The sequence below is a fragment of the Sivoneniella epilithica UHCC 1019 genome (assembly GCF_040830845.1).
Taxonomy (GTDB): Bacteria; Cyanobacteriota; Cyanobacteriia; order Leptolyngbyales; family Leptolyngbyaceae; genus ULC077BIN1.
In genome coordinates, this window is the sequence record NZ_JBFPDP010000043.1 from 1 (window position 1) to 46,070 (window position 46,070).

At 48.8% G+C, this 46,070-nt stretch carries 30 protein-coding genes; 20 read left to right on the forward strand and 10 right to left on the reverse strand.

Annotation, left to right across the window (positions count from 1 at the left end):
- Window positions 1-254: 254 nt before the first annotated feature.
- Window positions 255-1,127, reverse strand: a complete 873-nt coding sequence (locus tag AB3R30_RS20775) for a CHRD domain-containing protein (RefSeq protein ID WP_458651117.1) — start codon at window positions 1,125-1,127, stop codon at window positions 255-257.
- Window positions 1,128-1,186: 59 nt separating this feature from the next.
- Window positions 1,187-2,167, reverse strand: a complete 981-nt coding sequence (locus AB3R30_RS20780) for a hypothetical protein (protein ID WP_458651118.1) — start codon at window positions 2,165-2,167, stop codon at window positions 1,187-1,189.
- A 631-nt stretch (window positions 2,168-2,798) separates the two neighbouring features.
- Between AB3R30_RS20780 and AB3R30_RS20785 the strand changes: the two genes are divergently transcribed.
- Genes AB3R30_RS20785 through AB3R30_RS20800 form a run of 4 tightly spaced genes read left to right on the forward strand, consistent with a single transcriptional unit; the run spans window position 2,799 to window position 8,367 of the window.
- Complete coding sequence (locus AB3R30_RS20785) at window positions 2,799-3,185, forward strand: hypothetical protein (RefSeq protein WP_458651119.1); 387 nt, start codon at window positions 2,799-2,801, stop codon at window positions 3,183-3,185.
- A gap of 41 nt (window positions 3,186-3,226) precedes the next feature.
- Window positions 3,227-5,020 carry a protein kinase domain-containing protein gene (locus AB3R30_RS20790; protein ID WP_458651120.1) on the forward strand — a complete coding sequence of 598 codons (1,794 nt, stop codon included), beginning with the start codon at window positions 3,227-3,229 and terminating at the stop codon, window positions 5,018-5,020.
- 2 nt (window positions 5,021-5,022) lie between these two features.
- Window positions 5,023-6,777, forward strand: coding sequence for a hypothetical protein (locus tag AB3R30_RS20795; RefSeq protein ID WP_458651121.1), 1,755 nt, complete (start codon window positions 5,023-5,025; stop codon window positions 6,775-6,777).
- Window positions 6,778-6,828: 51 nt separating this feature from the next.
- A complete protein-coding gene (locus AB3R30_RS20800) occupies window positions 6,829-8,367 on the forward strand; it encodes an FHA domain-containing protein (protein WP_458651122.1) in 1,539 nt (512 codons plus the stop codon).
- 58 nt (window positions 8,368-8,425) lie between these two features.
- Here AB3R30_RS20800 and AB3R30_RS20805 read toward each other — a convergent pair whose 3' ends face one another.
- The 8 genes from AB3R30_RS20805 to AB3R30_RS20840 all read right to left on the reverse strand — a co-directional run bounded on the left by AB3R30_RS20805 (window position 8,426) and on the right by AB3R30_RS20840 (window position 19,235).
- Window positions 8,426-9,091 (reverse strand): hypothetical protein, encoded by a 666-nt coding sequence (locus AB3R30_RS20805; RefSeq protein ID WP_458651123.1) that lies wholly within the window; start codon window positions 9,089-9,091, stop codon window positions 8,426-8,428.
- A 44-nt stretch (window positions 9,092-9,135) separates the two neighbouring features.
- Window positions 9,136-10,488, reverse strand: coding sequence for a hypothetical protein (locus AB3R30_RS20810; RefSeq protein WP_458651124.1), 1,353 nt, complete (start codon window positions 10,486-10,488; stop codon window positions 9,136-9,138).
- Between the two features lie 217 nt (window positions 10,489-10,705).
- The gene (locus tag AB3R30_RS20815) at window positions 10,706-12,175 is read right to left on the reverse strand and encodes an HlyD family efflux transporter periplasmic adaptor subunit (protein WP_458651125.1); all 1,470 of its coding nucleotides are present in this window, start codon (window positions 12,173-12,175) and stop codon (window positions 10,706-10,708) included.
- 23 nt (window positions 12,176-12,198) lie between these two features.
- Complete coding sequence (locus tag AB3R30_RS20820; RefSeq protein WP_458651126.1) at window positions 12,199-15,285, reverse strand: peptidase domain-containing ABC transporter; 3,087 nt, start codon at window positions 15,283-15,285, stop codon at window positions 12,199-12,201.
- Window positions 15,285-16,058 (reverse strand): peptidylprolyl isomerase, encoded by a 774-nt coding sequence (locus AB3R30_RS20825; RefSeq protein WP_458651127.1) that lies wholly within the window; start codon window positions 16,056-16,058, stop codon window positions 15,285-15,287. Before AB3R30_RS20825 ends, AB3R30_RS20820 begins: the two co-directional genes overlap by 1 nt.
- A 3-nt stretch (window positions 16,059-16,061) precedes the next feature.
- Complete coding sequence (locus AB3R30_RS20830; protein ID WP_458651128.1) at window positions 16,062-16,643, reverse strand: hypothetical protein; 582 nt, start codon at window positions 16,641-16,643, stop codon at window positions 16,062-16,064.
- Between the two features lie 697 nt (window positions 16,644-17,340).
- Window positions 17,341-18,405 carry a sensor histidine kinase gene (locus tag AB3R30_RS20835; protein WP_458651146.1) on the reverse strand — a complete coding sequence of 355 codons (1,065 nt, stop codon included), beginning with the start codon at window positions 18,403-18,405 and terminating at the stop codon, window positions 17,341-17,343.
- 119 nt (window positions 18,406-18,524) lie between these two features.
- Complete coding sequence (locus AB3R30_RS20840) at window positions 18,525-19,235, reverse strand: response regulator transcription factor (RefSeq protein ID WP_458651129.1); 711 nt, start codon at window positions 19,233-19,235, stop codon at window positions 18,525-18,527.
- A 381-nt stretch (window positions 19,236-19,616) separates the two neighbouring features.
- Here AB3R30_RS20840 and AB3R30_RS20845 point away from each other — a divergent pair, with 381 nt between their 5' ends.
- From AB3R30_RS20845 to AB3R30_RS20920, 16 genes are all read left to right on the forward strand, one after another.
- Window positions 19,617-20,345, forward strand: a complete 729-nt coding sequence (locus AB3R30_RS20845) for a hypothetical protein (RefSeq protein WP_458651130.1) — start codon at window positions 19,617-19,619, stop codon at window positions 20,343-20,345.
- A gap of 72 nt (window positions 20,346-20,417) precedes the next feature.
- On the forward strand, window positions 20,418-20,816 hold the full coding sequence (locus AB3R30_RS20850; RefSeq protein WP_458651131.1) for a hypothetical protein: 399 nt from the start codon (window positions 20,418-20,420) through the stop codon (window positions 20,814-20,816).
- 4 nt (window positions 20,817-20,820) lie between these two features.
- The gene (locus tag AB3R30_RS20855; RefSeq protein WP_458651132.1) at window positions 20,821-23,646 is read left to right on the forward strand and encodes a hypothetical protein; all 2,826 of its coding nucleotides are present in this window, start codon (window positions 20,821-20,823) and stop codon (window positions 23,644-23,646) included.
- A complete protein-coding gene (locus AB3R30_RS20860) occupies window positions 23,636-24,703 on the forward strand; it encodes a hypothetical protein (RefSeq protein ID WP_458651133.1) in 1,068 nt (355 codons plus the stop codon). Before AB3R30_RS20855 ends, AB3R30_RS20860 begins: the two co-directional genes overlap by 11 nt.
- A gap of 83 nt (window positions 24,704-24,786) precedes the next feature.
- Window positions 24,787-25,914, forward strand: coding sequence for a hypothetical protein (locus tag AB3R30_RS20865; RefSeq protein WP_458651134.1), 1,128 nt, complete (start codon window positions 24,787-24,789; stop codon window positions 25,912-25,914).
- A gap of 33 nt (window positions 25,915-25,947) precedes the next feature.
- Window positions 25,948-26,706, forward strand: a complete 759-nt coding sequence (locus tag AB3R30_RS20870) for a hypothetical protein (protein WP_458651135.1) — start codon at window positions 25,948-25,950, stop codon at window positions 26,704-26,706.
- 39 nt (window positions 26,707-26,745) lie between these two features.
- Entirely contained in the window at window positions 26,746-28,401 is a 1,656-nt protein-coding gene (locus tag AB3R30_RS20875; RefSeq protein WP_458651136.1) for a TrbI/VirB10 family protein, read from the forward strand.
- On the forward strand, window positions 28,398-29,210 hold the full coding sequence (locus AB3R30_RS20880) for a hypothetical protein (protein ID WP_458651137.1): 813 nt from the start codon (window positions 28,398-28,400) through the stop codon (window positions 29,208-29,210). The genes AB3R30_RS20875 and AB3R30_RS20880 overlap by 4 nt, the downstream gene beginning before the upstream one ends.
- Before the next feature lie 4 nt (window positions 29,211-29,214).
- The gene (locus tag AB3R30_RS20885) at window positions 29,215-30,519 is read left to right on the forward strand and encodes a hypothetical protein (RefSeq protein WP_458651138.1); all 1,305 of its coding nucleotides are present in this window, start codon (window positions 29,215-29,217) and stop codon (window positions 30,517-30,519) included.
- Window positions 30,520-30,544: 25 nt separating this feature from the next.
- Window positions 30,545-32,341, forward strand: coding sequence for a type IV secretory system conjugative DNA transfer family protein (locus AB3R30_RS20890; RefSeq protein WP_458651139.1), 1,797 nt, complete (start codon window positions 30,545-30,547; stop codon window positions 32,339-32,341).
- A gap of 14 nt (window positions 32,342-32,355) precedes the next feature.
- The gene (locus tag AB3R30_RS20895; protein ID WP_458651140.1) at window positions 32,356-33,813 is read left to right on the forward strand and encodes a hypothetical protein; all 1,458 of its coding nucleotides are present in this window, start codon (window positions 32,356-32,358) and stop codon (window positions 33,811-33,813) included.
- A gap of 34 nt (window positions 33,814-33,847) precedes the next feature.
- Complete coding sequence (locus tag AB3R30_RS20900) at window positions 33,848-36,082, forward strand: hypothetical protein (protein ID WP_458651141.1); 2,235 nt, start codon at window positions 33,848-33,850, stop codon at window positions 36,080-36,082.
- Window positions 36,082-36,600 carry a hypothetical protein gene (locus tag AB3R30_RS20905; protein WP_458651142.1) on the forward strand — a complete coding sequence of 173 codons (519 nt, stop codon included), beginning with the start codon at window positions 36,082-36,084 and terminating at the stop codon, window positions 36,598-36,600. Before AB3R30_RS20900 ends, AB3R30_RS20905 begins: the two co-directional genes overlap by 1 nt.
- Before the next feature lie 19 nt (window positions 36,601-36,619).
- Window positions 36,620-38,302: a hypothetical protein gene (locus tag AB3R30_RS20910; protein WP_458651143.1), complete on the forward strand. Its 1,683-nt coding sequence runs from the start codon at window positions 36,620-36,622 to the stop codon at window positions 38,300-38,302.
- Between the two features lie 13 nt (window positions 38,303-38,315).
- Window positions 38,316-38,543 (forward strand): hypothetical protein, encoded by a 228-nt coding sequence (locus AB3R30_RS20915; protein WP_458651144.1) that lies wholly within the window; start codon window positions 38,316-38,318, stop codon window positions 38,541-38,543.
- Window positions 38,544-38,574: 31 nt separating this feature from the next.
- The gene (locus AB3R30_RS20920; RefSeq protein ID WP_458651145.1) at window positions 38,575-45,885 is read left to right on the forward strand and encodes a strawberry notch C-terminal domain-containing protein; all 7,311 of its coding nucleotides are present in this window, start codon (window positions 38,575-38,577) and stop codon (window positions 45,883-45,885) included.
- Window positions 45,886-46,070: the final 185 nt, after the last annotated feature.

The following is a 46,070-nucleotide window of genomic DNA, read 5'->3' on the forward strand; positions in this document are numbered from 1 at the left end:
TTTCGCGACTTCGACTCGTTCACCTGCGCCCCTGTCGCAATAATCTCCCATCTCCACATAACCCGCAACTTGGGTTATTAGATAAAGACATTCCTACACAGCTTTTAATTGGCATTGGTCATAGTTCACATCTGCCCTTTGACAGAAGACGAGATAACAATGCCCTCCAATTCTGGCGATGCCAGAATTGGAGGGTTAGAAGGAGTCTGCAAGTCGATTTGTTGAAAGCGTGAATGCTCGGACTCAAGCAGGAACTACGCAAACTCCACTACCTTCTGGTTAAAGTTGAGTCGGTTCTCGCCCGTGGGGAAGCCTGCCTTGCCGTCACCATCCACGTCCACATTACTGTGAAGGTTGGCGTACAGGTTCCCTGCCAGTAATGCAGCCTGTTCATCCGGCTTCAACTCGAAATTGGCTGAGATGTTACCGGATTTACCATCAGCATTTATAGTGTTCTCCAAGAATCGAACCACTGTAGCATCGGCAAAATTACCGCGATCGTCTCCAGAAGGACTGAAGTGAAGATGAGTCCCGCTCAGTTGATTACCTTCCTTATCCTCCGGTACAGCTAGGAAGCCATCAACCAAGGCTTTGGGATCAGAGCCGTTGAGGATTTCAGCTTTGGGATCGATTTCCTTTTCTCCCTGGCTAAATAAAGGTGCTCCATCAAAGTCTTTGAATGAGCCTTCCACTTTGAAATTACCCTTGTCATCTAAGCTGAGGTTTGCCTCAGATGATCCTTTACTATCATTCGGAAAAGGAAATTCCTCTGCCCCAGACTTAGCCTCAGCCTGGTTGAAGCTGAAACTGTCGGTGCCGGGGAAGATGAAGTCGTCGCCAGCATCGCCAACTAATTTGTCAGCCCCTTTTGTCCCATTGTGTTGCTTGAAGTCCTCAGACATTTTGGGAATGGGGCTTTCAGCCGGACCTGCGTGGTTGTGGTCAGCACTACTACCCAGATCTGCTTGATTGTTCAACGATGATTCAAAATCAGATGTTTGAATCGATGACCCTTTCGAGGCAAGTGTCGCAGAGTCGGAATGCTTTGAGGCATCTGCCCCAATGTCACCTCCTGCCTGTTGAGTTAGGTCATTGTGCTCCTCATTAGATCCATGAATACCAGCCATAACAAAATTCTCCTACATTTACTTAAAATTCAATCGGGTTGGCACGATGAGTCGTGCATTTATGCCGCTTTTGCAGCTTGACCTGTTGCACCAGCCGCTAGCCTGTCAAGGTCTTGAGAACTGACCTGGACAAAGTTCTGATCAGAAATGTCGCCTACGTTCGTGAACGTCAGTGAAGCTAGAATGTGCTCTGAAGTTTTATCAACGACGACAGTGTTGTTCTTACTGTCTAAGGGCTGATCAAGTCCTCCAGTCTGAGGGTTAGTGCCCTGTCCAAATAGAATGCTGTCCAGGGTCAAGCTATCAGTCAATCCAAACTGGTCGTTCGCTGGATCAAAGTCGAATACCCGATTGGTCGCCTCTTGTCCCAGTGTGATCAGGTCTTTGCCTGTCCCAGTTGTCACCGTGTTGAAGCTGCCCTCTGTGTCCCCTCTGATGATGTCAGAGCCACCAGCTCCAATGACGGTGTTACTGCCACCGCCACCATCGAGGAAATCTCCGTTAGCACCTAACCGCGCTGCCAAATTCTCCTCATTCCTAACTTGGGTGGGATCAAGAGACTTTGTATCTGCCAATGCGTCAGGCGAAACGTGCAGCCCGTCTTCTGCTGACTTGCTACCGGATGAACTGCTGCCAGATTGAGATTTCGCACTCTTGTCTAAGTCGGCAACCTTTTCACCGGATTGAGATCCTTTACTCTTGTTGTCGTTGGGATTTTCACCGTCCTTATTTTTTGCCTCATTCAGCAAAGCGCCAGCTTGACTTTTCGCCTTATCAAATGCATCAAATGCATCAAATGCAGTGTCTTTGAATTCTCCCAAAGTGTCACCAACTTTACCCTTCAGATCCTTCGCTTTGCCCTTAGCATCGCCAAACGCATCAACCGCCTGATCTAAGGCTGCATTAAAGTCGGACTCTTGCACTGATGACCCTATTGACTTGTTCGCAGAAGCGTCACCCGCATTAGGATCTGGGTTGATGATATCGCCGTGAGATTGGTTGTGGTCCTCTAGTTTGAGATGATTATTTGCAGATTCCATAGGTATCCTCTTCACATCTGTGATTGCTGAAAAGATTGGCAAGTTGCCCACGGGAAGCCTTGTGATCGTGATTTGAGGTTTAGTAATTCGTCTTTCTGCTCTCCGACTCACCGCTGACCTACCCGATCAACGGCTCTAGAAGCCAATTGCTGGACAAAGAAAACTAGATTGAGTGCTTTCAAGTCTATTCAGCGAGAATTCCCCAGTTCCTACAGCCATTGTCTGAATGATCGTTGACCGCAAGCTGACTGCTACCCAATTTGTGCCGCGACTCAAAACTTACACAGCCCCCGCACCGCTCTGAAATTCTGTCTCTCAAGGATAGGAAGTTCAGAGTAGATGCTTTACATCTATTGAACGCATCCCCTATTCATATTAACTCTGTTCAAAGGTAGAGATAATACTTCTTCTGGAAAAGAAAACTAGAAGTATTTGAAGTTATGTTCAGTGGTGGTTTTCGCCCCCGAACTATTTGTTGGAAAATCTAAGATGAGCAAGTATTACCGCCGGACTTGCCTAAATCTATGTCTTTGGAGAGTGTTTCGAGGTGCCTAACATTTAATACAAAAATGTAAAGCGGCTTAAATTTTTGTTCGATTTTGAGTCTAATAAATTTTTGGGTTAGGGGAAAATGTCTCAGGGGCTTCTACTTTTAGATGGAGGTGGTTTCGTTGACCTACTTCTGGTCGTTTATCGGATTAGCCAGGAGCAGAGTCAACGGTTTGATGGACTTGCCAATCAACTCGCCTGCATTCGCCATGATCATCCGGATCGGATTGATTGCTGGCAAGCCTGGTGGGACGAACTCATATTACGGGTTCATTCTCAACCGGGTTGGTATGCAGCGGTTGCATTGCCAGGACACGAGTACAACTGTTTTTGGGGTCCTTATGCTGATCCTCAAACGGCGGTACAAGTTGCCCAAAAACATACAGGAGCTTGTCCATCTGTCAATACTGTAGAAGTCCCTTCTGTTCGATTTCCAAATAATTTGCCCTGGGTTGCTCAAGTCGGTTGAACACTTCCCCACCTCTGTTTTGGGGTGATTGAGTTGGTCTCATGATTGGGCAACTATTGACTGGACGGTATTTAATCCTACAAGCGCTAGGGAAAGGTGGCTTTAGTGAGACCTTCCTGGCACGAGATAAGTATCTCCCACATCATCCCCTGTGTGTTGTTAAATGTCTCAAGGCACTTCCTTTTGAAGTGGCTCGACGGATATTTGACACTGAGGCTCAAGCGTTGCAAGAACTTGGGCGACAATGTGAGCAGATTCCGCTGCTTCTGGCGCAGTTTGAAGTAGGAGATCGCGCTTACCTGGTGCAGGAGTACGTTGAAGGGGAGAATCTGGAACACTGGCTCGATCAGGGGCGGCGTTTTTCTCAGAAAGATGCTGTTTGTTTGCTGCTGGACGTTCTACCCATCCTGGAGTTCATCCACTCTCAGGATTTGATTCATAGGGACATTAAGCCCAGTAACTTAATTCGACGTACAGACGGCAGGATTGTCTTGATCGACTTTGGTGCTGCCAAATGGCTGAATAATGACTCTGCGGTGATTGAGGAAAAGCAGTCGCTCTCTGACCCAACGACTGAAGCAATTGTGACGATCGGCACTCCTGGATACATGCCGGAGGAGCAACAACAGGGACAAGCTGACTTCAGCAGCGATCTCTATTCCTTGGGTGTTTCGGTTATTCAACTTTTAACCGGAATTCATCCCCGGCAGCTCAAGAAAAACCTTTCGTCTGGTGAAATTGAGTGGGAGTCTTACTTAAAAACGCCACTCGATTCGCGTCTGGTCACAATTCTAAACAAGTTGGTGTGTGTCAATCGCAAAGACCGCTATCGTCAAGCCTCAGAGGTTCTAGCTGATCTACAACAATCAACCAAAGCCCCTAAACCCAGCAGCCAATGGGCTAAAATCCGCATTCCTGCCTTGTCTGTGTCTCCTCGATGGGCTACAGCGGTAGGAGTTTTGTCATTGATCACGACAGTCGGGTTCGTCGGTGTTTGGCAGTTCTCGGTGCGGGGTGGGCAGATGAGCGAAGCGATCGCGTCCATGTTGCCCATGTCCAATCAAACAAAACTAACGCTCAAGCACGATTTGGTCGTTGAGAATCCCGTTGATCTTCATACCGTGAGTGCGATCGCTGTGAGTCCTGATGGTGATTTATTAGCTGCCAGTAAAGACCAGTCGTTGTACTTATGGAACCTGCGATTTGGGCGATTGGTTCAGACTCTCAATGATCATCAGACTCAGGTAGCCGCCGTCGCCTTTAGCCCGGACGCTCAAATGATTGCGGGTGGTGGATCTGACCAGGTGTTGAAAATCTGGGATGTCCGCACCGGAAAGATCCTGCAAACCTTTGCAGACCTAGGCGCACCCATGACGGCTGTATTGTTTGCGCCTACTCAACAACTGGTGATTGGTGCCGTTGGTGAACGGCTCCAGGTTTGGGATCTGCGGACTGGAGAACTCCAAAAGGTATTCGCAGGGCACAAAGGGAAGATCAATCATTTGCTCGTCAGCGAGGATGGCAGAACCTTATACAGCCTGGGGGAAGATCGGGCGATCGCCTGGAGTTTAGATAGCGGCGAACTCCTACGGGTATTCCCTAAAGAATCTGGCATGGCAATGACCGGGCGAGTTGAAAAACAACACCTGGTCACGGTTCATTCAGATGGAATGCGAATCTGGGACAAAAAAACAGGTGTCTTATCTCGCGTCGAGCGAGACACTTCACCTCATCCATTGGATATGAAAACCGTTCGTTGTTCAGACCGATACCTTATCACCAGTGATTCGGATCAACGGTTCAAAGTTTGGGAAATATCAATGCTTAGGAAATAGTCATGTTAAGCAAAACATCAGAGAAAACAATGCATCGCGTCCGATGGGTGTTGACCCTTGGATGGTTGCTCCTCATTGCATCCCTGTACTTTGACCCGGTTACAAAATTCTTTTTAGACCCCAGCACAACCTGGAGTCCATTTCGGCTTGATCCATCGTCTTATCTTGACCCGGCAACGTGCCCCAAGATTCAAGGGCAGTGTGTTGTTCAAGACCCTCGCTATATGAGTGCCATGATTTGGTGGACGATTATCGTGCCAGCCGCTATTTTGATTCTGATATCTGTTGGTCATGAGTTTTGGAGGCGCATTTGTCCGCTTTCGTTCATTTCCCAAATCCCACGCGCATTGGGTATTCAGCGCAAGCGAAAAGTCATTGATGTTGCCGGAAATGTTCGATGGGAGGTCGTCATCATTGGAGACAATTCCTGGTTGGGTCGTAACCGTTTGTACGTGCAGTTTGGGTTATTTCTTGCAGGACTATCAGCGCGTTTGCTGTTCGTTAACGCTGATCGCACGGTGCTGGGATTGTTTCTACTAGGAACTATGCTCTGTGCAGTTTTAGTGGGCTACCTGTACGCTGGAAAGTCGTGGTGCAACTATTTCTGCCCAATGGCACCCGTGCAATTGGTCTATACAGGTCCGCGATCGCTCTTAGGCAGTGAAGCGCACCTTAAGCCCAAGCCTGCAATTACCCAGTCCATGTGCCGCACTGTAGACCCACAAACGGGGCAAGAACTCAGTGCCTGTGTTGCCTGCAAGTCTCACTGTATTGACATTGATGCAGAAGATTCCTATTGGGCAGGACTCAACGATCGCGGACGAGATGTGGTCGCTTACGGCTACTTAGGGGCAGTCATCGCCTTCTATTTTTACTACTGGCTGTATTCCGGGGATTGGAGCTACTACTTTTCTGGCGCTTGGACACGGGAACAAGGTCAGATGACTCACCTGTTTGATCCAGGGTTTTACTTCAATGGGTTAGCCATTCCCATTCCTAAGCTCTTTGCCGCTCCACTCACCTTTGTTGTTTTTGTAGCTGTTTTTGTGGGGATTGGACGACTGGCTGAGAAGGGATGGTGCAACTTCCAGTCGGTTCAGGGGCGACCTGTTTCATCAGAGCAAGCACGCCATTTTATGTTCACCGTCTTTACAGCCGTGTCCTTCTGGACCTTTTTCACCTTTGGGGCACGTCCCTGGGTGAATCGGCTGCATCCAGTCTTGTTCTATGGTTTCAATGCATTAATCGCCGCCTTGGGGTTTGCATGGTTACTGAGAACCCTGCATCGGAGTCATGCTCAATATGAACGTGAACGCATGGCAACCAGTCTCCGAAAGCAGCTCCGAAAGATTCTAGACCCCTCCATGCTAGAAGGGCGATCGCTTGAAGATTTAAGTCCGAACGAGGTCTATACGTTGGTCAAGGCGTTAGACAAACTGTTGCCTGAGATGTCCAAGCAGTCACGGCTTCAGGCGTATATCGGGGTAGTTCAGGATCTTCTGAGTCAACAGGTCGTAAGTGAATTGAACAGTTTGACGTTTTTTAGTAAGTTGCGGCAAGACCTCGATCTCAAGGATTCAGACCACTTTGAGGCGATGGAATCAATTGCTCTTACCCAACCCAGTCTTTTAGTGTCGCAGGAACTGCCAAGCTCCACTCCTCCTGACTCTGAAACGGTTGCCAAAACCTTGCGGAGAAGGCGCGATCGTAACCAGACTATCACCTTCGGTGAGGCACCCGGTCGGTCTCGACGGTAACACCATCCAGCAATCTGATTTGTTCAAGCAATTTAGTGCGGGTATTTTCTTATGATGAAATTCAAATCAGTCAACTTTCAGCAGCAGGTATTCAACGAATACGCACTCCCTCAGAAATACCCTGGACAAACCGAGTGGATCATCGGACGGTGCGACACCTGTGATCTGATCTTAGATAGTCCCGTTGTTAGCAGTGTGCATGGTCGTATCCATTTCACCGAGGGGGAGTACTATTTTGTTGATCTGGGCAGCCGCAATGGTTCGTTTGTCAATGGCAAAGACGTACAGCCCAATCAACGAGAATTGCTCCAGCTTGGCGACTTACTCCAGCTTGCAGAGACCTACCTGCATATTGAAGAACTCGAACCAGTTGACCTCTCAGTCCCATCAATCATGCCAAGCCATTTACAGGGATCTACCTGGACGGCTGAAGAAATCACCGTGCGCTGCTGTCGCATTATTCAAGAAACCTCAGATGTCCGAACGTTCTATTTTGTCGCAGAGCCTGCCGTTCGGTTTGATCACTACCTGCCAGGACAGTTTACTAACTTAGCGGTTGAAATTGATGGACAGCAGGTGATCCGTCCTTACTCCATCTCATCGTCTCCAACCTGTCCAGGCTCTCTCGCTTTGACGATTAAGCGAGTGCCCAGCAGTACTCCTGATGTGCCGCCAGGACTTGTTTCTAACTGGCTACATGACAGCCTGATTGTGGGCGATCGTCAGAAGCTTTTGGGTGGTCCATTAGGTAGTTTCACCTTTCTACCGGATGCTCCATCCAGGCTGCTCCTGATTTCAGCAGGCTCCGGCATCACTCCCATGATGTCAATGGCACGATGGGCTTACGATTCCTTTGCCGATATTGATATTGTGTTTCTCCATAGCGCCTGCACTCCAGAGGATATTCCCTTCTACGACGAGCTGCTGTTGATCGACAAACACATGCCGAACTTCCAACTGGAGATTACGGTGACCCGGCAACGTCCCGGAGTGTCATGGGCAGGGCACAAAGGGCGAATATCCCCAGCAATGCTCCAGCTTGCTGCGCCCGATCTGCATGAACGTTCTGTTTTCGTGTGTGGTACTGATGGCTTCATGCAAGAAATTTGTTCAACCTTGGAAAAACTTAACTTCCCAATGGACAATTATCACCAGGAGAGCTTTGGTGGATTCAGGGCATTTGAAGAAGCTCCAGACTCAGCGGAAGACGATGTATGGGCTGAGGAGAGCGCCCAGCAGGAGCATGTACCCATCCAGCAGGATCAAGGACAGACTCAGATCGTCACCAGTAATAGCAGTAGCTTAAATGAGAATCAGCCTGATTCCGCTTCCGTGGTTACGTTCACTAAGTCTCAGAAAGAGATTGCTGGCGATCGTGATCGCTCCATTTTGGAGTTGGCGGAAGAGGCAAGAGTTTCAATCCCTAAAGCTTGCCGGATGGGTGCTTGTGGCACCTGTAAGGTTAAAGTTGCTCAAGGGTCGGTTGAATATAAAGCAGCCCCTACAAACCTTACTTCAGCCGACAAAGAGGCAGGATATACACTTGCCTGTATCGCAGCTCCCGTTGGTCGAGTTGCTGTAGAAGCGTAACAGATGCAAAAAGTGGAGGTGTTACACTTCCACTTTTTGCATCTAGTCGTCATTGTGGCTACTGATTAGACTGATCCGATGAACTTGGTTTGGACTGCTGAACCGCCGAGACTTGACGCTCACTGGTTTGTGGCTCAGTTGTTAGCGATGGGGCTAAATCGCTAGGAGCATATTGTACGGCTAACCAATAACGACCAGCCTTCTGTGGTTGAGTCCCTGTAAAAACGACCGTGTACTCGCCCGTTTCCGGCAATTTCATGCGGATAAACGCATCAACGGTTCCAGGAGCCGCGTTTGTTCTGGCAATCAACCGGTTGCCAGAACCATATAGCAACACGTAAGGGGTCAGGCTTAAGTTGTTTACCTTGCGAGAGTCCTTGCTCCCTTTGACTTGAATTTGAACAGGAGTACCCGCTTGTCCAGAAAATTTGTAGGCTTCCAGGTAGTATCCGTTCAACTTGGCATCCCTACTGTCGAGAATTCCCGGCAACACCGTTCCTAGCTTAATCGGGGTTGTTCTAACCTGAGTACCTGCTTGACCGTCTGTAACCATTTGTTCGCCAATCGGTTGTGCTGGTGCTGGTTGCGTCTGTTGAGCATTGACCTGATTATTCAGTACAACAGGCACTAGCAGCAGTCCAAAAATAAAGCCAGGTAACATTCCTACACCTAAAAGGTGCAACAAACTTGAACTCAACCGATGAACAGATCTGACCACAACCATAAGATTTCCCTCAAATGTAAAAGGTGACGTTGATTTTGAATGTCCTAAATTGAATCGTCTTGACTGCCTGCCATGCCTCCAAGCAAATCAGAGCTATCGACTCTGACCGTTGACGCATCCGAAACTTTAGGTGCCCTGCTGTTAATCGTCATTGCTCTGGTGGTGTTGAAAGCAGGGCTAATTAGAAGCGGACGATTTCTCAGCAGTGAATCTGTAAATGTGCTCAGCGTCACGGCGTTTCCCAAATGCCGAGAAACGTTGTCTATGTCTTTGGGCTGTGGCAACGAATCAAACGGACTGAACGCTGTCATGACAGTCGTTGTTTGCATAGTGGTAGGTGTTGTTCCTTCTTGCGTCACGCTCGCTCTGAGTTGATCAAACGCTGCCATTCGTTCTTGAATTGATGAAGGTTTATCTTCAATAGGGATTGTGGTAAATTGCTCCCGTGCCATTGTTGAGAATGCTCGATGTGAAGTCATCCCATCAATAGACTTCACGGTTTGTACTTTTATCTTTTCCGTTGCGCCCAAAGTCTGTTCTTTCTCTGAAACAGGAACTATTGCAACGGTTTCAGAAGCAGGCGTGGGCACTGTAGCAACCGTTTTGATCGGGGCAGTCGCGGGAATGGGAACTGTTGAGACTAATATCTGTTTTGGTTGAGCCGATGAGATCGCAGCCGGTTTGACATCAACCGCTAATGCGTTGTCTGTTTCACTGCCGACGGTGGCTGGCTCTGTGGAGACTTGTGCGGTCACAACGCTATCAGTAGAAGCGGGCATCCTGGCAACGGCTGTCCTGGTTGTGATTTTGTCAGGTTGCCCTAAATGATCGGTTGCCAGTTGAAGGAGTTGCTGTACCTGAGCGCTTTGGAAGATGGGCATTCCCTTCAATCGATCGAGTGATTTGAGCGCACTATGCCAATCCTTTTTGGCGATCGCCGTGCGAACCATTTCAAACTGCTCTCCCTGTTCACCCCAATCCTTTTGCAGTTTTTTGGCTTGAGAAGAACTGGTGCTAGAAGGGGCAACTGCATCCAGCATGGCTAAAGCAGTTTGAATATCACCCTTCTGATATTTGTCGTTGGCGTGTTGTAGCAAACTCTGTGAAAACTCATCCTTGACCTGCTGTGCGTGAGCAAAGTGCTGACTGTTCTTTGGAATCCCTTCCAGGTTCAAAATAGCTTGTTTAAACTGGTTATTCTTTGCTTCCGTTTGCGCCTGCCCAATGAGCGACTCATACCTGTCTTCCAGGTCTTGAGGCACTGGTCCAGGAGAATCAGTTAAAGAAATATCATTGCTGGCAACATTTCCTTGTCCATCGTTTTGCGTCACACCATAGGTAATCGCTGCGAGAATAACCAGCAAACTCGCCAGGGTCCACCGATTTAGAAGAATCATGAGAAGCCTCCATGAACGTGATTAGGTAGAAAAGTACAAAAACCATTCAGCGTAAACTATGCGCCATAGAAGGCGCTCCATTGACTAGAACTGACGAAATAGCGAAACTAGCGGGATTTGAGAGAGTAACAGTAATAGAAATATTCCGTGATTCGAGCGTATCATCCTACAAGCAATACTTTCTCTATCTCTTGTTAGAAAAAGTAGGATTATTTGCTCATCGAGCCGATCGTAAACCGTCGAATGCTCGGACGATTTCCCCGAATACGAAACTAATCGGTGCTCTTGATTCAATCTTGATATTGGCGGTTGTCGCCATGCCAGGAGTTAAATTGAATCGTTCACTCCGCTTCTCTAAAAACTGCTGATCTAAACGAATTTCCACCGGAAAAGCGGTTGTTTGTCCCGTGCGGTCAATGGGCACAGCATCGCTGCCAACCCTGGAAACCACTCCTTTCACCGATCCAAATTCGGTAAATGGAAACGCATCAATTCTCACCTCTACGGGCATTCCTTCCCGGATTGACCCAATATCCTTGTTTGCCACCTGCACCCGTGCGATCAGCGACTCGTTTGGAACCACCTGAAGCAAGACCTGTCCCGGTTGTGCCAAAACACCTGGCACTCTCTGTCCTAAATCAAAGACAACACCAGTAACAGGGGAGCGTAAATCCTGTTGCTCCAGGTCAAGGTTGGTCTGATCCAGTTGAGCGCTGATTTGAATCAGTTGCCGCTGGTCATCTTTGATGACGGTATCAATCTGAGTATCGATCGCTGCCAATTCCCGCTGGAGTCCTTGAAAGAACTGCCCTATCGTTTGATCCCCATCGGCTTGTGCCTGCATTACGCTCGACATCAGCTCACTTTTCTGTACGCGATTTTGAACCACCTGATTTTCCAGGTTACTAACGTCTAACGCCCTTTGTAAGTAGCTGTTGCGGGAAATCGCTCCTGCTTTGACCAGCGGTTGCAACCGATTGACGATTTCTTGCTCGACCTTCAATCGCCCCGATGTGGTTGAGCGTTGAGCGTTTGCCCCAGACACTTGTGTTTGTAGGGCAGACACTCTGACTGAGTTGATAGAGACCTGCTTCTGTAACTGCTGGCGGAACAGTTGATACCGTTGATGCTGTGCCGGAGCTAAACCACTGCCATCTCCAGTAATTTGAGCAACGAGTAACAGCCGATCTTGGACCCGATTCCGCAACTCAGGCGAAAGCCCTTCACCCGATAGAACAAAGCGCCCTTCCCTGGCTGCCCGCAGCACTTCGACCTCTTTGACCAGTAAATCCCATTGCCGGGAGAGCGCATCCTTGCGGGTCAGCAGGGGCTTCTTGTCAATCTGCATCAACAACTGGTCTTTCTCAACCTGTTCACCTTCTCGGACTTGAATCGAGGTAATCATTCCGCCCGCGCGGGATTGAATTGCCTGCGATGCAGAAAGTGGCTCCAACTTGCCGCGTGAGGACACCACCACATCGACCCTGGCAAGAAATCCCCATCCGGTGGCTAACGTCAACCCAATCACAATGATTGTGGTGGTACGCCGAGAAATCTTGGATGGGAGTGGCAAATCCAACGCGGGATTATCCAACGCTTTCTCTGCTGTCTCTATGGTTGATTGGTATCGCTTTTGCAGTGTCCCAACCATGTTTCTAAACCAGCGGTTGTTCCAACGATTGTTCATAGAAATCCCCTTTGACTACACAACTACACAGCTTCGGTTTTTTGCTGTTCCGATAAGCAAAAATAGCGCCCCTGTAACGCCATCAACTCCGCATGAGTGCCCTGCTCTACCACACATCCCTGCTCCATCAGCACAATGAGATCGGCATGGCGAATCGTGTTCAAACGGTGCGTGATGAAGAAAACGGTGCGCCCCTTAAATTTCTTTGCCAAATTCAGACACACTTGTTGCTCTGTGTTGTAGTCCAGAGCAGACGTGGCTTCATCAAGAATCAGTAAGCGAGGATTTCGTAACACCATTCGAGCGATCGCAATCCGCTGCCGTTGCCCACCAGAGAGCTTTGCTCCCCGTTCCCCAACCTGAGTGCTGTAGCCATTGGAGAGCTGCATGATAAAGTCATGAGCATCTGCGACTCTCGCCGCTTCAATCACGTCTTCATCGGCAAATGTGTCAAATCGAGTGATGTTGTCCCGGATAGTTCCTTCAAACAGAATCGAATCTTGCGGGACAATGCCAATCTGTTCTCGCAGGGAGAATAGGTCTACCTTGCTGATGTCATACCCATCAACGTAAATGCTGCCTGCATTCGGCAGGTACAGCCGAGGCAGGAGTTTGACCAGCGTACTTTTACCAGAGCCACTTTGACCCACAACTCCAACAAATGAGCCAATGGAAATGTCCAGGCTGACGTTGGATAACTGCAATTGCCCCGGTTTGAAGCCGAAGCTAATTGCTTCATACTGCACCCACCCTTCAACGGGTGGTAGCGCGACATTACTTTCATCCTCTGGCAACACCTCGGTTGGAGCTTCTACAATATCTGTCAGTAGCTCCAACGAAAGGGCTGTTTCCTGGAACCGTTGCCATAGTCTTGACAATCGCACCATCGGACCCACAACATACCCGGCAATAATGCGGAAGGCAATTAATCCCCCTAACGTCAACTCTCCTTTGAGAACTAATTCAGCTCCAATCCACAGCACTAGTAGGCTGCTTAAGGTGTTGATCAGGTTGCTTAAGGAACCGAATGATGTGTTAATCATCCCGGTCTTAAAACTGGTGCCTAAATATTGCAGGTATTGGTCTCGCCAGGTCGCCTGTGCCAAACCTTCCATGTTCTGAGACTTGATCGTAAAAATCCCACCCAGAACTTCAATTAAATAGGATTGAACTCTTGAATTTTGATCTGCTTTAATCCGAATTTGCTTGTTCAGGATGGACGCAACCAATAAGGTCAGGACAATCACGATCGGAACAAATGCCAACACACAAATCGTGAGTTGAACACTGTAAAGCAGCATCACTCCAACGTAGAGGAGTGAAAACACAACATCCAGTACTGCTGTTAATGCTGTGCTGGTTAAAAACTGCCGAATATTCTCTAGTTCTGACAAACGTGCGGATAGTTCACCGACTGGACGCTTCTCAAAGAAATTCAACGGTAAGTTTAGTAAATGACGAACGACAACCGTTCCCAACACTAAATCCACTCGATTGGTCGTACTCGAAAGTAGATAGGAGCGGAGTATTGTTAAAATCGCTTCTAAGGACGAAAATGCAACCATCAAAATCCCAAACATGGGAAGTGCCGCACCACTACTATTGATGATCACTTTGTCAATAATCTGTTGAACTAATAGTGGGTTGGCTAACCCTAAAAGCTGCACAAACACAGAGGCAATCAGAACCTGCATCAACACGCCACGATGCTGATTGAGAATTGGTAAAAACCAACTCACTCCAAACTGCTTGAGTGGCGTTTGTGCGTGTTGCTCGACGATTAATGCTTGGCTGACCGGAGTACCAGATTCAATGCTATCGATCGCGATTTGGTCAGCAGCATCTTCTGGTGGAAGTATGACAATGCCTGTCCGAGGCGACCCTACGACGACTCCGTTGTTGCGAGTCAACTCATACAGAAGTGTCAGCACTCCATCCTGCATGATCAAAGCCGGAAACTGTAAGCGTTTTAAGCCAGCAGCGGTCGGTACAAACTTGATAATCTGTGTTTTTAATCCCACTGCCTCTGCTACCCAGGCGCAAAATAGCAGACTGTCTCCGGTTACATTTTCCCGACGCTGGAGCCATTGCCGCAAAAGATCTGGGCGAAACGGCACTTTTAGCCGATCTGCCAGCATCCAGAAGCAAGCAACCAAATCTTCAACTGGATCAAATTCTCTGGAATAGTGAACCGGGTAATTTTTCAGGAGCTGCTTAAGTTCTTTCGTTTCGCCTCGGTTAAGATTTTGCTCCAGGGCTTCTTGTGCCTCTACCAGAGCGATCGCCGACTGCGATTCCAACATCAATTCTGGTTCGACGGGGATCGTCACTCCATCCTCTTCTACTTCCATTAATGTTGGGAGTGAGCCTTTGAGGACGACAGCCGCTAAGAAGTTGCGGTCAATGCCAATCAGTCGGAGTGGAAACGGGGATCCGTTGGGTGGGTGTAAATCAACGCGAACCGTGATGGGAGTTCCGATTTCTACTCGTTTCGTTTTTCCACTCACAAGCCACACTCGTTCAGAAGGGAGTCGCAGCGTTTGAGTTTCTAAGTGTACCGATTGCGGAGACCAGTGAATGACCAATGCCATCTGCTCCTGTTCGGTGTATCGAGCGACCTCCTTGATGTTGATATCCAGCTTGGTGGGAAATAGCGATAGAAACCGGGACAACGTGTCATAGAGTTCTATCTGTGTCACCTGTTCAGTCAATGCCTCCTCTAAATAGGTGACGGCTAACCGCTCGAAATCATCGGCTGGTAATGCTAAGGTAAGCACTTCGTCTGTTCCGGCTGCCCGTACAGATCCATTCGCAACCCGCCGTAGGAGACTGTCCCACCCTACTACCGCGCCCTCCCCTTTTACCGATAGCGTGGGGCTTTTAGCTGCCGCAGAACCCAACAGCCGAATTTGCCCTTGAACCACGCAATGGACGGCGGGCGGCAATTCCCCTTCTCTGTGAATGACTTCTCCAAGACGGAACGTGCAAAGCGTTAGTCTAGAAGCGACTTGCCCTCTAACATCTGCTGGTAATCGGCAAAATGGATAAACGCTAAAGAAATTGGGGATGAATGAGTCAAGCTGCGACTGTCGTGAATCGATCCCTGTCATCAGACTGCTCCTTTAGTTGTCGCACTGGGAAGGATGCCTTGAACCTGCACGCCGTTCGGCTGTGATTTAACCGATTGAATTTGCGATTGCAGCCACTCCATAAAGAGGTGCTCAATTAATTCCGTTCGCACCGAGTCATTTAAACGAGCAAAAATAAACTGTTCAGGTCGGACAATCCAAAAGCTGCTTTGCACCTGAACAGGACTGTACACCTCTCCTGGTTGCCCACTCCGAAACAAACTGGCAATTTCATTAGGGAGAGTTGAAAATCGAACCGGACCGACTAATCCTCCGGTATGTCGCTCAAAATCTTGTGAATGCTGCTGTGCCAATACAGCAAAATCTGCGCCATCGTCACGGATTTGAAAATATAGCTCTTCTGCTAATGCTAAGTCTGTGACTTTGATGCGTCGGAACCCTACCTGGTCTAGATCCTGCTTCCGCCGCAAAAACTCAGCTTCAATCCGATCTGCAAACAGTAGCCTTTTTAGCTTTCTGACTTGCAAATCTCTCAGAACAACCGTCTTTACATACACTGGGGAAACGCCTTTGCTCTCACACCATTGAACTAAGAACTGATCGAAATCTTCTGGCATTTGAGCTGATCCAGTAAGCGCGCGAACAACTTCTTCCTGGGTCAGTCGAACATGGGGTAAGACATCATCTAGAACCACATGCCCAATCAGTGACTCCAGCAGCTTGTATCGCACCAGAGACGATACAAGCTGTTCTCCCGTTAGCAGGTGATTTCCAATCTTTAAGCAGGCTTCCATATTTCAACTTTCAGCTTGAGGATTCGCAGCTTGCATGGAGTTGATCGCTTGCTTCAAGTCTTGAACTCTTTGGCTCCCTAGCAATGCAGGATCTTGAATGAGCGAAATTGTTGACAGGGCTGTAGTACAGCGGCGTTCTTGATGGAATTGTTCAGCCAGTTCTAAGACCGTTGAATTCTTAAACCAGGTCTTTCTCACCTGGGCATATTGCTGCTGCGCTGGAGTATTAGCAGGAATCCTTTCAGCCAGGTCGATCGCACCATTCACATCCCCCTGCTCATATTTGTTCAAGGCTTGCTTGAAAACCTCATCTGCCCACCGCTGTTTAACTTGCAGAAGCGTCTTAGCTTCCTCTGGATTAGCAGGTTGGATTTTGTCAACAGTGGCGATCGCGGCTGAGAAATTGCCTTGTTTCGCTAATTGTTGTGCCTGGTTAACCAAATCAACAGCGCTACTGGATGTTGGAGCGGACGTTGGTTGAGCTTGAGCGACAGAAGGAGATGAAAATATACTAGCTGCCGCAGTTAGGGATGGATAAACCTTCCAAGCAGTGCCGATGATAAAGCTGACAACAGCAATAGCCAAGAAGGACACAATTCGCCTTTTCATACAAAACTCCGTGAAAAAATAGATCGAAAATTTGTGGAGATACTTAAAAAAAAAACATGCCCTGGAGGACATGAATATTGCCCTGGGTAGCTTTCAGGGTGGGGAATTGAATTCGAGTCAGATAGACGAATTCAAACGGCTTTTCTATAAATTAGTTAAACGCAACATTGAGTTTGGTTAAATCACTCGCTGGACAGAGATCTAATACTTTTAAAAACAAAATAAAACGATTGTATTAATTATATTGTCTCCCTTTAAAGATGAAAAAGCCAAACCTGGTGTGTGGTTGGCTAAACTTGCTTGGATTGATAGATCCGAGCTAATGGGGCGCAAGGAAAACGTTAAACGATAACTAGCACTGAGAGCGATTCTGACTTTGGAGAAGAAAGAACACACGGACTGAAATACCAGTAACAAGGGTGCAGAAAATCTTGAGTTTCAGGTGGAGTATCAGACCAGATGAAATCAATGTCAAACTGGAACCGTTCTCTGTTACGAACTAAGACTCTTCGGACTAGTTGCTGAAACTCGATGCTTAGCAACCAGTCTGCACCTTACACTTCAAGTGTTTATTGAACGAAATGTTGAGGCTAAAGAACTCTACCTTCAGATAGAGACACAAATACTTTTAAAATAAACAAAATAGTTTGTGTTGTTTATAGGGTGTAAATAATCAGGCAAGCTCTGTTGTCGCAAGGGGTAGCGAAAAACGAAAAACGGTTCCTTTGTTTAGTTCGCTTTCTACATTAATTTGCCCACCCTGGACTTCTACCAGGTGCTTTGTAATCGCCAATCCGATCCCTGTTCCACATGCATTTTGCCTTCGGGAAGACTCTGATCGCCAAAATCGATCAAACACACGGGGTAAGTCCTCTGGAGCAATTCCAACGCCTGTATCAGAGACTTCAACCCATATCCGCGTGTCATCATTCCAAGCCCGAACGATGACACGCCCTTGTTCCGTGTAGTTCAGGGCATTGCTAATCAAGTTGATGAGAACTTGCCGAACGCGATCGGGATCTGCAAATATATCAGGCAGAATTGTCGAACAATCTAGCTCTAAGCGAATCCCCTTGCGGTTTCTGACCGATAAGGCTCGAACAACGCTCTTCAACAGCAGATTTGGGTCAACCACCTGCAAATGTAATGGGAGATTGCCAGTCTCCACCTTGGAAAGAGTTTTCAAATCCTCTAATAGTCGTGCCATTCGTTCAGCTTCTTTATGGAGTTGCTGTCCGACCGATGGGGTAAGTGACATCTCTCCATGACTCATCAACTCCAAATACCCACGAATCACCGTTAGCGGGTTTCCTAATTCATGTGCCAGGTTCCCAATAACTTCCCGGCGACGCTCTTCTACACCCTGCAAACGGCTCGCCGCACTGTTCAGGGTCAACCCTAATCTATGCAGTTCGGGGATATCGCTGGGAGGAATTCGGGCATTCAGATTACCACGATTAAACTGGCGAATCGCTCGCTCAATTCCTCGCAGTGGACGGTCAATCGTTTCCGTTAGGGACCAGGTAATTAACCCAACGATCACAAAACTAACCAACACAGCCAAGTGAGTTCCCCGGTTATTCACTTGCTCAAATATTTCAAGCAGTCGGTCCGCGTCTTTCTTTTCTGACGCTTGCTTGGATGGGTTGGTTAGTACAGTATCAGAAACTTTCTCTTCAAACGTCTGGGCTTTGTAAATGTGAGCAATACTTGTTGCACTGACTAATGTGACAAGCATCACAAGAAAATTTGTTAGAAGTAGTCGCAGACGCAGGCTGAGAGAGATTCGTCCTTTATGTAGAAGGTCTCTCGCACTCATGGCTAATAATGCTACTTTTTGATAGATTTTTCTGAGAATTAATCAGGAGCATCATCAAAACTATATCCAACTCTTAAATGAGTCTTGATGTAACGCTCTCGATTCTCCAAAGGACAGATCTTATCTCGCAATCGTTTAATGTAACTGTCCATTGAACGTTCGTCCCCCACAAAGTTTTCTCCTCTCACTGCATTTAACAATTGATTTCGGGTAAACACGACTCGTGGTCGAGATGCCATCTTGAAGAGCAAATCAAATTCCACAGGGGACAAAGTGACTGTCGCCCGCTCCCCATCGGGTGCTTGTTGCACAAACACTTCTCGTCGCGCTGGATCGATGAGAAAATGGGGGGTTTCGAGGGGACGGTGATCTGGATGAGTTAACCGCCTTGGTCGCCTGAGCAGCGCCCGGACCCGTGCGATTAACTCCTGGGGGCTAAATGGTTTAGGAAGATAATCATCGGCTCCAGCGGTGTAACCCATGATGCGATCGCCCTCAGAAGTTTTAGCTGTCAGCATCATAATCAATGGATCTTTTTTAGGACTTTTGCGAATTTGTTCGCAGACATCTAACCCATTCAGCTTAGGTAAGTTTAAGTCCAAAATCACTACATCAGGCTCTCTCTGATCAAACAGTTTCAGCCCAGTCTCCCCGTCATGAGCGACAGAGCATGAATAGCCTTCGGCTTCCAAGCACCTGCGAATTAGCGACGCGATATTACGCTCGTCTTCCACTACTAAAATATCCATAACCTAAAACCTATGCGCGTTGATCAGGAAATCGCTATGTGTAGAAAAGCCGTTTTTCTTCGCGCTACTGATGCAATCCCCCCACCAATTTTGACACCAGGCACAGAATTTATCTCTACCTTGATAATGACATTTTTACAAAAAGTCCAGCCTGTTTACAAAAAGTCCAGCCTGCTGACTCTGGATGCTCTCTCTACTTGTTTTAGTACGCAGCAGTGGGCATTTTGGATGCATAGTGCTTGTTTCGGGCAAACAAATTGCCTGTGTCATAGAAATCCTGAGCAGTGCCATATTCATGCCATATCGCCTATCTAATCTCAAAACTAGAACCCTCATTCACCCAGTCCTATGACCTGGTTTCCTAATCATTGAGAGAACGATATGCCAACAACCACAAACTTTGCTCCTTCCCCTGATGTGACCGCTGCTGAGGCAACTCGTCAAAAGCTGGAACTATCACTGTCAATGCCTTTAGCTTCAGAAGACGCTCCTCTTGTCATCTCTCAATCAGAGCCGCACAAGAGCTTTGGCTTGCGATTGCTGTTTGCTCGATTCCTCACTCGTGAATTTCGCGCCCGCTTGAAAAAGTCTGCACCCTGGCTGGTTGCAGGTGGGGTTTTGGGCTTAAACCTGGTCTTGCACGCTCCCATGTTTGTGTTGGGTGCCACGCTTGCGGCTCTGACGGTTCGAGTTGTCAAAGGCATTATCAAGAGCAATGCCTTGTGCCAACGCATTTGGCGATCGCTGTTGGAAAAAGCTGGCATTCCTGCACACAAATTGCCCTGGCTTTCCGTCTGCTTCGGTTCTGGTGCCTGGTTGGGTGTAGCATTTCCGTCCCACGCCTTATTCTTTCAAGCTGCTGAGGAGTATGTTCAGACCATTTTTGCAGGTGCAAATACGGGTGGTGGAGCAGCGGGTGTTGATGGACTCATCCCTTTGCTATTTGGTACGCTGCGGGTTATTTTCGTCCTCTACATCGGAATTGCACTGGTTCGTGTGATCAACGCCTTTAGAAATGATGAAGACTGGCAAACAGCCGCCAGAATTCCGTTGATCACAGTTCTGTGTATTGTGATTGGAGATGCCCTCTCTACCTTGATCGTGACGTAAGGAGTGGTTGCTGCTTCTCAACGAAGGAAATTCTATTTTGTCCTAAGTTCCCAACAATTTTTGTCCTTCAATATGCCTACTGAACACGACTACAACTTTGACGAATTCATTCCTGTTAACCAGGTGCTCAACTCAAAGCCTCAGCTCGGTCCTATTCCAGGAGAACAGGTAATTCCGTGGGTTGTGATTGCTATCATTTCCTACGTTCTTTGCCAGGGCGTTTTCGGACTTGGTTGGCTACCCACGCTGCTTGTTGTTGTCTGGGGTTGTGCCAGTTGGTGGGTGTTAACTGGAAATGAGGGTTGGCGGTTCTTGAGCAAGTTTCATGGGGTGCCAACCTGGAAGCAAGGCGGACCCGTTCAATATGAAAGCTTGCTTGATCAGCCGTCTTCCTTACGCAAAGATAAACGCGCTGCAACTTGTTCCAGCAAGAAAGTAAGAAGAGGAAGACTCAGGTGCAACGGAGGATAGCGAGATGAAGCCTAAATTAGGTAAGCAGCGGGTGGCAGTAATTGAACGAAACAAGAAGCAAACAGTTACGCAAACCGCGTTTGAAGACTTCAATCATCTGGAAGGTTTTGCCCAGATCAATCTGAAGGGGCGGAGTGTAGGGGCTGCGCTGCTTCAAAAGGGCAAAAACCGATTTTGCTTTGTGTTTGGATTTAAGGCAACTGGAATCCACGACACGCTCAAGCCAGACCAAGTTCAACCTACTTTAAGGGGGTTTGAATCTGCTTTGAAGGAATTGCCCAATGGAGAACGGTTGACGGTTCACCTTAGCTCTTTTACCTCTGATAGCGATCGCCAAGCAGAACTAGATCGATTGCTGAGTAGAGCACCTTCATCCGAGCTGCGTCTGCTGTTGATGAGTGAAAAAGCGAGAGCACAGGAATTAAAAAATTCTGGCACTCGCAAACCCAAGTCCCTCTATCTCTATGCCACCTATACCATCGAACCCAACCAGAAAGTGACAAATGATGCTGACTGGATTGAAAAAGCTTTAGCAAAAGGGGTTGAGGTTTGGGAATTATTCAAAGGCAATGGCGATCGCGTTGTGCAAGAACGATTTGAAACAATGCTCCAGCGTGCTTTTAGTGAAGGCTACTTGCGCTGGGAGCATTTGCTCAATATCAAAATGGGGTTGGACATTAAGCCCATGAGTGTCCAGGACATTTGGACACAAGTGTGGCATCGATTTAACTGGAGTCCTGCCCCTCCGGTTCCACAGCATATTGTGATGTCTGAGCGGGGCATCCAAGAAATCGTTCAAAACGATGTTCACGCTGTCAGTACTCTCATACAAGGGGAGTATGGGTACTCCAATGTCCCGCAAGCAGATCGACGCTGGCTTAAGGTGAAAGGAAAGTATGTTGGCGCTTTGACCTTTAATGCTAAACCGGGTGGCTTCAACAATATGAGCGGGCAATTGCGCTACCTCTGGGATGTCCTCTGCCGTCCGCATGTCGTTGATACTGAAATTTTCTGTCAGATCACCAGTCGCAACTCTACACTGGTGAAAACCAATGTGCAGCGCATTCTTAAACAAAGTAATGTGGCAGCACAATTGGCAGAACAAAGCCGCAGTATTGACGTAGCGGCGCAGGTCAAAGTCCGGCGATCGGTACAGGCACAGGAAAAGCTCTATGAAGGGGCTGTTCCAGTCAATATTGCGACCGTCTTTCTAGTTCACCGAAACAATCTAGATCAATTGGATGAGGCATGTGCTGCTTTATCTGATTGCTTCCTGTTGCCTGCCAAAGTGATTCGTGAAACTGAAATTGCATGGCGCGTTTGGCTGCAAACACTGCCGATCTCCTGGGAAAGATTGTTAAGTGCGCCATTCAAACGGCAGCTCACATACCTGACCAGTGAAGCACCGGGTCTGATTCCTCTGACCTTGACTCATCCAGGTGACTCTAAAGGCTTTGAACTGGTTGCTGATGATGGGGGTACTCCCGTCCGAATTGACTTCATTGAGGAACATCGGAATATTGCCGTGTTTGGCACGACCCGCTCCGGGAAATCAGTTCTGGTATCGGGGGCAATGTCACAGTTTCTCGCTGAAGGCTACCCGATCGTCTGTCTGGACTATCCCAAACCAGATGGCACCTCAACCTTCACTGACTATGCTGAATTTCTTAAACCCAGAGCTGCGTATTTCGACATTGGACGTGAGTCCAACAATCTATTTGAGATGCCAGATCTACGGCATTTGAACTTAGACGAAGAGAAGCTACGTGAACGGTTTGAGGAATATCGCTCCTTCCTGGAGGGAGCACTGGTCACGATGGTCTTGCCAACCACTCAGCAAGATCCCCTGTTGGAGAAGACGGTACGGGCACTGATCGGTCGAGCATTGGGCAACTTCTTCAAAGACCCCGACATTCGCAAGCGATATGACGAGGCTCAAGAAAATGGATTTGGCTCAGTGGCTTGGAATGATACTCCAACCCTGGCTGATTTCATGCAGTTTTGCTCTCTAGAAAAATTAGGAGTAGAAGATGAAATTGGCGTTGTTCGGAGTGCTCATTCGCAGATTCAGCTTCAACTAGAATACTGGCTAGGTTCTCGTGTGGGACGCGCAATCAGCCGACCTTCGTCATTTCCAACCGATGCTCAACTGCTGGTTTTTGCACTGCGAAATATCTCCAATGAAAATGAAGCTGCTGTACTCTCGTTGAGTGCCTATTCAGCCGCACTTAGACGAGCGTTGGAAAGTCCAAAGTCAATCTTTTTTATTGACGAGTCTCCGATTCTGTTTGCGTTTTCAACGATCGCTCGCTTAATTGGACGATTGTGTGCCAACGGTGCTAAGGCTGGGATTCGCACATTTCTATCTGCACAAGATCCTGGCACAATCGTCAACTCTGTTGCTGGGTCGCAAATTATGGAAAACATGAATACGCGACTTGTGGGACGGATTCAACCGATCGCCGTCGAATCATTCGTTAAAAACCTCTCCTACGAACGCTCAATTATTGCTCGAAATGCAGGAGAGTTCTTCTTTCCAAAACGCTCAGAACTTTACTCCAACTGGTTATTAGACATTAATGGCACTTATACCTACTGTCGTTATTATCCCAGCCCAATACAAATTGCGGCAGTTGCTAACAATCCGGATGAGCAGATTGCTCGAACCCGTGTCTTAGCCCAATATCCCAGTGATCATCTGCTGGGAATGGCAAAGTTTGCCGAGCAGTATGTAAAAGCGATTCGTTCTGGTTCTAGCCTCAATGAGATTGGGGCATCTCCGACACCGACTCATTCTCATTCAAGGAATATCCTCTACCATGCTGCCTGAATCTTCTTTACAAACTACAAACTCAACTTTGAAGACGGTACAACCGCCTGTCCAACCAAAACGTGCTACGCAATCTCAGTTCAAACTATGGGCTTGGACATTAATGCTGATTATTACAGGAATAGGAATTGTTCCGATTGCCAAAGCCGCTCCCTTAGATGAACTGACAGGCACATTACAGCAAACAGTCACAGATGTCACTCAGAAGGCACTTAACCCGATCGGGCAGATCCAACAACAGATTGGCGATACCGTTGGCGGACTGACTCGCCCACTCGAAAATCTGGGGAATTTTGGAAACATATTTGGTGGAGGCAACCCAATCGGAAACCTCTTAAATCCATTCACTCAGCAGATCTCACAATACTTCCAGGTATTCAACGATTTCATTAACCGCAGCATGTCCAATATTTTTGGCGATGTGTTGGGTGGCATTTTTGGTAATGGTACAAATTCTGCTAACGGCACTGGAGACAACGGAGACAGCAGTCCTACAGGAGCATTGGGACTTCCTGACTTTGAAGCCGTGCATCAACAGATTGAGCAACAGACAGTCGATGGTGGCGCGAATGGGGCAGCGAACGCTCAAATGCAGAAAGTAGACCAGTTTAACCTCAACCCCTTAGTGCTGGCGCAATCCGTCAAGTCTGAAACGGATCGAACAATGAACCGAGGAATGGCATCTAGTGTGGTTGGCAAAGCAGGTCAAAACGCAATGGTGCAGGAATTACAGGGTGCGGGACAAACGCTCCAAACCATTCAGAGCAAAGCTCAAGAAGCCCAGGGAAAAGATGTTACGCAAGATGTGATGAAAGACCTGGTGACATTACAAGCGGGACAATCTGCTCTGCAAGGAGGGGCTTACACCAACCTGATGCTCTTGCGTCAACAAACGGCGGCAAACAGTCTTGTGATGTCTAACATCTCCGATGCGGTTGACGAAACAAATCGAATGCAGCATTCAGAAAAAATTGCCGGAGCCGTTAGCTTGATTCAGGCTTCTGGAAATGTTTACCTGCCTGGAGTTACAGGTAATCAAACAAATGATAATCCATAGTTAGACAAAAGCTGCTCAATGCCATACGGCAGTCAGATCGCCTGACTACCGTAAAAATATCGATTGATAAGAGACCTTGACTCATGCTGAATCTTCTCTCTTCTTCCTTGCTTGGCGCACTTGGTGCTGGAGACATTCTTCAACGCGGCATTGACACCACGCAAGGGATTGCCCAAGCCTGGAATAATCACTGGCTCAACATTTTTCAAAGTCAGCTATATGCCACGATCGTTGGAATGGCTGGGCTATTTGCGGCAGGTTCGCTAGTCTTTTTCATGCTGCAATTCATTCGCCGTATGGTTCATGAAGAAGACTATCACTCAGCCTTACAAAGCCTGCTTATCCCGCTTGTCATCGTTGTTCTGCTAGCTAACAATGGCAACCTGCTAGGAAAGATTACCTTTAGTTTGCGAGGAGTCATCCACAACGTTTCAGAGCAGGTCTTATCAACCACGCTCCTGGAGGTCAAACTCCAGGATGCGATTCAAGCCTCTGTGGATAAAGGGGCGGTGTCAAGCCAGATTGGGGCGTTGCTGAGTCAATGTCAGGGGATGGTTGGGGAGCGGCAGGTTGAGTGTATGAAAAACGCTAACCAGCAAGCCCAGCAAGTGATTCAGGATTATCAGTCGAAGCATCCTGTGGGAAACGCTTTCGCAGATTTGGGTAATTTGCTGTCTCAAACTCCAAACCTGCGTGCTGCTCAAGGTGCTGGTGAAGCGTTTGAAGGTGGTCTTGATCAAGGTCTCTTATTTGGTGGAGCGAGCTATGCGGCTGGTTTTCTAGGTGCTATCTCTCAATCTCTCGTTCAAGTTGTGCTATTAGCATTTCAATGGGCGTTCGCCAATATCCTCGAAATTGCCATGCTGCTCACTGGATTGATGGGACCGATCGCGGTAGCAGGCGCATTCTTATATGACGGCAAATCAATGTGGGCGTGGTTAACCGGGTTCTTTTCTCTGGGAATGGCGCAGGTTTGCTACAACATCATCGTGGGAGTCGCAGCGGTGGTAGTCGTCAATGCCGAAGTGACAGACACAATGGGCTTTCTGGTGATTATTGCTCTGCTTGCACCCGCTCTGGCTCTGGCATTAGCAGCTGGCGGTGGAATGACTGTTTTCCATGTGATTAACAGTGGCGCAGTTGGAATGCTGTCAACCGTTGCTGCCAATGTCCCTGGACTCAAGAATTTCCGTGGCATTCTCGCTCGGTAGTCCATCACTCACCCATTTGAGGCTTAGGTCATCATGCAGTTATTGAGTAAGAAACGACGGTTTGATTCGTCAGATATTCTCCCGATGTTCGCGCTTGGCACGTTGGGACTTCAAATTTTGATTTTGTTTCTAACTCTTGCTATCGCGACTGGAACCTGGGCAGTGGCTCGAAAACCGTCTCCTTCAATGGTGCAACTTGACAATGGGCGATCGATTGCGATGGAACCAGTCGATCACTTTTCTCGAACGCCAGTCACGGTTCACCAGTTTGTCAAAAATGGGTTAGGAATGCTGTTCACCTGGAATGCAAAGCTTACTTCTAAAAATGGGGCAGGAGCGACCGGTCAAGCAAGCCGAGGATCGTTAAGTGATCCAGGAGTTCAGGTGGGCAGAGGTCGAATTACAACTGGAACATGGCAAGCTTCGTTCATGGTGGCTGAGGATTTTCGCAATCCGTTTCTGCAAGAGGTTGCCAAAATGACCCCGAACGGCGTGTTCAGCAATGCGGCTCAAAGCGTCTTGAGCTTTGAATCGGTTTCAGATCCAAAGCCAGTCAAACCGGGAATATGGCAGGTCGATGTGGTTGCCAACCTACTGATTTTCGACGGTGCAAATCCGCAAGGGCGTGTCATTCCATTCAACAAATCTGTTTTTGTGCAAGCGGTTGAGCCGACCAGTGACCCTCTACCAGAAAACTCCACTCCAATTCAACAAGCCGTCTATCAAGCGCAGCAAAGCGGATTACGCATTACCGAAATGCGTGATCTGGAGATTCAGCAGCTTACCCGTTAGACCTCGCTACCAACCTCGCAACGATTAGACCTCGATATCATGCATCCCTCTTCCCAATCCTCCAATCCTCAACAATCCACATCCTCAGAGTGGGATGATCTTGCGGCGATGACGGGTTTTGTCTTGGAACCTCCTCCCGGCAAGCCTGCTCCACCTTCAACGGCAACTGCCGTTCTTGAACGAGAGTCTGCTTCTGACCAGCCAGAAATTCTAGAGGAAACCGTTGACCTAGAAGCATTCGATCCAGAGGCTTCAGAGGAAGAGTTCCTGCTTGACCCCGAAGATCTGGAAGGGGAAGAGGCGTATTCCACCGCTAAAACAAAAACTCCAATCTGGAGTGATCCATTTGCCAAAGCTGGACTGGTCTCAATCCTGATGGCAGGTGCGGTCGGCACGGTGGGTTTGTTCCTTTTGAGTGTGAATAGTTGGGATGACAAAGCTGCCACAAAACCGCCTCCGCCATCCCCTGAGCCGACACCGACCGCTGATCCATCAGCACAGGAGATCGGCAGACTCAAGACTGAAACAGCTCTAAGAACCCAAACGCAAACGATCGCGCAAACCAAACAGAATACTGCTCCACGTCTTCCCACCAAACCAAACACTCAGAAGAGTCCGCTTAAGACTGCTTCAACGAGGTCGTTATCTTCCACCCCGGTTCGTACTCCCGCCCCCGTTGCAGTCGCTCCACCTGTCCGCAGCTATACCCCGGTTATTAGCCCTTCCCCGATTGCACGTTCTGCACCTTTGACAGATAAGCCGCTTAACTCAGTTCCAGAAAACAAAGAGCCGAACCAGGCATGGCAAGATGCAGTAAGGGTTGGTAGCTTTGGTCAGGGGAACGATGGAGGAGAGGATCTCTCTACTGCTGAACCGGCGATGGACTCGTCTGTTTCACCCTCTTCCCTGGGCACTCCTTCCTCTACACCATCGGCAGTAACAGCACAATCTAAGTCTTTGAACAGCGGCGATACTCGCCACCAGGAATTTGGTAGTCCGCAGCGGTACGACGCTGATGTGAATGCCATCATGACGGGTGAGCCAAGTCAGGTATCCCAATTGATGCCTGGATCTACGGCAGCCGCCACGCTCAACACCCCGATTGTGTGGGCAGAAGATATCCAGCAAAAGCAGCCGCAGCAATTCACAGTTCAACTCAATGAACCCTTGCTTGGATCAGATGGCTCAGTCGCGCTTCCGGCTGGAACAGAGTTGGTTGCTCAAGTGGATGCGGTGTCTGATAGCGGCATGGTTCAACTTTCTGTTTCCTCCGTTGTTATCCCTTCTGCCGCAGGCTCTCAAATCGTTCAGGCACCACCAGGCTCGCTGACGATCACGGGCGAGGGTGGCAATCCAGTCATGGCGGACAACATCAACAGAGAGAGGGGCAGATTCGGTAAAGACCTGATGGTGGCGCTCACGGGTGCATTGGGTCAGACTGGCAAACTGTTAAATCGCCCTCAAAGCGAGAGTGTAACCTCAACTCCCTCTCTGTCATCCTCCAACATCACGAACGGTAAGACCGACATTGGCGGTGCATTGCTTGAAGGGGCATTTGGGGCAGTGCAGAAGCAAATGACCGATCGCAATCAACAGTCAGCAGAGAGCAACCGCAATCGAACAAAAGTTTGGCGGGTTCCTGCCGGAAAGCAACTTCAAGTACAAACCAATTCCATATTTGAGGTGGCGCGATGAAAAAGCATCTGCTTTCTTTAACAATGATTCCACTGCTCGTCGGTATTGTGTTCAGTTCTATCACTCCGGCGATCGCCGCGGCGATCGTGCAACAAGTATCTCAATCTCAGGCACAAGGGCTAAAGGGCAATGGCGCACACGTTACCGTTTGGCAGGGATCTGGCACTAATATCGATTTCACCCGAACAGGTGAGACGATTTTAAGAGCTTGGCTCGACGACCCCAGTAAGATCGCAGTTGATTTTGATGGTTCGTTAGGAAAGCGCTCTGGAGCCAGTATTGTCCACTTAAAGCGTGTGACAGGAATTCAGTTCCCCAATATTCCTCGAACAGAATCGACCCTGTTGACGGTCATTACTCAATCGCAATACGGCAGAAAAACTTACCTATTCCAGGTTGGTTACGGGTCTGGTAAGCCCCAATATGCCTCCATTGCGGTCACACCCGATCATCAAAACCTGATTGATGGGGGTGGAGTGGTTGTGGCTGGCAATCGTACCGCCAGCTGGAACGATGTTGAACGCGGACTGCAACGGGCACTGAGCCAGCGGTTAATTTCCTCATCTAGCCCGGTAGCAAAGCGTGTACGGACGTTTTTAACTCAAGTTCGTAACGGGATGCCGATGCAGCAAGCGGCGCAGCGATCGCAACTATCACTAGCCGTTGTGTCCAAACTGGCTGAAATGGGGTACTCAACAACAACTCCTGCGACACTCCCAAATCCCTCATCCCCTGCTCCTTCTGTTTTTCCCTCGTCTGTAACCCCTGCCTCAAGTTCGCAGTCAACTTCAACTCCTGGAGGTGTGTAACACTATGTCCTCTCGTCGTGTTATTCCTATTGTTCTTGCTGCTGTCTGCTGGGGGTTTACATCACTTCCAACAAAAGCCGCCAGTATTCCGACCGTAACGGTTCAACAAGGCGAACGATCCGCCACTGCCCCAAACTGGGAGGCTCTAACGTTTGCTAAATTACCCAGGCTTCAAACATCGGGAGCGGTTGGATTGCGCTCTTGGCGAACAGGTCAACCGTTGGATCAAGTCCTTACCCTGAGCGACTTTGAACACAACTTCCGCCTGCAAGACTTGAACTTATTTACGATTGCGGTTGGTACTCAAGTTTCACCGGAAGCAGTCAAATTGAGCCAGTTCAAGCTGTTTGAGCGTCAAACGTTAGCCGATTTAGTTGGGGCAATTCCAAAGTTGGGTACTCAACCGATCGCTAAGGTGCCGTTACTCAAAGATCGGCTCAGTGTAGTCTTTCCACGTCCCAACCTGGCTCGCACGCTCAATGAAATCATTACCAGCGATCCGCAACTAGGAACCGTTAACTTTATCAACTTTGATTTATCGCGCTATACGCTCAAAGATGTTCCAGGATTGTTGTCTGTACCATTGCAACGATTTCAGTTCTGGCAGACTGCTCGAATGAGCGATGTTCCTGGGCTAAAAGAATTGCCCTGGAGCTTCTTTCCGGTTCCGCCTCAATCCAGTGGCTCTGTTGGCATCATGAAGCTGACTGGCAAGTTGGGGGTTAACAGTCTATCGGGAAGTGATATTGCTGGGTACAGAGTGCCTTGTAACACCATTACCTGCTCTGGAATTCAGTTATCTGGCGATCAAGCCATTCATCGAAAAGTTTGGCTGACAGGTCGGCAACTGGTTCAAGGTGGACAGGGGGAAGGTGCTCAGTTGAGTAATGGGCTTGAACCAACTGGGCGTAATATCTTCAGCAATGCTTTTAAGGTCGTGCTAACAGAAGCGAGTCAGCAAAGCATCAAGACAGCTTTGTATTTTCGTGCTTGTCAACTGTCCTCATCAATCGAACCCAATTGTTCCCCATTCGTGATTGGACCTGTTCCTTTCATCAGCTATCGCCCTGGTGATGGCATTGTCGTAGGTGACATTGAGGATGACACCGAAACGGCTGAGGTGAAACAGGTACACGGCTTTGCCGTTACCGCAAGGGTCGCGCAACCACTTAAACCCGAAACGCCACAAGAACCTGTTCCAATCATTGAGCCGGACGACCCACGCGAAACGCTCCAAGAAAAGCTACTAGCACTTACAGAAGGCTTACGGCAGTGGCTTAAAACGGTATTCCCTGATCTCACCGCTTGAGGTTGAAATGCAACCCTCTCCCTTGATGCAATCCCAAACAATCGCCTTCCGTGCCAGTGAGCCAAATACGTTTGTCCAGAGTGGCTCTCAGTATGGGGGTGGAATCCTCCAGTCCCTTAAAGGGGGCAATGGTCTCATGCTGCTGATTGTGGCGATTGGCTGGATTTCCCTCGCCTGGTTAGGGAAAGGTCGGAAGAATGGCAACAAGATCGCCACCGGCTACCTGGCTGGCGATCGCGAAAAACGAACTGCTCGTAAACGTGCTCTAGACCAACTGGAAAAGCGTAAGCACAATGCGGTGACGCTTTATGCCGGACTGTTTAAGCGCAATGACAAAGGGAAACCTGTTGCTGGAAAGAAAACACTTTGGATTCCGGACGCAAACCGGGGGATTGCTGTGTGTGGTGGACCTGGATCAGGGAAAACCTTCTCACTGATTAATCCGGCGATTCGCTCTGCCATTCAAGAAGGCATCCCCTTGTGTATTTACGATTTCAAATATCCAGAGCAGGCAGAATTGCTCGTGCCGTTTGCGGCAAAGCATGGGTACGATGTCAAAGTGTTTGCTCCAGGCTTTGAAGAATCTGAAGTTTGTAACCCCTTAGACTTCCTCCACAGCCCTGATGATGCGTTAATGGCGCGGCAAATTGCGACGGTGATGAACCGTAACTTTGCGCTCTCTGCCAACGCTTCGGAAGACAAATTTTTCGCCGATGCCGGAGACCAGTTGACCCAGGCGATGCTGATGCTGGCAAAGGGTTTACCAGCGCCCGACATTCTGACTGCATCCACCATTCTGAGCCTGTCGAAACTGCCAGAACGAATTCAAGCGGCGTGGGAACGGAGTGAATCCGGTCAGGGGCATCCCATTAGCCAGTGGGTTTATCTGGCGTTCTCGCAGCTTCTACAACTGGCAGGCAGTGAAAAAACAGTATCAGGGGTCGTTGGAACAGCAAGCAAAGTCTTTAGCCGTTTCCTTAGCCCGGAACTGGTGGGTGCGTTTTGTGGACCCACCACACTGCCATTAGACCTGGAAGGCAAACGCATGATTGTGTTAGGTCTCGATCGCCAGCGCCGGGATGCGGTTGCTCCACTGGTTGCGACTATTCTGCATATGCTGGTGGCTCGCAACGCCCGCAGTGGTCGCAAAGATCCGTTTCTGGTTGCCGTTGACGAGCTGCCCACCGTCTACCTACCAACCCTGACTCAGTGGCTCAACGAGAATCGTTCTCTTGGGCAAGTCACCTTAATTGGCTATCAGAACTTGAACCAATTAGAGAAAGCCTACTCGCGTGAGATCAGCCGCGCCATTCTGGGTGGTTGTGCCACAAAAGCCATTTTCAACCCACAGGAATCCGAGAGCGCCCGGATGTTTAGTGACTATATCGGTGAAGAAGAACTCACCACGCGCCAAAAAAGCCGCAGTACAGGCAAAGGTGGGGGCAGTACCAGTACTGGAGAGCATTTGCATAAACGAGCGATCGTAGAGTCTGCACAATTCAATAAGTTTGTTGCTGGAAAATGTGTGTTCATTAATCCCGCCTATGGCACCAGGGATGAAGGCTCGATTCCAATGATCACGAGAATCACGTTACCCAAAGAGGATATTAAGGCGGATGAATGGAGCCGCAGTAAATGGGAAAAAGTGCGACAACGATTAATCGAACGGTCTAAACAAGAATTCTTCTCCGAAGAACATAGCCGAGAACAAATCGCTAAACGAATGGCGATCGCCCAAGAGTATTTCCCAGCGCCAGAAGAGAAACCTGCTAAAGGAGGAACCCGTTCTCAAGAAGACGGAAAAGTCAAAGTCACGTTTTAGGGAGACCTTAATTTATGGCTACAGCACCGATTGAAGAAACGGATACACAAACTCAGCCGATCGCTGAACTGAAAGTGTTTGGCAAAGGCAAGGGAGCAATGGTTTTTGAAGATGTCGCTCTAGCAGTGGCTGAAATTTTAGGGGTACAACCCGAATTGACCCGAAATGAAGATCCCATGCTCAAAATTGATGCCGCACAGTTTGAAACGGTGCAGGCAGGCTTAGAGGAGCGTGGCTATCAAGTTTCTTTCGTTGAAGAGAAGACCGCTAATATCACGTTGCATGGACACAGTGCCACCATCTACGGACAAGCTGCAAAAGATGTGGCTCAAGAGTTTAATTTGCCATTAGGACAAACTAGCAAACAAACTCCCAAAGTAAAACTGGATCGAGATGATGTTGATTCTGTCGCGGAGTGGCTGAAATCTCAAGGCTACAAAGTGGAATCTCAAGAGCTTGAAAGTAACTTGAAGCCCAAAGTGGTTTTCCGAGAGGCACCAGATGGCGAAACCTACCATGTCTATGATGGCTCTGCCAAAAACCTGGCGAAAGCTCTGGAACGTGAACCAGACGAAACGCCGGGTGGGAGACCCATGCTCACTTTTGATCGCGCAGAATACCGACAGATTAAGCAAGAATTCGGTGAGAGCTTAGACATTGCTACCAAGGATCTAAAGCTGGAAGTGACGATCGCAACCTACGACGGCAATAACGGTAAAGGGGCAGTGATTACGGGTGCTGTGGCTCAAGAAGTTGCCGGGGTATTAGGTCTAGAAACAGGCTATACCAAGCCCTCTGCTACAACGGGTACGGCAATGCCTAAACTCAACCTGACTGAATCGCAAATCAAGCCCGCCAAAGAAGCGTTGGAATCGCAAGGGTATAAGGTTTCTTTTAAGGAACTAGAGGCGAGCAATGTTGCCAATGTCAGTTTATATCCAGATGGAGGAGCCGTTCTATTTGGTAAGCCTGCGGAGATTGTTGCTGAAAAAATGGGGGCTTCAATGGAGCAGACAACAAAGCAAACTCCGATGCTAAAACTGTCTCAATCCAATGTGAATGATGCGATCGCGATTCTCAAAAGCGAGGGTTACGAAATCAATACAACAAATCGGCAGTCTGCAAGTCAGCCTGCGGATCAAGCAGAATCCTCCAGCCGCCCACGCCGCGTTGTCAAAGAAGTCACACTTGCCCCAGAGAACCAGACGAATGTCGGAGACTTGATGACCTATTTCCAGGCAGCAGGGGTGGACAAAGCAGATGATAGAGCCACTGGACTATCGCTTGAATATGCTGAAGGGAAGCTAACGGCAATCACCTCTGAAGGTCACACATTGACCGTTGAAGGAGACTCAGTACGAACGAATTTTAACAGTGCTGACTTCAAGGAATTGGCAGATTTTTCACAGAAGACAAATCAGGCTTTAGCAGTAGAAAGCGAGTTTGACTACGATTTTGAAGTTGATGATTAGTAGTCATCGCAATCATGCTTGATGGAGGGACACGATGGTATTTACAGTCAGTGAAGCAAGTGCCGAGAAAATCGAACGGGATATTTCTGAACTTTATCGAGCACTTGCCCGAATACTCAATCAGGACATTCCTGAAATTCCTAAGCCACAACCTGTGTTACCTTCCATTGAAATGCAGGCGGAGTTGGAAGAGGAGTCATTTATTGATGGAGAAGTACTCCCCGAATTGAACGTGTTGATGGGCACTGAGCAGGCACAGCTGATCGGCAGGGAACCTGATTTGCTGCGTGGAGTTGACCCAATCGCCATAGAAGGGAACGATCCACCTTTATTGCAAGCCTCAGAAGCAGCAGAGGTTCGACTTCAAATTGGCAACACATTAATTGCTCGTCCGCTCCTCGCCATCCCTGAAGCGTTGGAAGCAGCGCCTCCAGAAAAGATTGCAGCTTTGCGTGCAGCAGTTGAGCGTCCGGTGTTACCTCAACAGGCATCTGTTGTAGAGGTGGTAGATGGTGAAATTTTAGATGTCGAAGTCAATGGTGTGCAGCAATTTCATCAAACTGAACAAGGAGTGATTGCAGCGAATTCACTGTATCCAGTCCTAGTGGAGCAAAATGCAGTTGCGGTCGCCAATGGGCAGCGACAGATTCAACTCCAACAGCTTCAAGACCTCGCTAATTATCTGCTGGAGTCTTACGCTGCACCATCGGACAGTGGCTCTCGAATGATGAGCCTTGAGATTGATGAGGAGCGCAACCCAATTTATGGAACATCCCCTCACCTCATGCTTGGCTCGTCAGATGAAGGGCTATGGATACTCAAGCTTCCAGATGAGAATAATCCTGATCTCCAAAACGAAGAAGTGGTGATTGCCGCCAAACTGTCTGGTCAACTTAAAGAAGACCTGTTGGGGCAACCAGAATTCAAGCCCCTTTTGACAAATCAAGCTTATGGCGTTCTGCAACGCGAACTAGGACGGCAGGTAGAGGCTCAATTTGCTGTTCAAGCCCGGTTAGTGGATGCAGCTAATGTCTTTGCTCAACCTGACGCAGAAGTAACTGTCCGAACTGCTTACTACAATCTGCAAATTAGTTCGGATGCTGAGGATGTTACCGAAATCGGTTGCATTTCTTCTGAAAACCAGGAGGTTCTTAAGCCTGTTCTGACCCGCCAAACCGATGGCAGTTATGTCTCTTTAGCTGAAGATTTAGAACCGATCGCCTACGGGCTAGAACAACAAGCGGCTGCAATATTACAGGTTGAGCAGTTTGGGCAGTGGAATGCTCAACAAACGATGTCGGTAGAGCAATACTACCGCGCCATGCCCAATCAACTGCTGGAGCAAGCCTCTGAAGATATCTGCGGAATCAGGATGCCTCTGGCTTCTGTTGGAGCAGGACTGGATCGAGAAACACTCATCGCAACCATTTTTGACCATCAAGGGGCTGAGTTAAAAGAGCGTAGTCTGGTTGCGGCTCAAGCGATCGCGGATTACCTTGACCCACAAGCCCAGCAAGACTTGCTAAAGATTTATTCGGGTGCTGTGCGCTATGAGCTGTACCGTCCCTATCAAGGCTCAACAGAATTGGAAGGTATCTGTGCTTACGTCAAAGATACAGCACAGCCATTGATTTCGATTGCAGGTGTAGAAGATGGTCCAACACTCCCAACTCAACTAGAAGGGTTAAGCAATCTGGCAGCAGACCTGGGGCAGATTGCAGTCGAACCTCAAATGGTCTTGCGACCCATTGGGGAAGTCGAAACGGTTACAGGAAAAGAGCTTGGAGACTTAGAATATCTACATGGAGCAGTGGTGGCAGAGTCCCCCGTTGTGTTAGTGCAGGTCGATGACCAGGGACGACCAATCGTCACCGCTCCTGTTGTGGCGCATGTGGAAGCCACTGAAGACGAAGTTGAGACAGACGTTAAAGACCGCGAAATGGACTTGGCTCTCCCCTTAATCGAGCCATCCAGTGTCGTTTGGGAGAATCTAACGGCGATTGCAGACTACCTGGAATGCAATCCGGATGTTGCGATCGCCCAAGAAAGTAGCAGCGGTTTAACCGCGAGTTTTGATGCAAATAATTTGTTGAAGTTGCAAACGCCGGAGGGACGAATACTGATTGTTGGTTTGGCAAGCGAGGTGCAAACTGACTTTACTGAATCAGACTTTCAAGCCGTTGCAACCTTAACTCAAAAGACCACTTTGGCAATGGCTGCTGATGTTGATGTTGAGGAGCAGTTTGACTATGAAATGGAGTGTGAATAATGCATAATCCGTTGATTCCTGCGAGTTGGCAACAGCCGTGGCAGGACTTTTACGACACCTTTAAGGCGGCAACTACGGAAACGAAATTAACCCCTCTTGAGGTTGAGAGAACGACTGGTGACAGTGGCAACAACTCTCACCTGAATCAGGCTCTTGGTCAACTGTGTCCTGCAATTCTAGTTCCTGCTTCTTGGGGCTTATCTTCAGAAGCTCTTGTGGCTTTAAGCGAGAATCCGGGCTGGATTGAACGACTGATTGAAGAAAACCGTAAGCCGCCACTGCCACCCAAATACACCCCCCAGGTGATCGAGATCTGGTTTGATGAGATCTTATTTATCCGCTGGATAAACGGGCTAATCGGTTATCTGCGTTCATGCCCTAAAACGTATCAGCCTCCTTTGATGGAAATCTACTTTGATGAGCAGCTTGCTCTGGCATTAGTACAGGGAGAGGTTGTTGTAAATCGAGCTACTGCGATGGTTCGTGTGGACGAGGTTCTCGGACGTTTAGCTGCATAAGTCTGCGAGGGATTTTACGATGTCAACTTCTTCAGTTAACCAACTTATTGATGCGATTGCTGAAAGGTCAGGGGTTGATCCAGAGGCGATGGATCTCAAGATTCGATTTGGTAAAAATGGGCGCACAATTTTCGGTCAGATGGCATCCGGTGAACAACGCGATGAACTAACCGAAGACCGGATTGATTTAATTTCAGCAGTTATCAAAGAGGCACCCAGTCAGAGGGGTGAACTCAACGATTACGCCCAGAAAAATCCGCAACTAGAAATTCGCTCTGGGGACAACATCTTATTTCGTCAAGAACGAGATGGGGTTGTTTCTACGAATGCGCTTTGGCAACCAGAGACAGAGGTTGGCCTGGATAATTCCTGGAGTACTCAGATTGCCGCTATTCCCGCAATCGTTTCTGAGCCTGAAGGCTTGTCTATCACCACTCCACAAGAGGCGGCGCAAGCCATTATTTCTATGGCTGATGAGTTGATGAATCCGTTGGGTGATCCATCCTTAACAGAACCTGTTGTGATGGTTGGCGACTATGCATTGGTGGCGCAAGGTAACAATCTTGCTGTGATGCTGAATGAATCGCCTGTTGCTTATCGTATGGGAACCGAAGCGATCGCAGTAGCAGGAACTTCTCCAGCGATCGCGCAAGCGTTTTCTCAATGGGTAGCTGAGCCACCTCTTAGCCAGCCAATCGCCACGGAGTTTTACCACGATTCTGCTCAAGAACCCCATTTTGCCCAGGTGCTGACGATTGACTTACCTCCTGCATTGGTGGTTGCATCGCAGCAAATCGCCCAACTTCCAGAATCTGACAGCAAAGCTTTTTTCCAATCCGTTGTTGAAGACTTGGCTGTTCATTCGCAGAGGGCAGTACAGGCGGTGAAGGATGGATTGGAGAGTGAAACGTTTCAGACGGTGAAGCAAACAGTTCTAGAGGGGGCGAAAAAGACTTTCAAAGCGGTTCAAGAAGAACTTGGGAGTGAGCGGGTTCAAACTCTCAAACAACAGGCTCAAAGCTCGTTACAAGCAGGAGGGACGAAAGCCTTAGAAGTAGGTGGACGCGGGCTGGAGAAGGCAGGGCAATGGCTTGCCTCTCGACCTGCTGCCATTCGGACTCACCAGGCTGCAAAAGCGGCATTAGAAGTCTTCAATCAAGGTTTTGAGCGTACCCAGGAACGGCAGTATGAACACCACGACTTCCGTGTCGCTTTTGAGGGGCGAAACACTTATCGGCTGAGTGATAGAGAAACAGGTCAAGACCTGCTGCGGTTCAAAGTGGAGAGCGTTTTCTATCAGAAAGACCCCAAAATCACGGTTTTGGAGCAGCCGGACACACTCTCCCGTGAACAGAGTCAAGCTTTGTCTTTGATGCGGCAGGATGCTGAAAATGTCCGGGGGTCCGAACGGGGAGAACAACACCATGCCCAGAAGAGTGAGCAGTTTGCGATCGCGGCTAGATCTGTTGCCCAATACAACGAGACGAATCACTATCAAGACCATCATTACTCCGTTGAGATTGGCTCAAATTCGCTCGTGGTGATGGCTGTTGATGGTCGGGGTGAACTTTATCATCAGCAGGGTGATCAGATTGAATCGCGACTCGAAACACAAGATTTTGAGCGTGCCAGCAAGGTGATGCAAATGCTTCAACAGGTCGCTCAAGCCCAGGAAACGAATCGCGACTTTGAACTGAATTAAAAGGAGTCCTCTCTTGCCTGAATCAAACGGATTGTCTAGTAGCTGGTGTGATGCGTGGAGTGCCCTTGCTCTTGCTTTTAACGATGAGATCCACCCACACAGCGATAACAGTTCTATAAAAAATGCCCCTCTCCCAGTAGCCGACTATGACTCTGATGATGCTTCTTTAGTTCTGCGAGAAGAAGACCCGGATATTGAGTTACGCCTAGACCAAATGTTTGAACCCAGTACAAAATTCTAAACCCTTTACCAGTTAACGGTTTGCTTCAACCATGCCTGACATTGACCGTGAAGCCCTGATCGAATCATTTCAGAGTCATCTAATTCAAGGAAAGAGCTACGCCCGGATTAAGGAAGCACGGGCGCAGGCTGAGGCTGTTTTGGGAACAGCCATTCCATCCGGTAGTCCCCTCACAAAAGGTGTGGATGAGGCAATGGAAGCGGCGGTTGTGCGATCGGCACGGGAAATGATTAGGCAGTCTCAAACCATCCATGAAGCGTTTGATCGACTGGTTGATTTGCTAGAGCGTCAACCAACGTTAGGGGTTCGTTCTTCCACATCCGTCCGCCAGCAAGCTTACAGTACCCCCATCCCGATCGCATTTTTGGCAGCATCTCTAGCAGGTATCACGGCAGAGACAACCGTGTACGAGCCAACAGCAGGACATGCGGCACTTCTGCTTACGGCAAATCCCCATCGAGCAGTCCTCAATGAGTTGAACCCAGACCGGGTAACTGACCTGAGATTGCAGGGGTATACCGTCACTGAACATGACGCAGCTATTTACTTACCTGCTGAACAGGTGGATGTGATGTTAGCCAACCCTCCATTTGGGTCGGTGAAGGAGAATGGGCAGACAAAAGAATGGTGGGTGTGGGGCGGACCTGCAACTCCGCAGTATGTCACAACCCAGATTGACCAGACGATTGCCCTTAAGGCACTTCAGGCAATGAAAGATGATGGACGCTCTGTTCTCATCCTCAGCGCGCCAATGGGGAATAAAACTGGAAATCAAGCTGATGCTATCGCCAGCTATAACTCGCGGCAAAATGCTCCTTTCTACAAAAGCCTGTACGACAACTACAACGTCACCCAGCATTTCTGTATTGCAGGAAGCCTCTACTCTAAACAGGGAACAACCTTCCCGATCGACGTGATTGTAATTGAGGGTAGAGGCAAATCTGCTCGACCTTACCCTGCTGCTGAATTACCCACTGTTTACCGTTCCTTCTCTGATCTCAAGGAGTTGCTACCCGATGGCGATTTATCTCCCGTCCACCTCGAAATTCTGGACTCCACCGACCGAGGACTCGCTGATTCTGCAATTGACAGCAGTGCTCATACCGCAGAAAGTGACCGAAATCCAGAGCTACAAACAATACCTGGAACTCCTGAGCGATCGTCTGGACTGGCTGATTCGCGAGACGTTGGAACAGAAGAATTTGAGCGAGCAGAAGCTATATCAGCAGATCCTCAATACGCTCAGTCAGGGCGAGATGTACCAATTGGTGATGCCAGAAATGGACGAATCGACGTTGGTATGGGCAGAAGCTCTGACGACGAGCAATACGGAACTCCAGGAGGCGATGCTGTTCTTGCGTCCCTCGGACTGGAGGGAAGGAGTGACACTATTCGACTTTCCGGTTCAACCGACGACCGGGAATGGACTGGAAATGGTTCAAACCTTGATTCAAGAGACATCGCTGGAGGAGTGGTTGAACCGGATGATCACCGTTTGCCGCAACCTGTAGCCGCTACTACCACTTCATTGGAAACAGCCATCATGGATAACGACATCAAGCAAGTTCCCTACCAACCGCAGAGTCAAGCACCCTATGCTGGAACATTGGTGCCGACGAATCTGCAAACTGCCGTCAAGGACTCGCTGATCCGCTTGGAGCAGAAAGTAGGTTCAATTGACACCTTTGTTGATTACAAGGTGAATCTGGGCACAACTCGGATTCAGCCCTTTGCCGAACAAATCGACAGTGTTGCTCTGGCGATCGACAACCTAGAGCAGGGTGAAGCCTTTATTCTGGGAGATCAGACCGGAATTGGTAAAGGTCTGCAACTGGCGGAAATTGCCAAGGCTCAACTCAGTGGCACCTTGAATCTGCCATCTTCTCAGGATGTCAATACGTTGGTGTTCGTCACCTATGACGCAAAGCTCTACACGGACTTCCTGCGTGACCTGAATGATGTGGGCATCGAAACGATTAAGCCCCTGGTGACGAACTCTGACTTTACGTTGAACCTGCCAGATGGCACCAAGAGCAAAACAGGGGGAAGTAAAGAGCAGAAAGCCTTGCTAGAACGACTGGCAGTGCAGCAAGATCTCGGTGACTACAATATCGTTTTCACGACTTATTCTCAGTTGCAGACTGTTAAAGGTCAAGAAACCGCACGACGAGATTTCTTGAGATCGATTGCCCCTCAAAGCTTGTTCATTTTTGATGAAAGCCACAACGCCGGAGGGACATCAAATGATACGGCTCAGTCGGGTCCTCAAAACCGTGCCGATTTTGTGCGATCGCTGGTACAACAGGCGGGTGGAGTTGTGTTCTCCTCTGCCACCTATGCCAAAAATCCTTACACGATGACCCTGTATGCATCTCGCACGGGGATGCGCCATGCTGTTGAAGACCAGTTCAGTTTCAGCGATATTGTCCAATCCGGTGGCGTTCCACTCCAGCAAATGCTGGCGGCAAAACTGGCGGAGTCGGGTCAATACCTGCGGCGAGAACGCTCCTTTGAAGGCGTTGAATTTTCAGCCAAAGTGGTTGAGGTAGATAAAGAAATCGCCCAGAATATGGCGACGGTCATGAGTTCCATCATGGAGTTTGACCGTGCCAAGAAAGTTTCTGTTAAGCAAATAGATAAAGACCTGAAGAAAGAAGCTAAACAGGTTGTTTCAGATGGCTCAACGGGTGCGGCTGGAGCCAGCAGTACCAATTTCACCTCCATCATGCATAACGTCATTGGGCAGACGTTGTTAGCCCTGAAAGCCGAGGAGACGGTGCAGGACACGTTGGCAATTTTGCGAAATAACCAAAAACCTGTCATCACCCTCTACAACACGATGGGCAGTACGATCGGGCGTGCGGCTGAGGAACAAGACCTCAAACCTGGTGATCCAATTGATCTGAGTGCTGGAGACTTACTGCTTCGGTATCTGGAACGATCACGGGATGTGATTGAAAAAGATGCCTTTGGCGATCGCACTCGCCGCCAACTAACGGATGAAGAGTTAAATCCTCTCGCACTGCATCTGTATGAGGAGACCAAAGAACTGATTCAAGAAACCGACTGGAGCGGGATTCCAGTTTCTCCGATTGACTATATCCGTCATCGCCTGGAGCAAGAAGGCTACCGGACGGGCGAAATCACTGGACGCGACGATCGGATTGAATATGGTTCCGATGGACTGCAAACGTATCAAACCCGCTCTAGCAAAGAACGGGGTACGACAGCCGCGATTCAGAATGTGGCGGCTTTCAATGCTGGAGAGATGGATGTCATTATCCTGAACCGCTCTGGTTCAACGGGTATTAGCCTTCATGCGTCTGAGCGATTTGCCGATCAGCGTTCCCGCCATATGCTGATTTGCCAGCCGGACTTGGACATCAACCAGTTTATGCAGACCCTAGGGCGCATTCACCGGACAGGTCAGGTAGAGCTGCCGAGTTTCAGTCTGGTTATGGGTGATATTGCGGCTGAAAAACGTCCTGCTGCGGTATTGCTCAAAAAGATGGCATCCCTCAATGCCAATACAACCGCCGCACGAGATAGCAGCTTTAGCCTGGGTGAAGTGGTAGATTTCCTGAATGAGTATGGCGATCAGGTAGCCGTTGAAGTGATGGCAAACCATCCAGACCTGCACGCCAAGTTAGGCTACCCCATCTCCGGGCTGACAGAGGACTCTGATCTGAATACGATCGACACAGAAGGGGCGATCGCCAAAGTCACTGGACGCATTCCCCTGCTACCGCTGCCCCAACAGGAACAGGTCTATGGGCTAATTGAGCGGGAATATCTGGAACTGCTGGAACGAGAACAAGCGATGGGCACCAGTTCTCTGGAGGCAGAAACCGTCGATTTACAGGCAAAAACTCTTGCTCGCATGGAAGTCATGCCTGCTAAAGAAGGTGTTGACAGCCCATTTGCCGAGCCAGCTTTCCTGGAGATTGTTGAGGCTAAATCACCCCGGAAGCCATTAACGGCGCTGGAAGTAACCAATTTGGTTCGGCAAGAACTGGGACTACTAACCGTTGAAACCTTGGAGCAACACGATGAAAGTTTGATTGATGAACGGGCACAGCAGCAGACTCAGCAAACGATTCAAAATTTGCGAGAACGCACCCAAGTTTATCGAGAGCGGACACTGGAACGGCTAACTCAATCGTTTGTCGGTGGACAGGAAAATGCTGAAAACGAAGGCAGTGAAACCGAAGCGAACGATAAGCTAACCTTCAAAATCACCCAATTAAACGATAAACTCAACCGACAAGCTCGAACCGTCGAGCAGTGGTTAGAGCAGTTTCCAGTGGGTCAGTCCGTCTGTTTGACGGGAAATCGAGATGGTGACTTTCACTATGGCGTTGTGCAAAACGTCATTGATCGCTCCAGTGAAGAAGGAAATCCAGTTGCTCCCTCGATGTGGCGACTTCAAATCCAGGTGGCAGATGCGACTCAGCAACTCATCGTTCCGTTCTCCAAAATCAATACGGAATCAATCACTGGAGTCAGCTTGAGACAAGAGGTGCTGGACTGGCGGGGCAATGAGATTATTAACAAGTTTGACGAAAAGCAGCAAGAGGTTTGCGAACAACGCCAAATTTTCACAGGCAACGTCATTCGGGCAGCGGAGCAGTTTACAGGCAAGCTGATTAACTACACCACTGAGGACGGTGAGATCCACCAGGGGATGCTGATGGCGCGGAACTTCAAGATTGAAGAGGCGCTGGAAGAACAGCCTGTCATCATGACCACACCGGAATCCTGTCAGCGATTTTTGGAGGTAACAGAGAGCAAAGGGACTCTGAAATCGGTAGACCAGAGGCTATCGGTGATGGGGCTTCGAGATGGCAATCTAGCTCTCATGACTGACGCGAGTAAGCAGAAAGGGGGAGATTACTTCCTCGATGAGGGGTTGATTGCTGTCGCTGGAGCGGAATTTACTTCTCTAGGAGAGAGAATGCGTTTGGTAGTTGAGGCTGACAAGGTTGAGGCGGTTTTGACCTATCTCTACGAGTCTCACGGCAAACTCAGGGCGTTCACCCATCAAGATAAGGCGCGGGAATTGATGGGGTTGGATCTGCCTACAATGGAAACCGTTGAACCGCCAGTGCTGGGGTCGGAGATACCGACCCCAGAATCCTCAACAGTTCCAATCCAAGCCGAACTGCCCATGGTCTCATCCGTAGAAGAGGCAAGTCCGGGTGGGGATTCTTCACCAAATGGAGATGCCATTGCCTCCAGTGAAATTGCAACGGCTACGATCTCAACTGCCTTGGGCGATCTCACTGTGCGGGTGTTTGAGGCTCCTGATGATTATTTGCGATTGGAGTTTGAGGGAGCAACGGCAAATTGGATGGAATATCCTGCTCAAACGCGAATTGATCATGTCATGCAGTCTGATGTAGCTGTCATGGCAAATGGTTTACAGGATATAGCCAATTACGCTCAGTTTGCTGTGCAGCAAGTGCATCAAGACTTTGTGCAGCACTTAGATACAGAAGTTCAGCGAATTGCCCCAGCATTGCGTCGATGGTTGCAGCAGAACGAGGTTGGTGATTCAGAAATTGCCGCTGCCTTTATGGAGCATTACCCGGAGCGCGATCGCATAGGGCTAACTCCTGAATTTATGCAATTAGCGATTCAAACAGTGGTGCAGAGTGAATTGGAGCGCTCAGACCAAACCCACTCGCAAGAGGGGCTAGGTCAATCGCCTCAATCGGAAGCCACTGTTGAAGACGCAATGGAAACCTCTCGAATTTTGCCCTCCAAGGATCAATTTGGTCGAGCAGAGAAAACCATTGCGAAATTTCTCGATCAAGCAGGACTTGCGGATGTCATCTTCAACGTACCAGAGCCAGAGCGAGACTTTCATCTCCGAATTGAGAATGAGCCATACCTCCCACTGGTCATTGAACGGCATGACAATCTTCTCTATTGCACCTACTATCGGCAAGACGATTTTGATTTGGTTCATGACGGCGAAATTGTGTTTCATCTTTCTGATACTGGGCATCTGAAACTTTGTGAAACAGCGGTTCAAAATCCTTTCACAGGCGGTGAGTCACGCGGACTGGATAAAGGCTTTGGAGCCATGTTTGCCCGAAATATTCTGGATCAAGGATTTGCAGAAGCGGCACAACAAGCGTGGGCAGCGAGGCAGACAACACAGACCATGCCAGCCGTTGAAAGAATTGAGTCAGGTATGGTGGAAGCTACTACACAAACTGTGCATGACGGTGTAGAACTTTGTGAGGGGCAACTGACTCAAAACTTTGACGTTGAAATTTCTTCAGCGCAAGCAAGAGAGACTGAATTGGGGAGGGGACAAGAGATCCTTCAAATTGCAGAACGTGCCTACGCCTATGGGGAAGCCATAGACAAACTTCAATTGGATGCGAATGATGAGTTCTGGACAGTTTTCAGTCAGAATTACGACATCAGCTACAATCCCCTGAGCGATAACTTCTTCGTGGTTGGCAAAGATGGGAGTGAGATGACGGCTCAAAGCATTGGGGGAGTTCTCGACCCCGATTGCACGGGCAACATTTTGGAGGCAGATTTGCAAGCGTTTCGGGCGACGGCGGCGGCATTGGATCAGGCAAATTATCAAACTCAGCGATCGCCTGCGGAAACAGTTGCGATCGCCCAAGCCAAACAAGAACAATCTGTCAGTCAATCAGAGCTACTTGCATCAGTTTCACCGATTGCTGCTGTTAACGCTATGCCTGATTCTGTGGCTCAACCCAATTCTCCTGCCTCGATGGTTCCGACAACCGAGCAACCGGAGCAATCTCAACGACAGGTTAGTGTTGAGGATGTCCGAAACTGGTATCGCCAAGCGCGAGATGTCGGGCGTTCAGATCGTCATTTGAGCAAAATTGAACAAATTGGCAAGGCTTTTGTGCAGGCGCAACCACTGGGCGATCGCGACCTGAAGGCAATGGATCAGGACAGATCTGCTTGGCGTGAGCAGACATTAGTGATTGCCCATCACGCCAGCACCATCCTGGAAGCTGGGGGAGAACCGGTAGAAACTAGGAAAGGAATTGGCTATATCGGCAGTACCTACACGGTTTACGCTGAACAAAATACGGTTTATGCTTTTGCGAAAGGGCGTGGAGTTCAGCCATCGGAGGCAGATCGTCAGAATCTTCCCTCAGAAATTCTAAAGTCGGGTCGGGGAATGATTTTGAAGGTAGAGCAGGGTGAACCAGATGTGAAAGCAAGCAGAGTGACAACGGCAGACGCTCACCGATTTGAAATGGTTGCCAATCGCCTGCAACGACAATCTCAACGACAAGAAAAAGACGTTGAACGACTACATGCGGTGGGGTTCGATCGATGACTTCGTGACACTCTCCCTCTTCAACACAGTACAGATAATACTTTTGCTAGAACTTCTTAAACTACTCAAATGGGATATTGTGCCCCCTTCTCTCGCCACATAGACACAATCAGGACTTACGCAGGGAGAGGATAAGGCAAAATAAGACAGTCCTTAAAACTAGAGGCATGAGTTTTACTAAACTT

What these genes read in the sequence shown, in the direction of transcription:
- AB3R30_RS20775 (WP_458651117.1), bottom strand. Translation starts at nt 1,127, where the DNA reads ATGGCTGGTATTCATGGATCTAATGAGGAGCACAATGACCTAACTCAA.
- AB3R30_RS20780 (WP_458651118.1), bottom strand. Translation starts at nt 2,167, where the DNA reads ATGGAATCTGCAAATAATCATCTCAAACTAGAGGACCACAACCAATCT.
- AB3R30_RS20785 (WP_458651119.1), top strand. Translation starts at nt 2,799, where the DNA reads ATGTCTCAGGGGCTTCTACTTTTAGATGGAGGTGGTTTCGTTGACCTA.
- AB3R30_RS20790 (WP_458651120.1), top strand. Translation starts at nt 3,227, where the DNA reads ATGATTGGGCAACTATTGACTGGACGGTATTTAATCCTACAAGCGCTA.
- AB3R30_RS20795 (WP_458651121.1), top strand. Translation starts at nt 5,023, where the DNA reads ATGTTAAGCAAAACATCAGAGAAAACAATGCATCGCGTCCGATGGGTG.
- AB3R30_RS20800 (WP_458651122.1), top strand. Translation starts at nt 6,829, where the DNA reads ATGATGAAATTCAAATCAGTCAACTTTCAGCAGCAGGTATTCAACGAA.
- AB3R30_RS20805 (WP_458651123.1), bottom strand. Translation starts at nt 9,091, where the DNA reads ATGGTTGTGGTCAGATCTGTTCATCGGTTGAGTTCAAGTTTGTTGCAC.
- AB3R30_RS20810 (WP_458651124.1), bottom strand. Translation starts at nt 10,488, where the DNA reads ATGATTCTTCTAAATCGGTGGACCCTGGCGAGTTTGCTGGTTATTCTC.
- AB3R30_RS20815 (WP_458651125.1), bottom strand. Translation starts at nt 12,175, where the DNA reads ATGAACAATCGTTGGAACAACCGCTGGTTTAGAAACATGGTTGGGACA.
- AB3R30_RS20820 (WP_458651126.1), bottom strand. Translation starts at nt 15,285, where the DNA reads ATGACAGGGATCGATTCACGACAGTCGCAGCTTGACTCATTCATCCCC.
- AB3R30_RS20825 (WP_458651127.1), bottom strand. Translation starts at nt 16,058, where the DNA reads ATGGAAGCCTGCTTAAAGATTGGAAATCACCTGCTAACGGGAGAACAG.
- AB3R30_RS20835 (WP_458651146.1), bottom strand. Translation starts at nt 18,405, where the DNA reads ATGCTTGTCACATTAGTCAGTGCAACAAGTATTGCTCACATTTACAAA.
- AB3R30_RS20840 (WP_458651129.1), bottom strand. Translation starts at nt 19,235, where the DNA reads ATGGATATTTTAGTAGTGGAAGACGAGCGTAATATCGCGTCGCTAATT.
- AB3R30_RS20845 (WP_458651130.1), top strand. Translation starts at nt 19,617, where the DNA reads ATGCCAACAACCACAAACTTTGCTCCTTCCCCTGATGTGACCGCTGCT.
- AB3R30_RS20850 (WP_458651131.1), top strand. Translation starts at nt 20,418, where the DNA reads ATGCCTACTGAACACGACTACAACTTTGACGAATTCATTCCTGTTAAC.
- AB3R30_RS20855 (WP_458651132.1), top strand. Translation starts at nt 20,821, where the DNA reads ATGAAGCCTAAATTAGGTAAGCAGCGGGTGGCAGTAATTGAACGAAAC.
- AB3R30_RS20860 (WP_458651133.1), top strand. Translation starts at nt 23,636, where the DNA reads ATGCTGCCTGAATCTTCTTTACAAACTACAAACTCAACTTTGAAGACG.
- AB3R30_RS20865 (WP_458651134.1), top strand. Translation starts at nt 24,787, where the DNA reads ATGCTGAATCTTCTCTCTTCTTCCTTGCTTGGCGCACTTGGTGCTGGA.
- AB3R30_RS20870 (WP_458651135.1), top strand. Translation starts at nt 25,948, where the DNA reads ATGCAGTTATTGAGTAAGAAACGACGGTTTGATTCGTCAGATATTCTC.
- AB3R30_RS20875 (WP_458651136.1), top strand. Translation starts at nt 26,746, where the DNA reads ATGCATCCCTCTTCCCAATCCTCCAATCCTCAACAATCCACATCCTCA.
- AB3R30_RS20880 (WP_458651137.1), top strand. Translation starts at nt 28,398, where the DNA reads ATGAAAAAGCATCTGCTTTCTTTAACAATGATTCCACTGCTCGTCGGT.
- AB3R30_RS20885 (WP_458651138.1), top strand. Translation starts at nt 29,215, where the DNA reads ATGTCCTCTCGTCGTGTTATTCCTATTGTTCTTGCTGCTGTCTGCTGG.
- AB3R30_RS20890 (WP_458651139.1), top strand. Translation starts at nt 30,545, where the DNA reads ATGCAATCCCAAACAATCGCCTTCCGTGCCAGTGAGCCAAATACGTTT.
- AB3R30_RS20895 (WP_458651140.1), top strand. Translation starts at nt 32,356, where the DNA reads ATGGCTACAGCACCGATTGAAGAAACGGATACACAAACTCAGCCGATC.
- AB3R30_RS20900 (WP_458651141.1), top strand. Translation starts at nt 33,848, where the DNA reads ATGGTATTTACAGTCAGTGAAGCAAGTGCCGAGAAAATCGAACGGGAT.
- AB3R30_RS20905 (WP_458651142.1), top strand. Translation starts at nt 36,082, where the DNA reads ATGCATAATCCGTTGATTCCTGCGAGTTGGCAACAGCCGTGGCAGGAC.
- AB3R30_RS20910 (WP_458651143.1), top strand. Translation starts at nt 36,620, where the DNA reads ATGTCAACTTCTTCAGTTAACCAACTTATTGATGCGATTGCTGAAAGG.
- AB3R30_RS20920 (WP_458651145.1), top strand. Translation starts at nt 38,575, where the DNA reads ATGCCTGACATTGACCGTGAAGCCCTGATCGAATCATTTCAGAGTCAT.